The sequence below is a fragment of the Mucilaginibacter tolerans genome, from assembly GCF_030519375.1.
GTDB lineage: Bacteria > Bacteroidota > Bacteroidia > Sphingobacteriales > Sphingobacteriaceae > Mucilaginibacter.
In genome coordinates this window covers 346,029-403,699 of the sequence record NZ_JAUMKB010000003.1, presented here as the reverse complement: position 1 = coordinate 403,699, position 57,671 = coordinate 346,029, and the positions used below count along the sequence as shown (strand labels likewise).

The window sequence follows — 57,671 nt, the reverse complement described above, 5'->3', positions numbered from 1 at the left end:
GCCTTCCCGACAAAACGGATCGTCATCACCAACGAAGTGACATTGCAGCATGTGCAGCAAAACATGGCACTGTATGATAAAACCGGTGAGCAACATTATGATATCATTTCGGCTTTTATTAAGTCCATGCGTGGCAGCGACCCCAATGGCGCTGTTTACTGGCTGGCGAGGATGATCGTTGGAGGGGAAGACCCTTTATTTATCGCACGCCGTATGCTCATCCTGGCTTCGGAGGATATCGGCAATGCTAATCCAAATGCCTTGTTGTTGGCGCAATCGTGCTTTGAGGCGGTGAATGTGATCGGTTGGCCTGAGTCGCAACTGATCCTGTCGCAAACGGCCATATACCTGGCAACTTCGGCTAAAAGTAATTCGGCTACGACGGCTATTGGGGCAGCCATAGCACTTGTAAAAGAAACCGGCGACCTTCCTGTGCCTTTGCATTTACGCAATGCGCCAACCAAACTAATGAAGAACATCGGCTATGGTAAGGAGTATAAATACGCCCACAGTTTTGAAGGCAATTTCGTCGAACAGGATTTTCTTCCTGAAGCCATCCGCGGAACAAAAATTTACGACCCGGGCAATAATTCCCGCGAAGCGGAAACCAAAGAAAAACTAAGGAAGATTTGGGGCGAACGGTATAAATACTAGTAGAGACGCGATGCATCGCGCCTGTGCAGATTTGTGATATATTTGAAAAATGTACACTATCCGACAAGCCACTATATCTGATCTGAAAACCATAATAGAAATTGCCGAAAAAACCTGGTGGGCCACTTATTCGCCTATATTGGAAAAAGAGCAAATCGAATTTATGCTGAATAAGATTTATTCAGTCGAAAATATCTCAGCACAGTTGGAACATGGTACTCAAACTTATTTATTGCTGATTGAAGATGGTAAACCGGTTGCTTTTGCGGGCTATTCACCGCGCGAAGAAGATCCGGAGATATATAAACTACATAAATTATATTGCCTGCCCGAAACCCAAGGCAAAGGCTACGGAAAAATATTGATCAACGAAGTAGCGCAGAAAACCATTGAAGCTGGTAAGCATACCCTCGACCTGAATGTAAACCGCTACAACAAAGCAAAGCACTTTTATGAAAAGATGGGGTTCAGCGTGGCTTATGAAGAGGATATCCCCATCGGCTCATACTGGATGAATGATTATGTGATGCGGAAGGAATTGATCTAATCAGCGCTCGTTTTGTTCAATGAGTTGACAAATCTTTTTCCAGTATAGATCATATAAACCCCATAGCAAGAAGTAGCAATTGCAGTCCCCACGCCTACAAAGGCATCAATTGTAGCGGTTGAATAAGATTTGTTCAATATAAACCAGATGCCAATAATGGCGACAATGGTTGTCCAGGTAGCAAGGTAATAATCGATCGTTCTTCTGAACACCCTCGCCAGCGGGTAAAAATGCAATCCGACAACCAGCGCCATAACCGGTATCGTCAGGTCGGCATGGCCCAGGTTGATCACGATATTAATACCTACAAAAATCAGCAAGCCTTCTGCTCCGAAAATTATTCCGAACCATTTGCCGGTCCGCTTTTCTTCGGCTTTGTCGGCTTCACTTTCAGATTTTGGGAAACGTTTTGCCTCAAGAAAAAATTTTATGCCATTAAAAATAAGTGTTAGCGCAATAAGCGAAAACAGTATTAATATGATCAATCCATTACTACCCATGCTGCCATAGGCTATGCCTGTCCACATCATGGTAAAAAAAGCCATCATCGTTAAACCGGTGCCTACGCTTTGTATGGCAATGCGGGGGATGGTGTGTTGTTTTGTATTCATAAAGTTAAAGTCGCAGTAGCAGCTTTGCAGTCATGTTACTGCTTCTGCCACTAATCTTACCTTTTCAGTTTAGGCACTCTCGTAGGTGTATCAGTTCCTGCAACTATTGTACGTGAGCTTAAGGCAATAGCTCTTATAGTTGAGGTGATATTGCCCACATCCAATGTGCTGAATTCATCACCTACGGTATGGTATAGTTTATCGATATCGATCTGGTCGGTTGAGATCGTGTGCGCCGGAACACCCACTTCGGCAAGCGAGGCATTATCGCTCCGGTAAAACAGATCTTGGTCAGGGTAAGGGTCGGGATAAAACTTAAAGGCTGTACCTTCTAAGTTTTTTTGCAATATCTTGCCGAAGTCAGAACGTTCAAAACCTGTTATAAAGGCTGCATTCTGTCCGAATTTGGATGCTTTACCGATCATTTCAATATTGAACATCGCCACTACTTTATCCGGGTCGACGGTTTTGGCAAAATACTGCGAACCGAATTCGCCGATCTCCTCTGCAGTAAAGGCAACGAATACCAGTGTGCGCGCATTATTATTCAATTTTTTGTAATACCTGGCCAGGCTGATTACGGCAGTTGTGCCGGAGGCATCGTCATCTGCACCATTGGCTATGCTATCGCCTTTGACTGGTGTAACTATACCCAGGTGATCATAGTGACCTGAAAACACCACATATTCATTTGGCTTGGTTTTACCAGGAATAATACCTGCAATGTTAAACAAAGGCAGTTCCATGCTGCTTACTTCGTAGTTAACGGTAAGAGATTTTACATCATCAAACGTGCCAAGAACAAATGCCAGGGCAGGTTTCTTGGTTTGATTGTCCTTAAAAGAAACGCTTCCCCCGGCGGCGCGGCCCCGAACGCGTTTAAACAGATCACTGAACTTGGGATCAATCAACACCAGCGTGTTTTTACCGCTTTGCAAGACCGACATATATACCTTTCTCAAATCTTTATCGGGCGTTACCTTCACAATTTCAGCATCTTCCAGTTTATTCCAACTGAACGATTCACTCCCCTGTATCGCAATATTTTCAAGCGGAACAGGCGTGCCGTTTATGCTAATTTCAGCCTTGGTCGGGGTTTTCTTTACCATCGTAAAATTCTGACGATAGCCGGCATTACCCTCCATCGGCTGCAAACCGATCTTTTTGTACTCGCTTTCAATAAATTGAGCAGCTTTTTCTATGCCGGGGGTAAAGGTGGCCCTGCCTTGCATATCGTCCGCAGAAAGTGTTTTGATGATGCGCTCCACATCATCCTGTTTGATCATTTTATTGACATCCTGTGCAAAGCTGCCCAATGTGATCGCTGTTAAAGCGACTAAGGTTAAAAGTTTTTTCATCGAATTAATTGTTTCTTAACAGTGATGAAAGCTATCATGAGCCGTCATATTTTATTGTAAGTAATGGCTCAAGACGGTTTTCGTGTTTATTTGACTTTGGTTGATAGCCAGTTGTTACGGAAATCGGTCTGTTCTTTGGTTAACTCCTTGCCGGCCTTCTCATAAGTTACCACTTCAAAGTATGGGCTTTCTTCCAGTGTAATGGTAGTTTCATGCTCGCCTGTGCGGTTTTTGTAGTTTATCGTTACCTTATCACCAGGTTTTTTTGCAGAAACAATATCAGTAAATGATGGTGCATCTTTTACTTCTTTTCCGTCAGCTTTCAGAATAATGTCGCCTACATCAAGACCGGCTTTATATACCGGCGCACCGATAATACTTACCTGAACCGGCAGCCCTGATTCATCCGTAGTGCGTGCTTCACCCGAACGGCCACGGTTGCGGTTATAGCTCAACGGTCCTGCCCAGCCTTTGCCTGGTGCTGCTTTGCGCAACAGCAATCCTGCTTTGGCTAATAATGTGGCATAATCATTCTTTTCAATTCCATTGATGTATTTGTTGAAGAAATCAGCTGCGAATTTGGGGTTTTTGGTCACTTTGGCCAGATCGCTTTGCAGATCCGGGACCGTGTAAGGCTTCATTACTTTTCCTCGGTCAAGCCAAACGGTGCGCATATAATCGTCAAGTGTCAGGTTAAATTCTGATCTCAAACGCAGGTCGAGCGCTAAAGCTATTGCGCCACCGTAGGTATAGTAGCTGGTAAACATATTAGCCTGGTTATTTGGGTCGATGGATACGCCGGCATCGGCAAATACCGAATAACGGCTCATATGCGTTGCAGGGTACTTAGCTGCACCTGGCGTATTTAAAATCTGGTTTACTAAGCCTGCAATTGTATAACCATAGTCATCCACATTATGGAAACCGGCACGTACCAGGAGCATTTCACCATAGTATTGTGTAAAGCCTTCGGCAAACCAAAGCTCACTGCTCATGTCGGCATGCTCAAAATTGAATGGCTCCAGTGATTTCGGACGGATGCGCTTTACATTCCAGCTATGGAAATACTCGTGCGAGTAAGTACTGATTAATCGCAGTTCATTGCCACTAACTTTTGCAGCGGGATGCACAATACAGGTAGAATTGCGGTGTTCCATGCCATCGCCTGAGTTTGTTGGGTAAACATCATCAAGGAAGGTATATTCACCATAATCATAAACTGGCAGTTCACCAAAAACTGCTTTTTCCTCCAGAACCATACGACCGATCTGCTTGGCAAAAGAATCGATCACTGATTGGTCATCATCTGAGTGAATAGCCAGGTTGATCTTTTCTGTTTTGCCATTGTTATCTACTTCCCAACTGCTCACTTTGTAAGCCGATAGCTCAGTAGGGCTATCCATCATATACTGCATGTTAGGTGCGCTGTATACGCCGGCGCCTTCATTCTTTAATTGGGTGGCTACTCTCCAGCCATATTTGTCGAGATCGTTAAACTGGAATCTGATAGCGCGCCTGTCCTGGCCTACCACCCACATAAAAGCAGCAGGCATGTTCAGGTGGGCGTGGCTTGGGTCGACGCTGGCATAGGTGCCGTCCGTCCAATTAGCAAAAAGTGTATAGCTTATTTTAACGGCGTCGCCATGTGTGGGTATCTCGTACAGATCGCCTTCTAATTGTCTTATTTCAAGGTCGCCGCCACCAGCATCGGAAGCTTTAATGTTGTAAATATTTTTTCCAAACTCGTGCGTGGCATATCTTCCGGCCGACGAGCGGCTCATACGTACCCGTATAGCCCCTGATGGAGCATCGGGAATAGTCAATACAATTTCAGCCTCGTGGTGGACCGCATTGGGAAACGAAACAGAATAAAAAATGGGTTTTTGCTTGGTATCGTCCTGGGCAAAGGTTGTGGTAGCCCATAGAAAGGCTGTTGCCAGTAAATAAAACTTCTTCATGTGTTCGAGTTAACAGCGCTGAAATTACTATTAAATCGTCACAATTAGTTGATTAAGTTGGATTGAGTTGATTAAGTGAGCAGTTGATCGATTTAACCCAATCAACTTAATCTAACTCAACAATTTAACTAACATCAATCATATGTATGGCGTTCAAAATCATATTCCGATTGCGCGGTGATGATGCGTTTTTTCCGGTCAACATCCACGTCAAGATTATGATCGAACAGGCGGTCGGTAGCAGCTATTTCGCGCTCCTTATCCTTTTCGGCATAATAAATATCCGATTCAGTTACCTTGGCCTGAGCTACATCGTAAGGTCCCTTCGGCGACATTAATTTTACAAACACCGGCAAACACTCGAACAGGATAAACAAGTATCCGATGAACGAAATAGCGAGATAAGTATCCAGGTCGCGGGTACCATTATCATTATAAGTTAATTGTCCCAAAGCCCAGTTACGGTCAGAGAAACCGGCAACATTAGCTAAACTATCCAGTTCGTGCGGATTAAACATGCGCGTGCCGTTCAATCCTTCAAAATCTTTCCGCTGGCTCAGGTAATTATCCATTTGCCCCAAATTATCGGTAACAGTCTTTAGCCTTGCTTCTTTCTCTTGCAGAACAGTCTGCTTCTGTTTAGCGTAAGTGCCATATCCCTGTATTCCAGATGTTTGATTGGTTTTATCGCCAAAAACTTCCTGGTTTAACTGATAACGGGAGCGGTTGATATCGCGCTCCAGTGAATCTTTTTCTTTTTTCAGATCGCCGTTCTTGGTTAGTTCCATAGCATATTTTTCGTTATATGCTTTTTGCAGCGTATCGATCTTCCGGTTCTGACCTTTAAGATAGGCCGTCTTTAATTTTTGTCTAATCTCTTTGTCAAAAATTTTCAATTCAAGTGGACGGGATATTACCACGCCGATCATAATGGCCAGTAAAATACGTGGCGATGCCTGCGCAATCTGCTGGCGGGTGGTACCTTCTTTGTTGATACTGGAGACAATGTAACGGTCCATATTGAAGATGGCCAAGCCCCACAACATGCCGAATAAAATAGCAAATCCCACTGCAAAAGGGCTGCCGTTAAAAACAAAATACATGGCATAACCTCCTGATAAAGAGGCAAATAATGCTGTGAAAAATATAGTGGCGCCAATACCTACGTATTTATTATGTTCGATGGGATATTTCTTCAGCGTACCAACATGGGCTCCGGAACAGAACCAAAAAAACCGGGTTATCTTCTTCATCCGTCGATGTAAATTTTATGCAAACATATATAAAACGCTGTTACTTAGTGATTGTTACAAAATATGTGACTAATTAATTATACAGAAAAAGGCTACATTTGATTTAAATTATTTTTAACACCATGAAAGAAATAACTGTTGAAGAACTGAAGGAGATGATGGACAAGGGCGAAGATTTTCAATTAATTGACGTTCGCGAGGATTTTGAGTATGAAATGTCGAACCTGGGCGGCTTGTTGATTCCGCTTGGGGGAATATTAATAGAAGCTGAACGGATTGCCAAAGACAAACCTGTAATAATGCAGTGCCGCAGCGGCAAACGCAGCGCTGCAGCCATTACCCAACTGGAGCAAAATTTTGGATTCACCAATTTATACAACCTGCAGGGCGGCATTTTAGCCTGGCAGCAGGAAATTGACCCAACTATAGAAGTTTATTGATATGGGCAAAAAATTAGCGCTTAACGTTATTTATAATCTTGCCCTTGTTTTCTGCATCATCATGATATGGACCGGTATCGAAAAAGGCCGGTATGAGTATATCCTGAGCGCATTGTTTATTGGCGCTGTGTTCGTTATTTTAAAAATACGCCTCCTGAAGGAGGTGCGCAACATGCAAAACAAACCTTAAATTAAAAACCTATGTTTATTGCAATCTTAGGGATCATTGTGCTCATCGTGGGCATCGTGCTCAAACGCTCGCCGGAACCAGGCAGCCGTTTTGGTGGTATCGTAAACACTGTTGGGATTGTAATTATTGCTTTAGGACTGGCGCTATCTATGTTTAAGCAGATAGAGGCTGGTAGTGTTGGCGTACAAACACTCTTTGGCAAAGTACAGGATAATGTCCTTGAAAGCGGCCTGCATATCATTAACCCACTGGTTGAGGTGCATACCTTTGATATTCAGACCCAAAATTATACCATGAGCGCGAGAAGCGGTGAAGGTCAGGTACAGGGTGATGACGCCATACGCGTACTGTCTTCAGATGGGTTGGAGGTTACCATTGACCTTTCTGTACTATATAAGGTAAGTCCTGATAAGGCTCCTTTTATTCTGCAAAATATCGGAGAAAAGTATGAAGACAAGATCGTGCGGCCGGTTACGCGCACAGCTATACGTGATAATGCAGTTAGTTACCAGGCCGTTGATCTTTATTCAGTAAAGCGCCAGGAATTCCAGAATAAGATCAATCAAACGATCACTCAGAATTTTGCCAAAAATGGGCTGGAAGTTCAGCAAGTGCTTATCCGTAACATTTCTTTACCGGCATCGGTAAAGGCGAGTATCGAGTCAAAAATCAACGCTGAACAGGATGCACAAAAGATGCAGTTTGTGCTACAAAAGGAGCGTCAGGAAGCTGACCGTAAACGAGTGGAAGCCCAGGGTATAGCGGATTATCAAAAAATACTGTCTACTGGCTTGTCCGACAAGCAGTTGATATATGAGAGCATCAAAGCTCAGAAAGAGATTGCTTTGTCGCCTAATGCCAAGGTGATCATTATTGGTGGAACAGGGAAGGGGAATCCTATACTGCTAAGTGATAAATAGAATATTTTCGTTAATTTTTAATTGGTCTGATTGGCTTTTTTAGCTTCAGGATGCTTCCGGTAAGCTAAAGTAGAAAATAGTACCGGCACCAATTGTGGTTTCGAACCATACTTTACCGCCTGCATTTTCAATGGAGTTTTTCACGAATGCCAGGCCAAGTCCGGTGCCGGAGCTTTTGGTGGTGAAGTTTGGTTCGAATATTTTTTCGCGAAGATTATCAGGTATGCCGTTACCATTATCCTTTACACTAAGCAAAATATTTTTACTGGTTATCAGATAGTTTATTTCAATCAGGCCCTGCCTGTCGGGCGGCATGGCCTCTATCGCATTCTTTAACAGGTTATTAAAACATCTGAGCAACTGATCCCGGTCTGCATTGATAAAAAACTGACTGTCCGGAGGATTAAATACTATCCTGATATTATCCATTTGTTTAAAAATGGTGACTGCCTGTGTCAATGCTTCAAAAATGTCCATGCGTACGATCCGCGTATCAGGCATTTTAGCAAACGCCGAGAACTCAGATGCGATAGATGATAAACTTTCTATCTGCTCAACAAATGATTTGCTGAAACGCTCGAATTTCTGATCGAATTTGGGGTCTTTATCCCTCCACGATTTTTCCAAAAGTTGCAAGCCCAGTTTTAACGGCGTAAGCGGGTTTTTAATTTCATGCGCCACCTGCTTAGCCATTTCGCGCCATGCGCTTTCCCTCTCAGACTGGGCGAGCTTTTGCGCGCTTTGTTCCAATGCGGCAATCATATTATTATATTCAGTAATTAGCGCCCCAATTTCATCATTGCGCTGCCATTTTATGGGTTCGTTCTTTTGCCCATAAATAGTTTTACTCAGGCTCATTTGAATAATATTTAATGGATTGGTGATCTGTCTGGCTATAAATACTGCTAACAAGCCTATTGCAATAAAAATTAACGCATAAACATTGATCATCGCATTCAGCAATGAGCCCGCACGTTGTTTATAGTCGGCTTCATTCGAGAAATAAGGCAGCTGCAAATAGCCCAATGTGCGCTTGGAATCTTTAACAGGAACATAAGCCGCTTTATAATTCAATTCACCAATGATCTCGTTATGTAGATATTCTGATTTCTGGAGTTTGTTAAGGTAAATGAACGCTTTGGCGTTTATCCGGGGGGCAAGTAAGCCATAATCATATAATTTAGGCTGCGTTGAAACGAGTTCATTGCCGCCTGTATTGAACAAAGTCAGGTCGACCGAATAGGTTCTGGCAAATTCATTGAACTTGAGCTGAAAACCTTCGACCGAATTAGTATTGAAAGCTTCATAAATAAGACTACTACTTTCAAATGCTTTTGCAATATGCGATACTTTCTCACTTATGGTTTCTTCCTGTTGTGCATTATACTGGTCAACAATAGATAAGTAGGTTATTATGCCAACCATAATAAGCGTTATCACCACCGCAAAAACGATGGATAATTGTATGCGGGTTTTATATAATATCTTGTCAAAGTTTAGCTGGAGCACCCAATGCAGGTAGTTATCCTTGATGTACATAATACGGATACGGGCCCACAACCATCTTACCGAGATACAGGTAACAGCAAAAAACAGGAAGACAATAAAGAAGAAAGTGATAGATGTTATCGTATTGATAAGAATATCATTTTCCTTACTGATAACGATTAGGTTTCGTTTTGATGGCTCATAAATAAGGTGGCTATATCCTTTTAATATCCCAAATCTTTCCGATTCAGAACTACTGGTATTGGTAAACACATATTCCTTTAAATTACCTTTCAGATCATGATTAATAAGACTATAAACATAATGCCCATTTTGACTGAGCAACTTGTTGTCCTGATAAAATGCATAGGAATAACCTTTAAAAAGATCGTTTGATTTATAAGTTCCTTCAATAAGCAATGCAGGAAATGAATTTTCACCATGTAGAAATTTGGACTCCAGCTCAACGACAATTGTACCCACATTTACCTCGCCCTTAAATATGGGTATCAAGGCAAGGTATTTCAATACACCTAATGTGCCTATATCGCGATAAAAGTGATCCGATTCCTTAAAGAAGGAATCAAACTTGATCATATCTTTAAAGATGTCTAATTCATAAGCTTTATCACCCAACGCCTCTCCCTTACTATTGTATTCGTGTAGTTTGAACTCGTATTTTCCAAGATAACCGTCAAAATATTTCCGTTGTATATGATCGGCCAATGCTGTAAGTGTATTGTGGGTGGTATCTGAAAAATATCGCAGTATTACAGGATCAGTAACTATCCGCTTATCAATATCCCTGAACATATTATTAGCCACAAGATCATTAGGAGCCTCTAATTGTTTAACCAGGTCTTTACGGGTTTCTTTCTCTTTTATTGCTTGAAAATGATTGAGTTTAATAGCAGATAATACAGCACAGAGCAAAATGATGATAACGAGTGAATATGAAGTTATTTTACCCTGGTTGTACTTGTAAGCATATCCGCGTAAAATCACCCACACTGCCCAAAATATGTAAAAACTACTAAATTCATGATCCTGGTAACCGACTATTATAGTGGCGATGATCATACTTAATAACAATATAGCCACCTGGTGAGAGGCAGGTACAACCAACCTACTGCAAATTGTCAGCGTAACTTCGGTTAGCAGATAAAATATTAAAAAGCTGAAACATAGCATTATTACGCCAAGTACGCTAAATCCGGATAGGTTGAGTACATTGTTAACATCAAAATTGATATCCGAGTACCTTACAAGACCATAAAACAAACGTAAAAGCGCGGTCGAACTAACATCCAGTATCAATACAAATGCAATAACTATAATGTAGCCAATAAATTTGTTGTAAGCATTGATGAGAATTTTATCCTTGTGGCGAAAAACAAATGTGGCAAACCACGTGCAATACAGGATATTGATGCAGAAATCGCCCAGTGAGGGGAATAAGGGTCCATTACTGTAGTATTGGGATTGGAAAATTTCCGGTTGATGTGAAAACCCCGGCCAACCATAATGCAGGTTAATAATCCGTAACAGGACAATAAAGGAAGCTAAAATCAGAAATGATAAGTAAACATAGCCTTTAAGTGCAATATAATTGCAGACGCTGTGGACAAGCAGGAATAGAACAAAGGCGCATAATATCCATAACACTACTTCAAAGTAAAAGAACTTATGGCCAACCTCATTATCTTTTACCTTGACTGAAAATAGCAGGGTACCATCCAGTGCATGCACCTCAAAAACATTTTTTTCGGTAAAATCGGCTAATTCAATGTTATTGTCTTTTAATAAGTTTTTAGCAAAAATGTTATGCAGATACTGATTTTGAACATGGTAATTGATTTTCACAGGTATAAAAAACATCGCTGAAAATCTACCTTCACTCTTTCTGATAACATTATAATAGCCATTCGGTTCCTGGACGAATGAATATCCATCGCGGATAGTACCAGGACGCAGAGGTATAACTTTAACCCCGCTCCAAAACACAAGGCGATTATCTTTATAGGTGAGCACCCATATATTTTCATCAGTGGTAAACTGTTTTATGGTCTTTAAGGCTTCCTGCTCGTCACTTCCTAATGTTTTTAGCTTGTTGAAGTTTTCCTTGTCGTCGAGAAATTTTTTTACTGTGGCTTCTTTGTTTTGGAGATTATCCTCAAGCGTTTGGCCTGTTTGATAAAGATTATTTCTTGGGGTGTAGGTTTTTTGGACAATAACTGCCGTGAGCAACAAGCTGGCAAACAGCAAGGCCAGCAACAATCGAATTTTTGCAGATGTTGTCAAGATGAAAATGATAACAAGGTAACGTAAAGATACAATACAAAAAAGAAAGCCATCCTGTTTGGGATGGCTTTTAACATTTAATTTTTTAGTTTATTCCTGTGGTAACGCGGCACTGCTGGTTGGTATAGCTCTGTCGACTTTTTTAACAAGGCCCTGCAGAACATTACCCGGCCCCACTTCGGTAAATGATGTTGCTCCGTCTTCCAGCATATGCATTACGGTTTGTGTCCAGCGGACAGGCCCGGTTAACTGAGCAATGAGGTTGTGCTTGATCTTTGCAGGATCGGTATATGGTTTAGCATCAATGTTCTGATAGATAGGACAAACAGGCTCTTTGATCACGGTATGCACAATGGCGTGTTCCAGTTCAACACGTGCCGCCTCCATTAATGGAGAGTGGAACGCCCCGCCAACATTCAATTTAAGTGCACGTTTAGCGCCTGCCGCAGTCATCTTCTCGCAAGCAGCTTCAACACCGGCGATGGTCCCCGAAATAACCAACTGGCCCGGACAGTTGTAGTTAGCCGGTACCACTACGTCTGTCAATTCATGACAAATATCTTCAACGGTAAAATCATCCAATCCTAAAATAGCCGCCATAGTTGATGGTTGTATCTCGCAGGCCTTTTGCATGGCATTGGCACGCGCTGCTACTAAACGCAATCCGTCTTCAAAGGATAATGCACCGGCTGATACCAATGCTGAAAACTCACCTAACGAGTGTCCTGCAGCCATATCAGGTTTGAAATCATCACCCAATACTTTGGCCAGGATTACAGAATGCAAAAAGATGGCGGGTTGTGTCACTTTGGTTTGTTTAAGGTCCTCATCGGTACCACTAAACATTATATCGGTAATTCGGAAGCCTAAAATGTCATTAGCTTTTTCGAATAATTGGCGGGCTTCTTCTGATCTTTCATAAAGGTCTTTACCCATACCTACAAACTGGGCACCCTGGCCCGGGAAAATATATGCTTTCATGTGGTTTATTGGTTGATTGTGTTGATTGAGTTAAGTAGTTGATTGAGTTGATAAATAACTTATTCAACTTAATCCAACCTGATCAACCCCTTCAACCTAATTTAGCTGCTATCAAATTTAAAAACTCTGCGCGGGTTTTTTCTTTCAAAAATTCGCCTGTAAATGCAGAAGTTGTAGTAACCGAATTTTGTTTTTGTACGCCGCGCATGCTCATGCATAAATGTCGGCATTCAATTACAATACCTACGCCCAGGGGGTGCAGAGTATCCTGAATACAGTCTCTTATCTCGTTAGTCAAACGCTCCTGAACCTGTAAACGGCGTGCGAACACATCTACTATGCGCGGTATTTTGCTCAGACCAACCACGTGCCCGTTTGGTATATAAGCTACATGGGCCTTGCCAAAAAAAGGCAGCATATGGTGTTCACACATTGAATATACTTCAATGTCTTTTACCACCACCATCTGACTGTATTCCTCTTTGAACATGGCCGATTTAAGGATCGATTTGGCATCCAGATCATAGCCCTGGGTAAGGTAAAGCATGGCTTTCGCCACCCTTTCCGGGGTTTTTAGTAATCCTTCGCGTGCTGGATCTTCGCCGATCTGCTTTAAAACGCTGTGATAATGTGTGCTCAGGCTGTCGATCAATTCAGGATTGTACCTGTCGATCTTTACATAACCCTCTATATTATCGTCATCGTCCTGGATAAGATTCTTTTTGCTCATTTGTCAGGTTTAATCGCCAAAGTACTCGGCGGAATTATTTTCGGTTTCGTATAGTTTTACCGAATGCAGGAATACGCCCTTGTGCTGTTCTATCGGCGCTTTTAACTGGTTGAATATCTCGATGCAAAGCAGCTCGGTTGATGCCATTTTACCGGCCATGAACGGAACATCCAGGTTGATATTCTTATGGTCCAGTTTTTCGATCACATAGTCGTTGATGATCGTTTTCAGTAATTTCAGATCGATCAGGTAGCCGGTCTCGTGCGTAACATCCCCTTTAACCGTTACAAACAAATTATAGTTGTGACCATGCCAATGGGGATTGGCGCATTTGCCAAACACTTCTGCATTTTTCTCCTCGCTCCATTCCTCACGGTACATTCTGTGTGCAGCATTAAAATGCTCCTTCCGTGTCATGTATATCATCATAGTAATAATTGGTGCAAATATACAAAACAAAAACAAGGGCTTTGTTCTATCTTAGTTGTCAAAATAAAGCCATTTATTTATGCGGATACTGGTTGTTGCTGCTACTGAATTTGAGGTGGGACGTTTGAAGCCGGAAGTCGGAAGAGAGAAGTCTGAAGTAGATTTCCTCATTACCGGGGTGGGGATGGTTGCTACTGCATTCGCTTTAGGAAGGCATCTGGCAAATCATCAATATGACTTAGCGATCAATCTGGGCATCGCAGGTAGTATAGACAGGAACATTGCTCTTGGTGAAGTGGTAGAGGTAGTTGAGGATCAACTATCAGAACTAGGTGCAGAAGACGATGAAGCTTTTTTGCCAATCGAAACCTTAGGCTTTGGAGAGAGTGTTTTTAAAACCGATACCCGCCTATCATCTTATACCGATCAGCAAATAAGGCAAGTATCGGCCATTACGGTAAACATGGTTCACGGTCATGAAACCAGCATTCAAAGACTAACTAGCCGTATCCATCCTCAATTGGAGAGCATGGAAGGCGCTGCCTTTTTTTACGCCTGCAAACAGGCAGGTTTTCCTTGTTTGCAAATCAGGGCAGTGTCAAATTATGTAGAAAAACGCAACCGCGATGCCTGGCAGATAGGGCTTGCTATTAAAAATCTGAATAGTTTTGCGGTAGAGTTGTTGAAAGCGTTGTAGAGGGTCTAAGAGTTGTAGTAGTTTATACTCTTATAACATTTACAACCACTACAACCTTTATAACAATTACAACTGACAAATGAAACTATCTCTCGGCTTTTCTCCTTGCCCCAACGATACCTTTATTTTTGATCCCCTTATTCATCATAAGATTGATACGGAAGGTTTGGAATTTGAAGTGTTTTATGATGATGTAGAAACCCTGAATCAAAAAGCATTTCGCGGTGAGCTGGACATTACCAAGCTGAGCTATCATGCCTTTGCCTATGTGGTCGACAAATATGTATTACTGGATGCAGGAAGCGCTCTAGGTTTTGGAGTAGGACCGCTTCTGATTTGCAAAGGCGATCCGGAGTTATTGCAATCAAAACTCACCATTGACAATTCACCACTCATTATAGGTATTCCCGGGAAATATACTACCGCCAATTTTTTGCTAGGTCTAGCCTTCCCTAACGCCACCAACAAACAAGAATTGGTCTTTTCTGAAATAGAAGACGCGGTATTGAGCGGAAAGATCGACGTTGGTTTGATCATTCATGAAAACCGGTTCACTTATCAAAATAAGGGCCTGAAAAAGATCATCGACCTCGGCGATTACTGGGAAAAGCAAACTGGTTGTGCTATTCCTCTGGGAGGTATTGTGGCTAACCGTAAATTACCGCTGGATGTTCAGCATAAAATCAACCGGGTGCTAAAGAAATCGGTGGAGTTTGCTTTTGCCAATCCGAAAGCTGGTTTGGAGTTCATCCGGTCGCACGCTCAGGAAATGAGTGAGGAGGTAATGTACAAGCACATCGAACTGTATGTCAACAAATACTCTGTCGATTTAGGCGAAGAAGGCCGTAAAGCCATTCAGATTTTGTTTGATACCGCCCGTGAGAAAAATATTATACCTGGAATAAAAGAGGCAATATTTTTAAGATAAACTAATTATTGTGAGACGCAATGCGTTGCGTTTCTTTTTGCACCAATGTAGAGACGCGATGCATTGCGTCTCTACGGTAGAATAATTATTATCCGTTCGTCTTTTCATGCGGCGACAGGTCAAACGGCAAAACCACCTTTATACTGATATTTCGCCCCATATTAAATATGCCCGGTTGAACACCTGCAGGTACGGCTGGGTTATCAAAATATTTCAGGCGGCTCATATTTGATTGATAGTTTTTATTGCTCAGGTTGGTTCCTTCCACAAATATTTTTAGAATAGGGTTGCCTGCTGAATTGACAATGTTTCCCCCAAAACCGGCGCTTATCAGGTTATAGCCTGCTGTATAGGTTTCTGTGCCGTAAGCGGCAAAAAACTTGTCCTGGGCATCATAATGGTCGAAACCTACGAACCCATATACATTTTTAAAGGCCCCAAATCCTTTAGCAAAAGTACCGCGCAGTTCAGAATGGGTATGCAGTGGTGGAATAAAGGGCAGATATTTCAAGCTGTCGGCTACTTTGCTCCCAGCGCCAAGGTTAGTACCATAAGTCAGACTCAATGCATTCTCAAAGTGCAGCCAGTGCCATGGGTGCAGGTCCAGGTTTGCCTCGCCGCCATTAATGCGGGCATGGCTTTGCACATAAGTGAAGGTATTATATCCTTGTGTTAAAACCGGTGTACCATCCGGATTCAATTCCTGTTGCTGGAAAATATAATTCTGAATGTTATTATTAAACAATTCAACGCTCGCCGAAAGATTCGGCAATGTCAGGAAAGCGCCTATGTCTTCCTGTACGTTAAACTCCGGCTTGAAATTATTGTTCCCTACGTGATATATCTGAGAACCCGGATCTGGGCCATTGGCCGATAATTCAGCAATACTTGGCGCCCTGAAACCACGTGCAATATTAGCTTTGAGCAGGAATTCGTTTGAGAAATTATAAGTTGCTCCAAAACTTCCGGTAGCACCTGAGAATGTTTTATTCAGCGCGGCAAATTGCTGGGTTACATTAGGTGTAGTGGTCGGATTTGGTCCCGTATAAAGCGATGGATAGTAAGCAACGGTGGTATCAATATATGCTGCCTGTCCATGGAATGATCGGCTATCATAGCGTGCTCCGGCCTGCAGGTCCAACTTACCAAAACTCTTTTTGATAATAAAGAACGGCCCAACATCAAACTGGTGATATGCAGGTATAGGAAAATCAGTTGCATCGCCAATGGTATTATTTTGATACTGGCCATTCACCCCTACAGTCGTTTCAAAGTCGTTACCGATGATATAGTTATACTTCACATCATAAGTATACGTGCTTAGATGCAAGTTCAACCCGGCAATATCGGGCTCGGTAGGGTGGGTATATTCCCGGCGGTGGCTGTACTGGTAACCGAGGTTCACGATCAGGTTACCACTACCCAAAGTAAAGTTGCTGTTATTATAAATATGGTACAACTGCACATGCTGATGCAGCGGAGTGATTCCATAAGAGTTCAGGATGGATTCAGGTACGATAGGGCGATAGGTATCTGCATCGGTTATCTGACGGGTAAACTGGCGGGTAACTGAATCGCGGCTGCCATCAGGTATTTCCTGCTCATCATCAAATAAGGATGCGTGGAAATAAGAATATCCCCAAGACTTATTCAGCCCAATCATTAAGCGGGCATCTTTCTCGCGGAAGCCTGTTCCATATACCCTGCCATCGTGTTCGTTTTGGTAATCTTTGGCTTCCTTGGCAGAAACGATGGTTCCCCAAACCAGACCGTTATTATTCCCTTGTAAACGGAATGAGCCGCTAAGCAGGCCGTTGTTAGTGCCGTAATTACCGGTAAATGACCCCAATATTTTCCCCTGCGGAACAGGTGAAGGAGATAGCAGGTTCACTACGCCGCCGATGGCATCCGAGCCATAGCTTAGGCTCGCCGGGCCTTTGATTACTTCCACTCGGTCAATAGAGTTTTGATCCACCTCAATTCCATGTTCATCACCCCATTGCTGGCCTTCCTGCCGGATACCGTCCTGCAAAGTAATCACGCGGTTATAGCCTAATCCATGTATAAATGGCTTAGAAACATTTGGCCCGGTAGTAACAGCGCTGATCCCGGGCAGGTTGGCGATCTCATCGATCACGTTGGTTGAAGCAGAGTGCTGATCAATATAGGTTTTACTCACCGCCGCCATAGGCACGGGGGCGCGTTTTATTTCAGTGGCCTTGCTTACGCCGGTGATCACCACTTCGCTGGCTTCTATAGCCGATGCATGTAAGACCACATCGAGCTTAGAGGTTTTTGTCAGATCGACCCTTTGATTAACGGTAGCGTATCCAACGAAACTAACCTGGACCAGGTAAACGCCTTTTGGCAACTGTCCGATGGTGTATTTACCATTGACATCCGATACGGTTCCTACACGCAGATCGGGAATAGAAACGCTGGCGCCGGGGATCGGTTTGCCGTCCGCTTTATCAGTTATTGTACCGGTGAGCGTTCCTAAAACATCATCGGTCGGGGCTTTACCTTTATCTAATTTGGCATTTGCAAATGCCGTGGAATATATAAATAGTGCTAAAATGCTATAAAGCAGTTTGAATTTCATAATAGTGTTGTTAAATCAATAATATTGCCAGAAAGGCAGGTTGTTAAACTGGGAATATTATGAAACCGGTGGCGAACGGCCTGCCGAAAGGATGAGGGATATGCTTACAAAATCATATTTATCTTGCTGGTAAACATGATCTGAAGAAACATTCGGAATAAAATAATGATGATCTGCCAGCGCCATGTTGGTATGATGCATGGCATCGCAGATCTGGCACTTTTCGGAGACGGTAGTTTGATTTTGGGAGGTCTGATGAATTTTATATTTCACCAGGTGCTGGTGGGCGTATACCATCACCTGTCCTGCTGCAAAGCAGAATAGGACAATCCAGGTATAGATGATATGTAATTTAGCCCGTCTCAAAACCTAATTGCGTTTAATTCTATATATAAGACGCATTTCGCACAAAAATAGTTAAATGTCAGTGCAAAATATCATGCTATCGTAACAATGTCGTGGTAAAGATGTTCTAGGGAGTTCTTTAAATACCGGTGCCGATGTATATTTGGCACATGAAGCCCGCTGAAGTTAATTTGAAATGGACGGAGCTGCAGCAAAAGATAGCGGCAGATTTTGATACCGATACACCCGATATAAAGGTGATCTTGTTCTTGATAGGTGTGCAGGAACTGGGCCAGGGGCCAAGAAAATTCAGTAAGCGCCAAAAAGAGGAGCTGATGCATATTGCTACCTGCAAGCTGTTTAGCCAAATGGGTTTTTATGAGCTGGAAGGCCTCGACCAGGATGGCTGGCCGCACTGGAAACTGGTAAAAACAATACCTAACTATACTTTGCTGGAGCAGGAAATGCTGATGAAATCATTGGTAATTGAGTATTTTGAATCGATGTGATTGGAGTTGAAAAGTTTGAAAGTTGAAGTGTCGTAAGGTTTTGTTGGTGCTTACACATTCGACTTTCAGGATAACTTTGCAACTTTACAGCATTCAACAATAATTAACATGAAAAAACTCTTTACCATTTTATTTCTTATGGTAACGGCTACCGCTTTTGCAGGCGGACCCCAAAACCAATACGTACGCATCAAGACCAGTTATGGCGAATGTATTATACGCCTGTATAATGAAACACCTCAGCATCGTGACAATTTTATTAAGCTGACCAAACAGGGCTTTTATAATGGCACGCTGTTTCACCGGGTGATACAAAACTTTATGATCCAGGGTGGCGATCCGGATTCAAAAGATCCTAAAAAAGCTACGGCGGGTGCCGAGTTGGGAAATGGCGATGTAGGTTATACCGTGCCGGCTGAATTTAAGGATAGTATTTTCCATAAGCGCGGTGTATTGGCTGCTGCGCGGGACGATAATCCAAAAAAAGCATCCAGCGGCTGCCAGTTTTATATCGTCGAGGGGAAACGTTATACCTCAGGCAAATTGGACACCCTTGAAAAGGCGCCGCGTATGAATGGCCACAAATTCCCGCAATGGCAGCGTGAATGGTATCAAAGCGTTGGCGGAACACCTCAGCTTGATCAAAACTATACCGTTTACGGCGAAGTGGTAGCGGGTTTGGATATGGTGGACCGTATAGCTGCAGTAAAAACAGGCGAACGCGACCGCCCCGTTGTAGATGTGCCTATGACAGTGGAGTTGCTAAGTAAGAAAGAATGTAAACAGTTGGATGAGTTACTGGGATTCGAACAAAAATAATTCCGGGATCCGAAATCAGAAAATGAAAATAATCACTTATAACGTTAACGGCATCCGCTCTGCCATAAATAAAAACTGGCTGGCTTGGTTGCAAGCTACCAATGCCGATGTGGTTTGCCTGCAGGAAATAAAAGCCACCCCCGATGTGCTGACCGACCTGGGTTTGGTAGACGCAATGGGCTATCAGCATTACTGGTTCCCGGCAGAGAAGAAAGGCTATAGCGGGACAGCTATTTTTACCAAAATACTGCCCAAACATGTGGAGTACGGCTGCGGTATTGCGGATTTTGACCGCGAAGGGCGTAACATTCGCGTTGATTTTGACGACGTATCTGTAATGAGTGTGTATTTCCCTTCAGGCTCAAGCGGTGATGAACGCCAGATATTTAAATACCGTTTTATGGATGAGTTTGGTAAATATCTTACCCTATTAAAGGTCGAATACCCGAAACTGGTGATCTGCGGCGATTATAATATCTGCCATAGGCCGATAGACATTCATAACCCAAAATCAAACGCTAATTCATCCGGCTTTTTGCCCGAGGAGCGTGAGTGGATGGAGAATTTTATAGAATCAGGCTACATTGACACCTTCAGGCATTTGAATAAGGAGCCCCATAATTATACCTGGTGGAGCTTCCGAGCTAATTCGCGCGCCAAGAACCTGGGCTGGCGTATAGATTATACTATGGCAACAAAGGAGCTAGAAAAAAACATAAAGCGTGCAGCCATATTGCCGGAAGCAAAGCATTCTGATCATTGCCCGGTATTGCTGGAATTGGAGTTTTAATTACCGTTTTTTGGTTAAAGCTTTAACTATGGGTAATATTCAATTAATATCATTTTAGGATATTCATAAATAAATATCCATGAAAAATACACCAGCCTTATCCGCTCTTTTCTTTTTGGCTTTTGCTTTAAATGCCTGCAAAAAGGAAAATCATAAGCCCGCGAATACTACCCCAATTACTTCGGTAAGCCAAACGACCCAATCTCTTGTTGGGAAATGGTATGTTGTTAAAGATAGTATCCAGGCTTTTGATCTGTATACGCCCATATCGTTTCAAAATAAACTGTCATTCAGCAATGCCGATTATGTGACGTTTGGTAAGGATAGCACAGGTGTTATTTCATCGCAGGTTGCATTTAAAGCATTATATACTGATTATATCAAATTGTATATTAACCCAAATCAGACGGAATTGCCCAATCTGAATTTTAAATATTATGCTTCGCTAAAGAATAATACACTGCAAATTCCAAATATAGATGCTTTAAACGGGATCGGATATAGCATTGTAAAGCTTAGCCCAACTGAGCTTGTTTTGTTTACCCAGGATGAGATCCCGACGCCACAGCACGATTATAGATTTAAGCAATATATCTACTTTACTAAATAATTTAACTTAACTGGTTAGGCATGACACCTGTTAAAAATGTCATGCCATCAGAATTTTTTCGCTTATTTCTCTTCTTTAATCAACCCTTTTATCTGTTCAGCTAACTCGGGAGTTACGGAAAGACCATGAACAGTTTTGGCATGTTCGGCTGCCTGGGTTAAAATTTCTTCGTCGGTTTCTGCATGGATCACAGCTGCGCAATCAAAGCCGGCATCTGCACAATGTAATGTCTTCATAATATTGTCTGTTTTAAGTTTGATAACTATTTACAGGCAAAATTATAAGCCATTAAAAACCAGAACGGTATCAAAAGATACACAAGCAAAAATATTTTTCAGGATATTAACTCGATGCGCCCGCGGAACAGTTTGATCTTATTTTGGCGCTCATAGTCTTTTAGTATTCTTGAAATTACCACGCGTGTCGTGCCAAGTTCGTCGGCTAATTGCTGATGGGAAAGGGTAATCGATTTTCCTTCTCCTTTTTTAGCAGTTTCCTTTAAATATTCCATTACACGGGTATCGATATTTTCAAACGCTACACCCTGGAATGAACTGATCAGTTGGTCATATCTGGTCCTGAACATCTGCATCATATACCTGTTCCACGAAGGATATTTTAATTGCCATTGCTCGATCATACTGGCAGGAAAGATCAGCACATCGGTGGGCTCAGTCACTACACCGTGCGAAGTGCTTTTATTATTAAAATAAGCGGCTGCCAGCGACATAGTGCAAGTTTCGTCGGCCCTAACATAGTAAAGCAATATCTCCCTGTCTTCGCTTTGCTGAAAAACGCGGATAGAGCCCTTAAGCACAATAGGCAAAAACTTGACATATTGCCCATCACGAACAATGACATCACCTTTATTAAAAGATGCTACTTGCCCGTGTTTTAGTAATTCTTCCTTAAATCCGGGTTCGGTAAAAAAGTTGAGTTTATTTAAAAGATCCGTATTGGATATCATAGCCTGCTAATTCTAACTGATCTAATTTACAATTTATTGCAAACAGAAAAAGCTTCCGGTAGGGAAGCTTTTTCAATATTTTGATTGGTACTAATTAACTTTTCACGCGCTCAGAGTAAGCACCCGTAGCGGTGTCTATTTTTACTTTATCGCCTATGTTAATAAACAACGGAACTTTAATTTCAGCCCCGGTCTCAACGGTAGCATTCTTTAAGGCGTTGGTTGAAGTATTTCCTGCCACAGCAGGTTCGGTATAAGTGATTTCTAATTCAACAGAAGACGGAGTTTTTGCCATAATGGGCTCATCACTTTCGAACGCCACAATCACGTTAACACCTTCTTTTAAGAATTTAACTGCATCGCCAAACAGAAATTTTGGAACATTGTGTTGTTCATAAGTACTGTTATCCATGATCACCAGGTCGTTACCATCTTCATACAGGTATTGGTAATCGCTGGTTTCTACACGTGCAATATCCACCTCTTCGTCAGTACGGAAACGGTATTCAACCAGTTTACCGGTTTTTACGTTACGCATACGCGCCTGGTAAAAGGCACGAAGGTTGCCCGGGGTACGGTGTATAAACTCTTCCACCTGCACTAACTCGCCGTTAAAGCGAAGGATATTGCCATTCTTTATATCTGATGCTTTAGCCATAAAATTTTTATTGAGGCGCAAACTTAGCCACTTATGCGCAAAGAAACAAGAACACGATTAAATGATTGATTGATTTTCAGTCCGTTTAGTCCGAAAGCCCGCATAAGTCAGGAAGTCCGTAAGATTTTCTTTTCGACTTTCTAACCCCGGACTTTCTGACTTCCCGACTCAATCGTACCTTTGCCGGATGTTTGATGTGATACTAAAAAAGGGAAAGGAAAAGGCAGTGCTTCAACGGCATCCCTGGTTGTTCTCAGGGGCGATTGAGCGTGTGAAAGGCAAACCCGCCAATGGCGATATTGTAAAATTGCTGAACGATAAGGGCGAATTCATGGCCTACGGCTTCTATAATAGCCAGTCGCGGGTGGCTATGCGCTTGCTGGAGTGGGACGAAAACACTGATATTAATCAAGACTGGTTCCGTAAGAAAGTGGCAGTGGCAGTAGCAAGTCGCAGTAATATACTGGAAGATGGTAAGACCAACACCTGTCGCCTGATTTTTAGTGAAGCCGATTATCTGCCAGGACTGATTGTCGATAAATACGCGGATTACCTGGCAGTACAGGTGCTTACCTCTGGTATCGAGCGGAATATGCCCGTCATTATTGACGAACTGCAAAAGTTGTTAAAGCCCAAGGGTGTTTTTGATAAGAGTGACGCATCGTCACGCGCTCATGAAGGTTTGGAAACCACGAATCAGGTTTTGGCAGGTGAACATCCACCCGGAATAGTGGAAGTATTGGAGAATAATGTAGTTTATGGAATCAATATAGCTGAAGGGCAAAAATCCGGTTTTTATTGCGATCAGCGTGATAATCGCCTGATTACAGCATTGCATGCCAAAGGCAAGAAAGTGTTGGATTGTTTCAGTTATACAGGTGGATTCACCTTAAATGCCTTAAAGAATGGAGCCTCATCGGTAACAAGTGTTGACAGTTCGGCTTTAGCGATTGAGACATTAAAGAAAAACATCACACTAAATAAACTCGACGCTTCAAAGCATAGTGCTGTACAATCTGACGTCAATAAACAATTACGTACTTTACGCGAGCAGGGCGAAAAATTTGATATCGTCGTACTCGATCCGCCAAAATATGCACCATCACGGTCTGCATTAGATAAAGCAACGCGCGCTTATAAGGACCTGAACCGATTAGGTATGTTGTTGCTTGAAAAAGGGGGCCTACTGGCTACTTTCTCTTGTTCCGGAGCGATGGATATCGATACTTTCAAACAAGTACTTGCCTGGGCCGCTCTGGATGCAGGTAAAGAAGTGCAGTTTATTTATCAGTACTGTCAGCCGGAAGATCACCCGGTAAGAGCATCATTCCCGGAAGGGGAGTATTTGAAGGGGCTGCTTTGCCGGGTATATTGAGTGATAAAATCAAGAGCCAGGAGTCAGGAATCAAGACAGTTTTCCCTGGCTCTTGATTCCTGACTCTAAATATCACTACTCCAGCTTTACGCTCTGGTAAGTAGTATTGATGCTGATCTTGTTGTTTGAATTACCGTTGCCGGCATAGCCTTTATAATTTTTTGTTGGATGATATCCCCGGGAATCATCAGATGGTGATTTGCTGGTTATCTTCAGCCGGTTATCATCAAAGTTAAAACTGCCGTATTTTACTGTTACATCAAAGTCAAAGCTCTCATCGCCCCTTAGTCCAATATTTACACTGGAGTATTTAGAGTCAATATCCAGGTTTTTTAACGCTTTGCTTATCTCTCCTATTTTTACGCCCCCGCCATATCGGGCATTTATTGTACCAGAGATATTTAGTTTTTCTATGTCAATAGGAGCGTAATTAACATTGGCATCTAACCGGCCTACTGTACCCAGTTTTAAAGAACCATAGGATAAGTTTAAATCGCAGCCTTTCACTTCTTCAATATTCACTTCGTAATAATGGAAATTGAATTCGTTAGAAGGATTGGTTAAAGCTTTTGCCACTAATGATCCGTATGCGTTATCAATAGTAACCTTACCGCTCAGACTGGGTAATGCAACGGAGCCATATTTGTTTCGCAGATCCAGCGACATGGTTGATGGCATGTAAACAGTATAATTTACTTCGGCCCTGTGACGGTCGTTCATATTACTAAACAGGTTCCACATTGAGCTGTTACCTGAGCCAAAATTGGTTCGGAACGAAACCACGTTTCCATCCTTGCTGTCTGAAATGGTGATCGCATCAACCAGTTTTTGCGCAGTTTCATCATCGCTTGCGGTTCCTTTTATTTGCACGTCAACTTTTACCTCGTTTTTACTCCAGGTATTGACGGTTACCCTGCCATATTTATTATCAAGAGACAGCTTGTCGTTGCCGTCGACTGCATATGACTTGCTATAATTTTTGACCCTTTCTTGCGGGCTGCTGATGGAAATATTGGTAGATCCCTCATTGTCGTCACCCGAAACACTCAGTGTTACACTGTGAACTGCGTCGTTTACGGTCGAGGTAATATCACTTACCAGGTGATCGATATGCAGGTTATTATCCAAATCTCTGAAACTATAATCCAGCTTTCTGCCTAGTTTTTCCATGGTCAGCTCCAGGTGTTTGGTATCAACGTTCACCTTCATATTGAGCGTCTTCATGCTTTTGTTAAATAACTCACTATCGAAGCCGGAGCTGCTGGTACTGTCAGCTGTATCCTGTGCCAAAACCGGCTGAACGGTTGCAAGTAAGGCTGCTACAAATAGGGCCGGTTTATATATTTTTGGTATCATTACTTTGCTCCTTCTTGGTTTGGTTGATCTGCTCTATCACTTCGAGTTGCTGGTTAAGTATCTCGCTTTGGATTTGCAGATTACGGATCATGGCACGCAATACACGTTCCTGGTTAGGACTGGTCGCCAGATCTTTATTCAGCTTATTATAGGTTGAATCCATTTTGGCTATTTCGGCGCTGAACTCTTTGTACAGGTCAGGGTCTGATTTAGCAATGGATCTTAATTCCTTACGTTGGTTTTGCACCAGCGAGGCATAATGTATTTGCTGCTTGGCATATGTTGGGTTGATAGATGCAAAATTTACAGCTTCACTTCTTTCGTGGCGCAGGTACAAACCAAAGCCGATTCCCATTACAATGATGACGGACGCAGCCACTTTAAGCACAAAGCTGAGCGAGAATGTTTTTGCCTCACGTGGCTTTATCGCGGCACCTTCCGGCGGCAAGTGCTTCTCGATCTTAGACCACAGATCACCTGATGGTTCAAGGTCATCAAACTCGTCCTTGTTTATTTTAATAAAATCCTCTAATCGCTTGCTCATGATGTTATTCCTCTTTTAATTAAAATCTCATTCAATTTTCTTTTCGCCCTCAAAAACTGTGTTCTTGAGGTATTTTCAGAAATATCCAGTATCTGGCCTATTTCTTCATGGTCGTAGCCTTCAAGCAAGTATAATGATAACACTAACCTGTAACCGTCGGGCAGTTCCTTCATCGCATCCTTCACCTGGGCCACTTTATATTGCACTTCCTCATCATCTTCTGCTTCCTCCTCGGCAATGCCATCTGTGTGTTCTTCATCCAGTTCAACCAATTCCAACCTGCGCTTGCGCAACAAGTTTATAGACCGGTGAACCACGATTTGTTTTAACCACAAACCAAAAGTTGTTTCCTGACGAAAGTCTTTTACCCGGTTAAAAGCATCCAAAAAGGCTTCCTGTAATACATCTTCGGCCTCATCAACGCTGCCTACTATCCTAAATGCAATGTTCAGCATCGCTTTAGAATACAAACGGTAGAGCTCGAAGCAGGCTTTTTTACTGCCACGCTTACACTCAACCACCAGGTCGTAATGCTTATCAATGTATACAGATTCCAAATTTTCAGCTTTCACAATATATGACGCACCGGTTTTTTGAACGTTGCATGCAACCTTAAATTAAGATAAAGAAATTATCAATTGATTTCGAATGTCGGATTTGGGATTTCGATAGTCTGAATGCTAAAAATCCGAAATTGAAAATTCGAAATTCGACATAAGATAATCATCTATCGCCTTCACTGCACGCTCATATCGGTCCTGCCCTGTACCAGATATAGTGACATAATTGCCGTTCAGATCCTGTAACTCTTTGTGCCATACACTCATAAAATGTTCGCGCATATTCGGAAAATCACGCAGCGGGTCATCCTCCCAGGGCAGGTCGATATTTAATAACAGGTAAAAATCATAAGGATGTTTAGGCAATTCGTCTAAAACTTCCTGGGGCGACCGGCCGAAAATCTGATCGCTCCATATTTTTACCGTGATGAAGGTGGTATCGCAGATGAGTATTTTATTGGCTTTAGGTAGATATTCCCGTTCGAGCGCCAGTTGCCCGTAAAACATGTTTATCTCATCCTGCCAGGCGGGCGGCTCGGTTAGCTTCTCACAATATTCACGCGCATACTCAGGCACCCAAACCGTATGGTAATGCTCAGCCAAAAACGCAGACATGGTTGATTTGCCGGTGGATTCAGGGCCTACGATGGCGATTTTTATAATTTCGGATTTCGAATTTTCAATTTCGGATTTGGGCATTTTGAAATTTTGATTGCTATAGACATAAATTCGAAATTACAAATCCGAAACTCGATATCCAGTTGATTGTTTTTTATATTCTTTTTTCCAGTCGAAATATCCCATTGCAGCGATTGCGACATAGATGGCATACATTACGGCGGTCAGATCGAGATGTTTGAAAATGTATATACCCACATAAATAATGTCCACGAATATCCATATTAGCCAATTTTCAAGAACCTTCCGTGCTAAAAATACCTGGGCAACCAGGCTGCAGGCTGTGCAGAAGCTATCAAGGTATGGATAGGATGCAGGGGTATATTTCAAAACCGATCCGAGGAAAACAGTAAAAATGACGATAGAGATAATAGAAAGAATGGTTTCTTTCCGGGTGATACCCTCAACAGGAGTCTTTTCTTCATCGGCAGGTTTGCGGCTCCAGTAATACCATCCGTAGATGTTCATTGCCATAAAATAAAACTGCAGCCCCATATCGGCGTACAGGCGACTTTTAAAAAAGATGAAAATGTAAATACCTACACTGATGATGGCAAGTGGCCAGTTCCAGATATTATTTTTCGCAGCAAGATAAACGCAAAGCAGACCGGTAATCACACCAATAACCTCGAGCCATGTTTGATGTTGCCACCAATCTTGCAAAGCATGGATAATCTGCATGAGGCCAAATATAATATAAGTATAGACGCGATGCATCGTGCCCATAAAAGTTTACCATATTCTTACCCGCTTATCCGGGGCGAGCCACATCTTATCGCCTGATCGAGGTTGTTATATACCGGATCGTATATTTTATTTGTTGTTTTCTGACTCTGATAAGCACCTAATGCAAATGCTAAAAGTGCTACAATATAAATTACAGGTTTTGGACGATTTGCTTCATAAAAGGGCCATTTCAGGCAAACCTAAAGAAAATTAGGGCCCGCTTTTTTATGTAACGAATAAAATTAATATGCTGAAGTCACCAAAGAAATAGGAAAAAGGCGACAGATGAGAGCGGATTTTGATTGTTAGAGTAACTAACGAATGTCGTTTTTATTGTATATTGTTTAAAAAAAAATACAAAAGTGTATTAAATAGTGGAATAAAAATGGCTTTTATGATTCCTAAAAAACATACACTTCAATAAATTCCATGAAAAAAACCGGACAAGGACACGTCAAAATAATAGCAAACCTTTCGTAAGGTGTCTAATCTGATATCAACTTTCCCGGATTCGAGCCTGGCGATATTGATATTGGTTTCGCTGTAAAATTTTTCCTGCGTAACTTGGTTTTGCCTCCTGAGCGTCTTTATTTGCAGCGCAATCTTCTTTTTAAACGCTTCCTCGGAGTTGTTAAGATATTCAAAGTCAGTGAGTAACATAGTAGGCTAGGGGATTTCGGAATCGGTATTTTATGCAATCTAACTAAATTTAATTAGTAAACTAAATAATCAGTTTTTATAATGTTGTCACAATCACTTTACAAATACTGACGTATTCGTCATTGAGTCTATCGATTTGTGGCGCTACTTTTGTTCATAGAATAATGACTCTGCAAGAAATCTGTGAAAAAATAGAATTTCATCTACCTATGGAAAACATATTTTAGAATTCTCAGACGCCCAAGCTGGGATATTTTGTTCTTTGTTTTGGGTTTAATCAATAGTTTAAATTAATTAGGGGAAAGAGAACTTTGAAAAAGGTTCTCTTTTTTTATGCATCTCTTTTTACTATGCGTGCATAATATTATTTTTGACCCATAACCTATTACTCCATGCATTTTGAATTATCCGAAGAACAATTGATGATACGCCAGGCGGCGCGGGATTTTGCACAAACCGAACTCAAGCCAGGTGTAATAGAACGCGACGAGCATCAGAAATTTCCAGCAGAGCAAGTAAAACAAATGGGCGAACTGGGATTTATGGGAATGATGGTTTCGCCCGAATATGGCGGCAGTGGCATGGATGCCATATCCTATGTACTGGTGATGGAAGAGCTATCCAAAATTGATGCTTCTGCTTCGGTAGTTGTTTCAGTAAATAACTCGCTGGTGTGTTATGGTCTGGAAAAATATGGAACCGAAGAGCAAAAGCAGAAATATCTGGTCCCATTGGCAAAAGGCGAAAAGATAGGCGCTTTTTGTTTATCTGAACCAGAGGCAGGTTCAGATGCTACTTCGCAACGGACGACCGCTATTGACATGGGAGATCATTACCTGTTAAATGGTACAAAAAACTGGATAACAAATGGAGGAACAGCATCTACCTATTTAGTAATCGCTCAGACCGATGCTTCAAAAAAACATCATGGCATTAATGTTTTGATTGTCGAAAAAGGAATGCCGGGATTTACTGTTGGCCCGAAAGAAAATAAACTAGGCATACGCGGGTCAGATACACATTCGCTGATGTTTACTGATGTAAAGGTTCCTAAAGAAAACCGTATCGGCGAGGACGGCTTCGGGTTCAAGTTCGCTATGAAAACCCTTGAAGGCGGACGTATTGGTATTGCCTCGCAGGCCTTGGGTATAGCCTCAGGTGCTTACGAGCTGGCATTGCAGTATTCAAAGGAACGTAAAGCATTCGGAAAAGCCATTTCCGACCTGCAGGCAATACAATTTAAACTAGCTGATATGGCAACTGAGATTGAAGCTGCACGTTTACTTTGTTTAAAGGCCGCCTGGTTAAAAGACAAAGGGTTGTCTTATGCTGAGGCGAGCTCAATGGCGAAATTATATGCGTCAGATGTAGCTATGCGCACCACTGTTGAAGCTGTACAAATACATGGCGGCTATGGCTTTGTGAAAGAGTATCATGTAGAACGCCTGATGCGCGATGCGAAGATCACGCAGATATATGAGGGCACTTCTGAAATTCAAAAGATTGTCATTTCGCGTGAAGTGTTGAAATAATCGGATAGTTTTCGCTTACTTTGAAAAAGTATATCAATTTAATAGACTATTCAGGTAATGCGTTATAAAAATCTGTTGTTTATCTTCCTTATCGTATTTGTAGCTAATACAAGTTTTGGACAAAGTAAATTAAAAGCGGGTATTTGGCGTGGAATGCTGACAAGTTCTTCAGGTAATAACCTCCCTTTTAATTTTGATGTGACCAATGTTAATGGTAAGCAGCGAATCGCTATTCATAACGGTGCAGAACGATTTAAAGTGACCGACATCAGACAAAAAGGCGATTCAGTTTTTATTCATATGCCGCTGTTCAATTCGGAATTCAAATTGAAGCGTGAAGGAACTTCATTAAAAGGTAAATGGATAAAGCATTATGGTGATAAAGATGCTGCTATGGATTTTACAGCTTCTGCCGGGCAAGATTTCCGTTTTTTTAAAACCCCAGAGAAACCAGCTTATAATATCACGGGCAGATGGTCGGCCATATTTGTTAGCGATGGTAGTAAAGACACCACTGTAGGGGAATTTAAACAGGTAGGTTCAAAACTGACCGGTACATTCTTAACTACTACTGGCGATGACCGCTTTTTGGAAGGCACTGTTGCAGGTAATAAATTATACTTGTCAACTTTTGATGGGGGGCATGCCTTTTTGTTTACTGCTGATATTATAGATAATAAAACCATAACAAATGGAAAGTATTATGCAGGTGCCTCAAGTTTAGACCAATGGACAGCCCTAAAAAACGCCAATGCCAAGCTTCCTGATGCTTATTCACTTACCTATTTAAAGCCCGGATATAAAAAGATAGATTTTAGCTTCCCTGATCTTTCAGGGAAAAAGGTTTCACTCGAGAATCCACGTTTTAAGGGAAAAGTAGTGATCGTGCAAATGCTGGGTTCGTGGTGCCCTAATTGTATGGACGAAACCTCCTACCTGGTTAATTATTATAAGAAATATCATCCGAAGGGGGTTGAAATAATAGGTCTGGCTTATGAGCGGACTACAGATTTCAAAAAGTCCGTCCCCACATTAACTCAGTTAAAAAACAGATTTAATATTACCTATCCATTGCTTATTACCGGCTATACACCCGGAAAAGGAGATCCGCAAAAAAGCCTGCCTATGCTCGCTGATTATAAAGGCTTTCCTACCACTATCATCATTGATAAAAAAGGGGATGTGCGTAAAATACATACAGGCTTTAGCGGCCCGGGTACAGGTAAATATTATACAGAATTCACTCAGGAATTTGAAAAGCTGACGGACGATTTGCTGGCAGAGAAATAATTCTTCCCGGTAGAGACGCGATGCATCGCGTCTCTACGACGGATTCACGCCTTTTCTTCCCAAATCATACACAAATGCAATATGGTTTCCACTGCCTTTTGCATATCTTGAACCGAAACCCACTCGTGTTTGCTGTGAAAAGCATGCTCTCCGGCAAAAATATTCGGACAAGGTAGTCCCATAAAAGAAAGTCTCGAACCATCTGTACCACCTCGGATGCTGCATAACCGGGCATCTAACCCGGCGCGGCGCATAGCTTCCAATCCATACTCAACAATTTGCGGATGCTCATCCAATACCTTTTTCATATTACGGTATTGCTCATGTGTTTTCAATTCATAGCCGCATCCCGGGAATTTTTTTAGCACATCATTGGCTATGGCACGTATGACGTTGGCATGTCCCTTTAATTTTTGATCATCAAAGTCGCGGATGATAAAATCAATTTCAGCAGTTTCTACATGCCCGCTTATACTAACCGGGTGCACAAAACCTTCCTTGTTATCAGTCCCTTCAGGCGACAGATCATATGGTAAAGCAGCAATAATTTGTCCGGCAATTTTTATAGCGCTTTGCATTTTCCCTTTAGCAAAGCCGGGGTGAGAACTTATACCATGAATAATGAGTTTGGCACCATCGGCAGAAAATGTCTCATTCTCCATATTTCCAGCACTTTCGCCATCCATGGTATAACCGGCATAGGCCCCAAGTTTTTTCAGGTCGACTTTATCTACACCACGGCCTATTTCCTCATCGGGTGTAAATAATATGCGTATATCTCCGTGTTTTATTTCCGGATGATTTAGCAGTTGGTAACAGGCATCCATAATTTCGGCTACACCTGCTTTGTTGTCAGCGCCAAGTAGGGTGGCTCCGCTGGCAGTGATCACATCATTGCCAATTTGGTGTTTTAGTTCCGGATGATCACTTGACCTGATGACTTGTGAAGGATCGTCTGGCAAAATCAAGTCCTGTCCCTGGTAATTTTTGTGTATGATTGGCTTTACATCAGTTCCGCTGCAATCAGGAGCGGTGTCCATATGCGAGCAAAAACAAATCACAGGAATATCCGGTTTTGCGCTATTGCCGGGGACGGTAGCATATACGTAACCCTGCTCATCCATGTGAGCATCATGTAACCCCATATCCAATAATTCCGTTACAAGTAAAAGCCCTAAGTTTTTTTGTTTCGCAGTTGACGGAAAGGTATTCGAGTTGGGGTCTGACTGGGTATCGATGGTTACATAACGTGTAAAGCGCTCAGTAACGGTAAATTTTAAGTTCATAGAATGGTGTTTATATGGATAGAAATTTTATTTTTGGGAGTCGAATTGAGCCACGGTTCAAAAATTGTAAAATATTGACTAATATTTAAACTTTGAAAAAACTCATTTTACTTTTCACATTCGTGTCTTCTGCTATTATGGTTAAAGCCCAGATCGGCTATAACTATAAAGAATTCGGAATAGGTTTAGATTTTAGTTATTTGCGGGGCTACACCAATTTGGCCCGGCAAGATTATCATATTGGACAAAGTGTGAGTTTTGTTTATAATTACAGTCCATATATTCCAATAACTGCTGAATTACAGTTTGGTACTTTGTCCGGCGGTGGCCTCACCCCGAACCTGGATAAGTACGGCCGGATGTATACCAACCATTTTGAGGGGCTAATCCTGCACGGCGATATACAATTGGGTGAACTGATAGATTATAGCGAGAGTTATTTCAACAGCGCAATAAAAGGCTTCTATTTTGGAAGCGGTGGCGGTATTATTTTCAACAATAATACAGTACAACGTACCAACGTATATGATGGAACTAATGGTTTGCCGAACAATGGCCCCTCGACTTACGTTTTCCCGGGTAGTAATAGCAGTATAAATTTGACCATTCCCCTGCGTTTTGGTTACGAGTTCAAGATATTTAACGAATATGAGGAGCCTTTTATGTCTGTCAATATCGGTTATACACATAGCCTGGTTTTTGGCGAAGGGCTTGATGGCTATGACGACCCATCCAGTAAATTCAAAAATAACGCCACCAATCAATACAGCCAGATCGTTGTAGGGGTTAAATTTAACTTTGGTAACGTTACTTCTTACACTAAAGTCATAAGGCAACTATAATAGCTTGTGAATATCGAAGAGATACGTGAATATTGTCTCGCAAAGCCCGGGGTAACAGAAGATATGCCCTTTGGAGAAGATACCCTTGTATTCAGAGTCGGCGGAAAACTATTTCTCCTTACCAGCCTTTCACAAGGCGACCGCTTTAATGTAAAATGCGATCCGGAACGTGCGATAGAACTCCGTGAACAGCATACGGATATTCAGCCCGGTTACCACATGAATAAAAAACACTGGAATACCGTATACACCAATGGGACACTTAGCCGCCGGCAAATTTGTGATATGATTGATCATTCGTACGACCTGGTATTAAAAAGCCTTCCTAAAAATATCCGCGAACGGATTAATTGATCTAACGTCCATCCCTTAGTCGGGATTTTTTGTAATATCCCTGCTATCGGGTTTGTTAATAAGCTACCAAACTTATATTTGCCTAAACATTTCTCAATGAAACGACTCATACCGGCGATGCTGGCCTCTTTTATTTTCTTTCAGGCCAATGCCCAATTAACTCCTTTCGAAAAAAGCAGCGACAAAAACTATACGGCAACGTACGCCGAGATCATCAGTTATTATCAAAAACTGGCAAAGCTCTACCCACGCCAGATGAAGATGATCAATTACGGAAGCACCGATGTGGGTAAGCCATTAAGCCTGATCGTTTTATCGAAAAGCGGGGTGTTTGATCCGGCATTGATCAAAAAGCAAAACAAGCGGGTGTTGCTTATCAATAATGGCATACATCCCGGCGAACCGGAAGGCATCGATGCCAGTATGATGGTTGCGCGTGATATGTTAAAGAACAACAAACTACCCAATGATGTAGTGCTTTGCTTTATTGCGGTATATAACATCGATGGTTGCTTGAATCGCGGAGTGTCACGTATCAACCAAAATGGCCCGCGTGCTTATGGTTTTAGGGGGAATTATAAAAACCTCGACCTGAATCGCGATTTCATTAAAGCGGATAGCCAGAATGCATGGGCATTTGAGAAAATATTGAATACCTGGCAGCCTGAAGTCTTTCTGGATAACCATACCAGTGACGGTGCGGATTACCAGTATGTGATGACGCTCATCGAAACGCAAAAAGATAAGCAGAATCCTATACTCGCAGAATACACATCAAAAACGCTTTCGCCTGAATTATACAAACGGATGGCTAAAAGCGGTTATGAGATGACACCTTACGTAGAAGAAATGAAAGGAACGCCTGATTCAGGTATTGTAAGCTTTTTGGAAACGCCGCGCTTTGCAACCGGATATACCGCCCAGCATAATATCATCAGCTATATTACAGAAACACATATGCTGAAGCCCTTTGATAAACGTGTATATGCTACTTACGATTTTATGCAGCACCTGATCGGTATCTGTCAGCGTGATGCCAAAATAATAGGTGAAGTAAAGCATAAGGCCGATGAGCAGGTAAAAAACCAGAAGACTTTCGCACTTGACTGGGGCCTGGACGAGAGTAAATATGACACACTCAGCTTTAAAGGCTTTACTGCGGGCCACAAACCCAGCGAAGTAAGTGGACTGACGCGCTTATATTACGATCGCAGTAAGCCGTATACCAAAACCATCAAATACTTTGATAATTACAAGCCAACGGTTTCTGCTGATAAGCCCGTAGCCTATGTAATCCCCCAGGCATGGCAAAAAGTAATCGAATTGTTTAAGCTGAATAATATTGCAGTGCATCGCCTAAAGCACGATACCACATTGGATCTGCAGATGTACTACATAGCCGATTATAAAACACCTTCAAGGCCCTATGAAGGGCATTACCTGCATAATAATGTGAAGCTGAACCCGGTTGATATGAAAGTAAGGTTTTATGAAGGCGATTACATAGTGTATACCAATCAGGCATTAAACCGGTACATTGTTGAGACCCTGGAACCACAGGGCGTAGACTCATTTTTTACATGGAACTTCTTCGACCCCATTCTTGGCGAAAAGGAATATTTCTCTGATTATGTTTTTGAAGACGATGCTGCCGCTCTGTTAAAGAAGAACCCTGATCTGCAAAAAAAGCTGGACAATGAGAAGTCGAAAAATCCGCAAATGGCTAATAGTGCAGCTGCGCAATTAAATTTTGTATACCGCAATTCACCCTATTTTGAAAAGACCTATCTTAGGTACCCGATAGGCAGGCTATTAACTGACATCAAACTTGATATTCAATAATTAATGGAACAATACTTCACCGTGGCCCCTGTGGCCTGCATCATATTTGCAGTAACAATAGCGATAAGCCTTTTTGCTTTTTATAATGACAACCTGTATACCAGGCTGATTCTGCAGCCTTACAATGTTTACCGTGGTAAATATATTTATACGCTGATCACCAGTGGCTTTATCCATGCCGATTGGATGCACCTGCTCTTTAATATGATGACCTTCTACTTCTTTGCATTTCAGCTGGAGGCAACCATTGGTCACTGGCAATTCGGCCTTCTTTACGGAGTGAGTTTGATATTAAGCGACTTACCTTCGGTGGTGAAGCACAAGAATGACTTCTGGTACCGGAGCCTCGGTGCTTCAGGCGCTATCAGCGCGGTGGTATTTAGCGCAATATTGTTTAACCCGCTCGGCAAAATGATGTTGCTGTTTTTGCCGATTCCAATTCCGGCAGTTTTATTCGGTGTTTTGTATCTGATCTATTGCTCTTATGCCTCTAAACGGGGGATTGGCAATATCAATCATGATGCGCATTTTTTTGGAGCACTGAGCGGCGTTATAATCACTATTATATTGATACCACAGGTAGTACCTTATTTTTTGCACTCGGTCACCGAGGGAGTTCAATCGCTGATGCATTGATAAAATTGCCTTCGCCATCCAGTAAAAAACTCATGGGGTTTTCTGGGTCTTTAATGATTTCGAACAAAACATAACCCCATTTTTTCCAGAAGTTCTCCAGTACCTGTCCGTAAGTTTTATTTTGCCAGAAATCAAAAATTGGCCTGCTGCTTATTCCGCGCAGCGGCATGGCTTCTATAAAGGTTTCGTCGCCTGCGGGCAACACATTATATTCTGGCAAACGGTTAAAAAGGTAAGCTGAATAAAATATCCGCGCATTAAACTCTTCAAACTGGATGGGGTGAAGAGGCTGTCCTTCAATCTTTTCCAGTATCTCTTTATGATAAGCACGGTTGGCGCCATTATCCTGTAAGCAGATGATAAGTCCAAAATTCTTTATCCGCAAAGAGAATGTTAAGGTGTTGATCTCATCGCGATAACCAAAAAGATCTTCTTCGTTGTTCACCTTAAACAAAAATAGACTGAACGGTTTAAAATCTTCGAATACGATAGGCTGAGAAATGCTTTGCAGCATTAGATGCAGATTGCTGAATTTGTGAATAAGCGCCTGGGAGATATTGAATTCCTGCCCCTGCGCATGTTGTTGTCTTATACCAGCTTGCAGCTCGTTAAACAAAATGCCATACAACAGCTTGCCTGCCCATTGGAAAAGTTTGACCTCGTCCACTTCTTTCAGGGCATCAAAACCGGCATCAAACGCTGCCGCAATCTCTGTTTCCAGTGGCTCCAGGTATTGTTCATTTACCGGGGCTGCACAAGGAACCTTCATGTCTTTGTAGGTGGCGTAGCTCTCATCCAGCAGTTTAAATGGCTGATCTTCTAAATTGTAACGGCTCATCAGCCAGGCAGGAAACACCTGTATCTTCTCTTCTTCGGATGATAAAGCTTGTCCCGAAAGGAAGCAGACGCGGTTGCTGAAGTTAAATTGCTGGAAAGGGTGATAAATGTGTGCCGGCATGGCCGCAAAGATAATCAGGAAATCTTCAATGAATATTTTAGCTTTGAATTTAACATGGAGCTGACTTACCAACCTTTTGAACTCGAGCTAAAGCACCCCTTCACCATTGCTAAATTTTCCCGTACTTCTACTCCTTTAATGCTTGTGCAGATAAAGTATGAAGGATTAATTGGTTATGGCGAAGCCTCTATGGTCCCCTACTTGGGCGAGAACCACCAAAGCGCTGCTGAGTTTTTAAGCAAGGTTGATGTTTCGCAGTTCAAATACCCCTTTGATTTTGATGCTATCATTTATTATCTGGATAGCATTGCCCCAGGAAATCCGGCAGTAAAGGCAGCTGTGGATATTGCGCTGCATGATCTGGGCGGAAAGATTAAACAGCAACCTTGTTGGCGAATATTGGGCAGCGACCCCGATAAAATGCCAGTTACGAGTTTTACCGTGGGCATCGATACACCAGAAATGATCATTAAAAAGGTAAAAGAGGCGGAAGGATGCAAAGTGATCAAAGTAAAATTGGGCAGGGATAGCGATAAAGAACTCATCGAAACTATAAGATCGGTTACTGATGTGCCGCTTTACGTAGACGCCAACCAGGGTTGGGCCGACCTGCAACAAAGCCTCGATATGATTCACTGGCTGCATGAACACGGCGTAGTGCTGATAGAACAACCTATGCTAAAAACTGATCTGGAGAGTAACGCCTGGCTTACTGAACGCAGTCCTATTCCTATCATTGGTGATGAGGCTGTACAACGCCTGCCGGACGTAGAAAAAGCAATGGGCGTTTATCACGGCATCAATGTAAAACTGATGAAATCAGGCGGAATGCATGAGGCACATCAAATGATACAAAAAGCAAAAGATCTGGGTTTAAAAGTTTTGATAGGATGCATGAGTGAAACCAGTTGCGCCACATTAGCTGCAGCTGCTCTTGCTCCTCAATGCGACTGGGCCGACCTAGACGGGCCGCTGCTGACCAAAAATAATCCGTTTGTGATGCCGGAATTTAGGGATGGAAAATGGGTGCTGAATAATGAGCCGGGATTAGGTGTTAAATAGGGGTAGTCTTATTGCGCATTATAATACAAAGCGGCGGCACCCAGTATGCCACTATTTTGCAATGCCGATACCTCTACTTTTATCCGTTCAGCCGATTTGCTATAGGCAAAAGTTTTGATTTGCTCCGACATTGTTTTCTGAAAGAAATTATAGGCATGGCGCACTGATCCGCCTAAAATGATTAATTGGGGATCGTAGGCATACATTACCATTTTGATGGCATGACCGATGTGTGTGCCTAGCTCCCGGTAAAGCTCTAATGCACGTGCATCGCCTTTTTGAACGTCTTCAAAAACTTGCACACCATCCAGTTGATACACATTCTGAAAGAATGATCCGCTTGCGTAAAACTCCAGTACATTGTCCAGGTAGTTGAATAAGCCAAACTCACCAGCGCCGCAATTGTAGCCGGCATATAATTTACCATTAATGATGACACCTGCGCCAAGACCGGTCCCCAATGTCAGACCTATAACTGAATCGAAGCCTTTTCCTTTTCCGAAATGATATTCGCCTACAGCAAAGCAATTGGCATCGTTATTTACAAAAACCGGAATGTGATATCTTTCTTCCATCAATCTTTTCAAAGGTACCTGCACCCATGAAGGGATGTATTGCACGTCGTATACAGTTCCGTTGATAACATCTACTACACTCGGTACACCTATGCCTATGGCAACAATGCTATCATCTATCAAGGCATCCACCACCTGATAAATATCGTCCAGAACTTCCTCCACTGTACCATCGCTATGTATGCGCGCCGAAACAATATTTAGTAAAGTATCCCCAATAACTACGGCACCGCGGATATTTGTTGCCCCAAGATCAATGCCTATAACTCTTGTCTCCATTTATATTTTAATCTTTTTTGTCGAACACCGTTTGATTTGTAATAAGTGGTTTTGCCCAAAAACCGATACATAAAATATACCCCAACGTGAGGTATAAAAAGGACATACCTAAACGCAGTTCGGTCAGGCTGCTTATACCACCAATAATAAGTGGAATTATGGCTCCCCCAATAATGCCGGTAACCATTATACCCGCAAATGAGCCATGATGCTCGTTAACAGAATTAAGTGCGAGTGAAAAAATTATGGGGTACATAACAGAAGCAAAGAAGCCCACGGCCGGAAAGGCCATCAATGATATTTTAGAGGAACCAAAAAGGCCCGCTGATAAACAAATTAACGCAGCAATAGTGAATCCGATAAGTACTTTACGGCTGTCCATTATTTTTAACAACAACAGGCCTAAAATGCCGCCGACAAGCATCAGTCCCCAAAAATATGATAGTGCTTGTGCTCCGGTAGTTTTTGGATCGTAGGCATGATAGGTCTTTAAAAACTCCGAAATATTGTTGTTAAGACCTTGCTCGGTACCAACGTAACAGATCATAGCAATAAAGAAAGCAACAACTACCGGGCTTTTAAAAAGTGCAAAATGTGTTGCCCAGGTTCCTGCCTTTTCATCTTCCTTTAATTCAACTTTAGGAAATTTAGTTAAGCGTATGATGATAATCATCAATAAGCTTATTGCCGCGAATTGCCAATACAATGACACCCAGGGGAGATTTTCGGGCACTATCGAATGAAACAAAGTCAAAAATTTATTTTGTGCATCATTGAAATGAACAACAAAATAAGAGTAGACTAACGGGCTTAAAAATGATGCGCCTCCAAATATCAACTGCGCCAATACTGAATTAAAAGCATAATGTTCTTCGCCACCGGCAGTGCGCAATAACGGGTTAATTACAACTTGCAGCATGGCCATTCCACTGCCCACCAGGAATAACGAGACTGCCGTGGTTAATGGTGTTGGATCTAATGCCAATAACAAAGACCCCAGGAAGGAGACGATAAAACCAAAGACCATAATCTTTTTCTCCTTATATTTTTCAAGGATCATGCTGGTTGGAATAGATACCAGACCGTAAGCTATGAAAAATGCGAAGGGATAAAAAGAGGCAAAAAAGCCACTGATGTGAAAACCGTTAATAAAATCGTCGTTGAGTGCGCCAATAACATTGGTCAGGAATGATATAACAAAAAACGTGAGCATTATCAACGCCACGATGTAATAACTGCGTTTCATGAAATCTAATTTAGGCTAAGAGACAGCATGTCTAATATCAATCAAAATTTTAGGATTACCTAACTTCTTCAAAAAATTTAAAAAGCTTTTGGCTAATATTTGCGTGATGCAAATGAGGAGACCGGATGGAATAACGAATAATCTTTAGTATACTTGAGATAGCAACCTGAAATTCACATGGACTCCTTGTATGAACATCTTCACGCCGATGGTTTGATCAGTGATGAATCATTTGAAAAAATAAAGCAAAAGCAGAATCTGTTTTCTGTTCACTGGGAAATAAAAACGCTACTTTACCTTGGCGTTTTACTGCTGACAAGCGGATTGGGACTGCTCATTTATGAGAATATTGATACCATAGGCCATAAAGTTGTTTTGGCATTAATAGCATTGATCTGCACCGGGTGTTTTGCTTACTGTTTTAAAATGGCCTTACCATTTACCACCGAAAAAGTAAAATCGCCAAATACATCTTCTGATTATGTACTATTACTGGGAAGCGTAAGCTTCTTGACTTTTATTGGTTACCTGCAATATGAATACAAAGCATTCGGTACAAATTATAACATGGCCACATTGATACCCATGCTGGTATTGTTTTTTACAGCCTATTATTTCGACCATTTGGGCATACTCAATATGGCCATAGCCAACCTTGCAGTGTGGATGGGCGTTTCGGTTACACCCAAAGCATTGTTATTAAACAGTGGTTTTGACAGTAAAACCATTATCTATACCTACCTGGTTTTAGGCGCTATATTGTTGACCGGCGCTTATCTTACCCAGCGTCTAAACTTTAAAAGGCATTTTAAGTTTAGCTATCAGCATTATGGGGTGCATGTAACATTCATATCCTTACTCGCAGGGTATTTCTTTTACTATAATTCTGCGTTCGCTCTATTATGGATGCTGGCATTATTCGCTATTGCCTTTTTGATCTATCTCGACGCGTTTAAGAGTCACTCATTTTATTTTTTGCTCTTAGTGGTGCTATATGGTTATGTCGCCATTAGCAGCCTGGTAGTGCGTATGCTATTGTTAGCACAGGATGAAGGCGCACTTTATTTACTAATGCTCTATTTTATTGGATCGGCTATTGGCCTTATATTCTTATTAATTAACCTTAATAAAAGATTGAAAGCATCATGATTGCTTATAATAAGATATGGTTAACCAGCCTGCGCTTGCAGAACGATGTAAAGGAAAATCAGAACAGGGGTTATATTACTGCTGAGGAGTTTAAAAATATTAAAGATAAATATCCAGTTGGCTTTTATACTCCCGGACTATTTGCCCGTATCGGATTATTTATTCTGACGATAATTGTAGTGACCTTTGCCGATGGGATATTAAGCTTACTATTTGCTTCAGCTTCTAATCTTTTTGACACAGCTGGTTGGGTATTTTTCCTTTCGATACTAAGTTATACTGCCCTGGAAGTAATTGTAAGTTCAAAACACCATTATCGTTCAGGGGTGGACGATGCATTGCTATTTATTTCTGCGTTGCTATCAGGCGTGGCTTCTGCCATGCTTTTTTCCCACTATAATGTTGTTTACTACATGCCTGTTTCGGCGACCATTTTTATTTTGAGCTTGTACTTCACTATCCGTTTTGCTGATATGCTGATGGCTGCTTTGTGTGGTGCTGCGTTATTTGCGTTTATATATTTTGGGTGGACAAAGCTGGTACCATTTGGGATTGCCACCATACCGTTTGTGATAATGCTGGTGTCGGCTGGTTTATATTGGGGCTCTTATAATCTTAATAGACAAAAGCAGTTTGCTGGCTATTACAATTGTATACTCATTGCTCAAATAATCTTTTTGCTCGGGCTATATACAGCAGGCAATTATTATGTGGTGCAAACGCTTGGCGATAATATAAGCGATCAGGCTGGAAAGCCCATACCACTCGGCACATTTTTCTGGTTATGGACAATGCTTATTCCATTAGTTTACCTGGGATGGGGTATTTTTAAAAAAAATACGGTTTTGTTGCGAATGGGCCTGGTATTGATCGCAGCAGCTATTGCAACCTTCCGTTATTACTATCATGTGCTGCCATTGGATATGGTACTCACAATGGGCGGCGCTTTAATTTTAGGAATTGCTTATACGGCAATGAGATACTTGAAAACGCCTAAACATGGTTTTACTTATGCCGAACCTGATACCGGGCATATGATGGATCATTTGAAAGTGGAGTCGCTGATTGTTGCTGAGACATTTGCAAAGGTACCGTCGCCACCGGCCGAGGAAAGGAGCAGGTTTGGCGGAGGTGACTTTGGCGGAGGCGGATCAAGCAGTAGTTATTAAATTACCTGGTCCGCGTTGTCACTGGTTAACCTTATTTCAGTTTATCTATTATTTCATAACGATCTACTGAGCGGTCATACTTTGGCCACTCGTTAAATGCATCGTAGTAAACATATTTTTTGTCCTGATCAATACCAGGGATAACCTTGCCAATTACCTTTTTTATATTGTTGTTTTCTTTTTGCAAACCCTTTACATCTTTTAATTTAATTGTCGACATATAACTCACTACCGGGTACACGCCATCCGGAGTTCTTTGCGTCGATACTGCGAATATTCTTGGATGAGTAGGCACCTGGGCGAGCGTAAAGGGGTACACATATTTTTTATTCATCACATTAACCACCTGCAGCTCAAGATCATGAATCTTACTTTCGTCCGGGTATTTCCACCCATAGCAAGGTACTACGCATGTCTGTGCTAATTGCAAACAGTTTAGTGCATCCACCAGGTAATTTTTTGCATATAAATCCTTAGCGTAATCCAATAGCTCCGGTGCTGTTTTGCCGTTAAAAGTATATGGATTTACTTCCAGCTGGATTATCTTCCATCCGTAATCAAATTTGCAGTAGATTGCAGAAATAAGGTACCTGTTCGGTATATTTTTCGGAACAAAAAATGCGATATACATCTCACGGGTATCGGCAGTGTATTTAAAAGAATAGTTGTTTATACCCTCGTCGCCCGACTTTAATTCTTTATCCCCCTTTTCCCTATTTACGATATAATACTCATCTAATAAAGTATAGTTGCCATCCTTTAAGTGATTGCTGCATAATTCAATTAACCTCAATCTGCCTGAATTTTGTATAAGGTCTTTTGACATCAAACCATCCATCTTTAGGCGGTCATTTGTTTTAAGCCCATCCATTACCTGTTCATTTAATTTGTGAAAGTCTTCCCTTACGCCCGATTCTATTTTATCGTTTTTCCAGATACCGGGTTCATGTGGTTTGCAACTAGTCAGTGCGGCAGCAATAAATAATAGGCTAAAGAATTTAACTAATAGGGAGCGAGGATTCATATAATAAGTGATAAATTAAGGTTGATTCAATAATGCGATTATAACATTTTGGTTGTGTTATTGCAAACGTGACCGACCGATACTTAAGTTTCCCTGTTAATCCGTCATATTTCCTTTGCCATTTTTCTGAGATTGAATAGGCACTTTGCCATATTTTGGAATGTTCTGTTGACGAGTAAAGCCCTGTCAACTAATTAATTAAGTGAAAAATGCAATTTTTTTAGCTGCATTTTTTATTAAAAAAGGAAGGTTTTTTTAAAATGTGGATAAAAAATGCCGCCTATGCTATAAGTGTTTAATTTACAATTATTTGCGATGTTAATTTCTGTGGCTTTTATTATCATTTTATAGAAATATAAGACTCTTCAAAGGAAAAAAAAGACACTGCTATACAATAATATCAAAAATACCGCGTCTAAGGGGTCTAATTAATTTAACTATTATGAAATTACAAAACAGACAGCTCCGTAAGGGGATTGCCATGGCTATGGCCGCGCTTAGCGCAACGCTATTAATCACATCTTGTACCAAGGATGCACAAGTTACCCCACAAACTTCCGAAACAACTTCTGCTACAAGTACTGCTCCAACAAACTTTGCCAGTAAATCGCTGGCTGTGGCTTATGCCACTTCTTCGGCGGTAAGCTACAGCGGTAAGAGTAATTTTACCATCAGTGGCTTATCTATTACGGGTGGCACGTACTGTATTTACCTCAACAACTGTAGCAATGTAACTATAACAAATTGTCGCTTGGCCAATGCTGCCAAGTACGAGGTTTATATTACTGGAAATTGCAGGAATATTTACATGAACAATTGTTTCGTTACAGGCGGTGTATCAGGTGTTCATGTTGAGAATTCATCTGGTGTCAGAATTAATACCAACCAGTTCCTGAACATCAATGGACCTTTCCCTGGCGGCAACTTTGTTCAATTTGTGAATGTGAATGGTGGAGGTAATCAAATTAACTACAATCGCTGTGAGGATGTTGCTGGCATTGGTAAACCGGAAGATGGTTTGAGTGTATACAAGTCAAATGGATTACAAGGCGATTCAATCCAGGTGATCGGTAACTGGATAAAAGGTGGCCAGTATTATAATACGAGCGGTGGTGCTGCGGCTATCGTTTTAGGCGATGTAGGCGGATCATACCAGGTGGCCAGGAATAATTATGTTGTCAATGGTGGCTTTGTAGGCATGCAGGTACAAGGTGGCAGCCACATCAAAATGGATCACAACACTATTTATGGGGCAGTTACTCCATACTCAAACTGCGGCTTGTGTTATGGCAATTATTCCGGCACAACCAGTACTGACATAAATATCAGCTATAATAAAGTGAAATATTTTAAAACGAACGGACAGGAAATGGACATGTGGGTTGATCCGAAAGCGGGTTACACTCCGATAGGGTGGAGTACTAATATTGGTAAAGCCAATATCTCTGCTGCCATCCTCCCAACCTCAATTATAACATTAAACTAAATTTAAATTCTCTTCAGAGAAGCGGGATCAGCCTGCTTCTCTGATTTCTTAACAACTTAAGAACCTAAAAATTACTATTGGTACTTGGGGAATAAAGCGAAATTCTATTTTGCCGTCTTCTTAAATGTGATAGAATTATAATTTGCAGTTAAATTTTTTTACAAAATATCTGACAAAATATATTTCTCTTGAGGTTTACGCTCCAACAAATGAAACTAAATTAAGTTTTGAAAAATAAAATATACTTAAAAGAATAATTCGGCAAAACTTTTTAACATTATGTGGAAAGTTAATTTGTGATGTGATTGACAATAAAAAACATGCGTATAAAAAACATAAATTGCTTATAAACAGACGTTTATAAAATAGAAATTAACGGGCGGTTGGTATTTTTTTGAGCTATTATACCGTTTGTGTGAAATTTTTTTTCATTTAGTGTACAATAATTTATTTGATTTGGCGTCTAAGCTTCAAATTAATTTAACTATTATGAAAAGACACTACAAAGCGGGCCTGGTTGTAATAATAGGATTATTTACAACATCATTAATCTCGTCATGCAGCAAAGATGCACAGGTTGAACCAACCACTGCAGCTGCGTCAACAGAAGTTCCAACTAATTCGATGAGTGGTTCTTTTACCAGTCATTCGTTGGCAACCACTTACACCTCTCACGCTCCTGTTTCTTATTACAGTAAAAGTAACATTACTATTAGCGGTCTCAGTATTAATGGCGGCACCAATGGTATTGCGCTTTACAACTGTAATAATGTTCATATCACTAATTGTAAAATCTATAATACCTCCAGTTTTGGTATTATGCTCAACAACTGTACCAACATTACAGTTGACTATTGTTATGTAACTAATGCCAAATCAGGTGTCCATGTTTATAAAGGATCGACCATAAAAGTGAACAATAACCAGTTCTATAATATGAACGGTCCATTCCCGGATGGCTGTTTTGTTCAATTTGCCGGTGTGAACGGAGGCGGTAGTCAGATCAATTATAATAAATGCCAGGATGATGCATGGCATGGCCACCCGCAGGATGGTATAAGTCTGTATCAGTCCAACGGTAAACTGGGTGATTCTATCCAGGTGATTGGAAACCAAATCAAAGGCGGTCAGGTTCAGTTTGATTCTGGTGGTGCTGCGGGTATTGTGTTGGGCGATGTAGGGGGCTCCTACCAGGTGGCCCGGTACAATAAAGTAGTTAACTCCGGCTATGTAGGCATGCAGGTTGTTGGTGGCAATAACATTAAAATGGACCACAATACCATCTACAGTTCAAGCACTCCTGTTTCCAACACCGGAATTAATGTGGGAAATTATTCGGGGCAGTCCAGCTGGAACATTAATGTTTCAAATAACTGGGTCAAATGGATTCAGAGCTCGGGAAAAGAATGGGATCTGTGGATTGACCATGTCGCCACTCCGGCTGGGTGGAGTACCAATGTTCAAAAGGCAAATATCGGCTCGACCGTTATTGCATCACCTTTGATTACGATGAACTAATTTAAATATTAGTAAAATATTGTATAATTTCTTGCAAAATAAGAGGCCAATAACACTTTATTGGCCTCTTATTTTTAATACCCACTCCTTTGATTTAATTGCCTTTCAATATGAAGCCCTTGGTTGTTATTCTATTGGCTGTCCGGAACACTATTAAAACTTTAAATAATAGATTTAATGATCTGTTAGTTAGTAGTTTGTTAATACATTATTCTATGTCATTTTTTGCTAAATCATACACGAAGCCGGTTAAAAACTCTTAATTAAGCGGCAAAAAATTCTTCTTTAAAGCAGTGTTCACAAATTTTCTTCACAAAATGTGGAAATTTTGTTTTCAGCCCCAAAAAGTTGTTTAAACACGCAATGCTTTATTTGTAACTAATTGATAAACAGGTTCGTATAAAAGTGTCTAATTAAAATAATTATTTAATTTTTTGGATAGAAACGAGTTTAAGTAAGAAATTTTTTTCGTTGAAATCCAATAATTTATGCAAATTCACGACAACAGCTCTAATTAATTTAACTATTATGAAAAACCTCAATTCGAGCCGTGCAGCCGGTGTTATAAAATTGCTTATGATGCTGGCTCCATTGGCATTCATCACATCATGTCAGCGAGACGCACAAGTCTTACCCTCATCGTCAACCAACGCTATCGGTAGCACTTTTACAAGTAAATCATTAGCAACGGCTTACACCGTTTCAGCTCCCATATCCTATTACAACAAGAGTAACATTACGATAAGCGGCTTATCAATTACAGGAGGTTCTAATTGTATTGCGCTATATAACTGTACGAACGTTATCATTACAAATTGTTCAGTGGGGAATTCATCAGGCTTTGGCATCATGTTAAACAACTGTAAGAATATTTACGTGCAGAATTGCTTTATAACTAATGTGAAATCTGGGGTACACGTTTACCAGGGTTCCGGAATAGCGGTAAACAGCAATCAATTTTTGAATATGAACGGGCCATTTCCAGACGGTTGTTTTGTACAATTTGCTTCGGTAACTGGTGGAGGAAACCGGATCATGTATAACAGGTGCGAAAATGTTGTCGGTATAGCGCAGCATCCGCAAGACGGGATCAGTCTATATAAATCAAGTGGAATACAGGGAGACTCCATTATGATATACGGCAATTGGCTCAGAGGAGGACAGGTGCAATTTGATTCTGGTGGTGCTGCTGGGATTGTTTTAGGCGATTTGGGCGGATCATATCAGGTGGCAAGGCAAAATTATGTACTCAATTCTGGTTATGTAGGTATGCAGGTAGTGGGAGGATCAAATATAAAAATGGATCACAATTTTATTTATAGCTCAAGTACACCAGTCTCTAATACAGGAATTAACTGTGGAAACTATTCCGGTGCTTCAAGTTATAACATAAATATATCCTATAATCAGGTGAAATGGTACCAAAAAACTGGTGCCGAATGGGATTTGTGGTTGGATAATGTCGCAACGCCAACCGGTTGGAGCACCAATATTCAGAAAGCTAATATTTCTGCTAGTATTCTTCCGGCAACTATTATCACAATGCAATAAGGGCTTAACAATCAATTAGAAAGAAAAGTCGATAGATACCTATCGGCTTTTTTGTTTAGAAACACTCCGGTTTATTTTGGTCATTAACGGTTCATTTTGGTATCGGCCTTCAGTCGTATCAAACAAACTTTAATATTTTATTTTTTATAAACAATTGATTGATAGTGTGATGTTATAGTTGCCACCATAAAAGAGCTGCAATGGTATCGTTTTAGTAAAACAGAATTTGTTGGATTACGTTAAAGGGCTTTAAGAATGAACGATATTACTTTGAAGATATACCAGTTTATCGAGGATAAACTCGGAGTGGAAAGATCGGCGATAAAAAATTCTGCTTCATTTTATAATGATTTGAATGTGGATTCCCTGGATTTTTGTGAATTGATTGTAGATGTTGAAAAGGAATTTGGCATACAAATACCCGATGATACATTCGACAAACTCAAAACTGTTGGCTCCCTGATAAATTATGTAGCCAAAGCTACTCACACTGAGCTTCATAAAGTTACTCAAATGGGAACTATCGATCAAGAACGCTTAAGTGCCTGATAGCCCAATTGGGATAATCGAATTTCTTTCCGTTCAATTGTTGCAGGTGTCATCACTATATGATGAACTTAGATTAATAAGACGTTGTGCAAATGCGGGGCGAAAGTATTACCCAATATGGTCTCAATTTTGATATTTCAATAAATTTATCGACCCCAATGCTAATCGGCGTCTGTTTCAAGTACTGGCTATTAATCGTTGATTTATAATAACCTATACTAGCCTTTTACCGTACAAGTAAGTCTTTAGTAAGTACGCGTTTTCGCATTATATGAATATTAAATTATCCTCCTTCCTTTTTTTGATAGTTTTATGTAAAGCATCTTTTGCCCAAACAGGGCTTTCATCGGATGAGCTGTTTCAACAGGCACGAAAAGCTGCTTTTGATGAGAAAAATTATCCCAAAGCAATAGGTTTGAGTAAGCAGGCTTTAACAAGAAGTCCGGACTATTCAGATATCCGTGTTTTTTTGGGCCGGGTGTATACCTGGTCAGATAAAACGGATAGTGCGCGGACAGAATTTAAAAAAGTATTGAGCAAACATCCTGACAACGAAGATGCCGCTTTTGCTTACGGCAGCCTTGAATACTGGAATAACAATTCAAACGGTGCATTGGGTATTGTTAGCAGCGGACTGAAATATCACCCTGGTTCTAAAGACCTGTTATTGCTGAAAGCAAAGGTATTGAACGACCTGAAACGCTACCCCGAGGCCGGCAACACACTGGATACTTTGATAAAAGGTGATCCGGGGAATTCAGATGCCCGTGCGTTGGCCGACAGGATAAAGGATAACACTTCAAAAAATAAGGTAGGTGTCACTTATGATTATATCTCTTTTGATAAACAAAGCAACGCTCCATGGCACCTGGCAAGCCTTGAATATGCAAGGCAAACCGATATAGGTTCGATCATAGGTTATCTGAATTATGCCAATCGCTTCAGCAAAAACGGCTTGCAATATGAGGTCGATGCCTACCCGCACATATCAAAAATCTTTTATGCTTACATGAGCGTCGGCTATTCAAACAATGTAGGTGTATTCCCGAAAACCAGGGCCGGTTTTTCGCTTTATGCCAATTTACCGGCTAGCTTTGAGGCAGAAGCTGGCTTCAGGTATTTGCATTTTACAGGCGATACCTGGATTTATACCGCATCTATAGGTAAATACTATAAAAGCTTTTGGTTCAATTTCCGTACTTATTTAACGCCTTCAAACAGTTCTATTTCGCAGTCCTATTCTGTTAAAGCAAGATACTATACCGGCGGGGCTGATGACTATATTTCATTAGGTATCGGCACTGGTATTTCGCCGGACGATCCGCGTAATATCATTCTGCTAAACAATGGTCAGAATTATAAACTACGCTCAAATAATATCTCGGCTGCGTACTACCGTTCGTTCAAAAGACGCAATATTATATTTTTTACTGCGAGTGTCGACCACCAGGAATATCGGTTCCAGACCTGGGGTAATCAGTTTGATTTGGGCATAGGCTATCAAAGAAGATTTTAATTTAGATGAACAAGAGAAAGTTTCTGCAACTGATTATACCTGCGCTTATTATTTTCCCGGTAGTGATGTGGCTCGCCTGGTTTTTTACTCCCAAGAAAAAACTGGTTGTGGCTATAGTGGATAAAACGGTACTGACCACCGATGCCCAGGAACATACTTCGCTTTGGTGGATATTGAATCATAACCGCTTTACCAAAACTGCAACACAATCCTACAAGAATAGCCAGGACTATTTTGGGTTTTTTCCTAAAGATGATGAAAAATTTAAACTAAAAGGACTTGAAAGATTTTCATCAGAGCAATTAAAGCAATTGAGTAATGATGCCGACCTGGCTTATTATACCGACACTTATGGGATGTACCGGAGCGAATGGTACAGCCAGAAACAAAGTACAGAACGGTCTAACCTTATATATGGAGGGATGAGTGCGCAGGATATTGAGTTTTTGCAGGATATGAAGGATAAGCACAAACTCATCATCACCGAGTTTAACACCATAGGTTCGCCAACCAATGCAGATAACCGCAATAAATTCGAGAAGATGTTCGGCATGCATTGGACAGGGTGGACTGCACGGTATTTTGATAGTTTTGATACTACTAAAAATAAAGAATTACCACGCTGGCTTATCGGAAACTATAAAAAGCAGCACGAGCGGAAGTGGCCATTCCATAAATCAGGCCTGGCATTTGTAAGCAACGATGATCAGATTGTTATTCTGGAAGACAGTACACATTTAACGGATCCCGTACCACATATCATAACATTTGGTTACGGTAAAAAAGTATTCGGGCTGCCCGAAAAGATGAAGTATCCGTTCTGGTTTGATATCATTACCCCTTCGCTGTCAATCAATCACGCGGTGTCACGATTCGATATCAGTCTGAATGCTGCTGGTACTGCTGAATTGAAGAAATACAATATCCCAACTACGTTCCCGGCTATTATTATGCATAAGGACAAAGATTACCAATTCTATTACTTCTCAGGTGATTTTTGTGATAACCCGATCGGTATGGGAACCTCCTACTTTAAAGGCATAAGTATGTTCAGGTGGATGTTTTACAACTCTGATGATCCGGCTGAGCGTAAAAGTTTTTTCTGGACATTTTACCGCCCGATGATCACTACTATTCTTAAGGAGCAAGTCGCTGCCAAGAAATAAGCTAGGCGAATAATACTAATATTCTCTGCAAACTTGGTCATACTCTTAATGTCCTCCGTAGTAGAATTGAACCACAAAGAAAACAGAACCTTTATTTGAAGGGGAAAAGGTGAGGCGTTTTATAAAATATAGTTGATATATCAACTATATTTTATACTTTTGCTTCATGAATCAGAACAATACTCGTCTGTCACCCCCTGAAATGATCGCACATATCGGTGCATTGTATCATAAAATACACAGACAATGCGATAAAATTTTCAGGGAAAATGGGTTCCCGCTGGAGATGGACCAGATACCTGTGCTTATGAGGCTATATTATTCAGGAAGTGCATCACAGCAGGAGATAGGCTTGGGGTTAGGGCGGGATAAGGCCTCTGTTAATAGAACTATCGCGCTCCTTGCTAAAAAAGATTTTGCAAGGGTGTTAAAGGATGCGACCGACAAGCGGAAAACCTCAATTGAACTGACGGAAACCGGTAAAAAGCTGGCTGCGCAGGCCCATGCAATGCTCGAAACCTTTAACAAATCATTGGTCTCCCAACTTACAAAAGAAGAAAGAACTCAATTTAACAGTCTTGCATTTAGACTAATAGAAGCGATTACATCTCTGTAATCCAGACATTTTCAACTTTAAGGATTAAAAAATGAAAAGAATTATGTTCTTAACGGGCATGCTATTGCCCCTGCTTGGCTATTGCCAAAACTCAGACACCACCAGACATTCCCGGTTTCTCACTACTTCGCCAAAGCTGGGCGGTATTAATGTGAACTATTTGGTTACGCCCATCAACACCAACGGTAATACTTTAACCATGCAGCAGCCTATTGTAGACATAGGTATTCCGGTCTACAAAGATTTCTCCACTGTTCATACGGTCCTGATAAAAACAGGCATACGCTACCAGGGACTTTTTCTTTCGAATGCAGACGAAATAAGCAACGCCTGGTTTCATTCCCTGACCGTTCCATTGCTAATGAATTATTCGCTGTCGCGATCCACCAGTATCTCATTCATTGGCCTGGCGACTGTTGCCTCTGATTTAAAACAGAACCTTGAGGCGGGCGACATTCTCTACACAGCGGGTGTACGTTTAGGTTTTCATCCAAGCAATCGTCTCAGATATGGCGTTACGCTTACCTATATCAGCAATTATTCGGGTAAATTCCTTTTGCCTATACCTGACGTCGACTGGACAATCAACAACAAATGGAATTTTACGGCTATTATACCCGCCAGGGCTACTTTAAGGCATAAATTGACAGAAGCACAATCGCTGGGTATTACAGCAGGCCTTGACGGAAGCATGTATCATTTCTCTGATGCCGGGCAAGCTCAATACCTGCATTTACGGCAAAACAGCGCCGGGTTGATTTATGAGGTTAAGCTGGACAAACGATGGAAGTTGAGCATGATAGCCGGGCGTACGTTTATGCAAAAACTGGAAACATTTAACACGGATCAGAAAGTGCCTTTTGATGGGTTTAATAAATTGAATGACCGGGTAGCCAATGTGTCTTACCGTCAAAATTCGTTTATATTCCAGGGTGGCGTCAACTACGAATTCTGATAAATTATCAAAATATACATAACAAAAAAGGTGATCATATTTCAGAGTCACCTTTTTACTTTATTAAGGTTCAGTTATTAATGCTTTACGGGATTGTAATGCTGATGAATGGAATCCGGTATGATCCAGTTTCCAGTTACGATTTGTTCATTCTTTTTCTTAAACTGGTCAAAGGCATTTTTAAGCTGTCCGGCTTTACCTTCATCCTGTATGGGGTCTTCACCAAGCTCGGCATTCAGTTTAAACAGGTTGTCGCCATTCAGGTGGTATTCACCCATAATAAAGTCTATCATGTCCGTTTTAGTCTGCAGCAGCGGATAGTTATGAATATTCTCAAAATTGCGATTAGTATCCAAACCCTGTCCCATCCAGCTTACCAGTGATGGTCCTTTGATCTTATAATTATGCTGCAAATAAGCCATTAAACTCGGACTGATATCAAAATGCGTAGAAACAGACGCCATCTGCGCAGTACGTTTAAGCATTGGCGAATAAACGATCAGGGGCACATGGTAGCGGTCGATCTTATCGCTCATCGGTATCTCAGGCATACGATGGTCGCCGGTGATCAGGAATATAGTGTTGTTATAATCGCTGCGCTTGCTGTAGGTATTAAAGAAACCGCGCAACGCATCATCCAGGTATAAGATACTGGCATATTGCAGCTTGTAGTTACGGCATTCGTTCTTTTTGGCATCATCATAGCCCAGTTCGGTCAGGCGTTTTTCAAATCTGGCCAGGTATTTATCTTCCTCATTTATTGCAAATGGGCTGTGGGTTGATACGGTTAAAACAACGCTCAGCTGTGGTGCTGTTGCTTTTTCATCGCGGGTAACTAAATAATGTCTGAACAACTCTTTATCATTATACCCCCATGAAAAACCGTTAGGCGCAGGTAATTTGGTATATCCCGCCGGGAACGATTTTCCATCGTTCAATTCATCAATAGCGTTTTTATTCAGGAAAGTTGCCATGTTGTCAAAATTGGCATCGCCTCCATAATAAAATGAAGTATGGTAACCGTTATATTTCAAAAGGCTTAACAGGGACACGTGCGAAGGCATATTATCACCCAATGCCAGGAAACCATTTTTAGCAAATGGCAATGATCCCAATACAGAAGGTAAAACTGCAAACGTACGGCCTCCTTCACTCAGGAAGTTTTTCCAGTAAAGGCTTTTTCCGGATAGTGAATCGATAAATGGTGTAAAATTGCCCAGGTAAGCGCCTTCATTGGTAAATGCGCGGCCTAAACCTTCAACCAGTATGATAACAATGTTCGGAGGGGTCGTATTACTTTTGATAAACGGACTCAGTACATCCGGTGAAGCATCATTGTGTAAAAATGGGTAATGTGCCGGATCAGTATATTTGAATGCTGCTATTTTGCTTGTAGCAGCGTTATCGTAATCATTAATGTAACTATCAGCATAAATATCAAGCTCGCCTTTTGAAGGGAAGAAGTGTTTGTATGATTCGGCCCAGAAATGATCAGATTTATTGATGACCAGGTTATTGGCATAGTCTGATTTAAAGCTGCCCGGGTGGATCATAGCCTGGGCATCGGTCACAAATATAAGGAATGATAGCATCGGTAATGCAACGACAATATATCTGTTTATCTTCAACTTAGCCGGTAACATCCACAAAGCGGTGATGGTGCCACTAATCACCACAATAAAACCGATAATTTGGAAAAAGTTTACACCACCAGCAGCGCCTACGGTTTGTTTAATATCAGCCATTGAATAGCTGTACAAATCTGCCCCAAGCGGAACCAAAGCTGTTGTAAAGTAAGAAGTGAGACTAAGCTGCACAATCGCCATAAAAACTATGAATACGCAATAAGTTATGCGTGCAAATTTTGCGGAGATGAGGTGAAGTATCACATACAAAAGGAAAAAATAGATCAAACCTTTACACCAGAATATCAGGTCGTTCAAAAAAGTCCAGCCTAATACAGCAAACAGGTTTTTGGGCAGCTCGTGAGCGATGCCGTTATAAATAACTTCGAAAATGCTGAGGACAAAAATCATCATCAGCCATATGATGGAAAGCTGTGCGAACGATAAAGCCGCAGGCACGATCCTTTTCGACAGTTTTTCCTTTTTAGTTTTTTTAGTTTCCATTACTCAAATACTATGACGCTTTTTTCTCTGTAGCCAAACCCGTTCTGGTCATTTCGCCCCAGGAATTGTGTTTTCTTAATAAATCTATATTACCTCGTATGGCCGACCATACTACAAATGGATGGAACACAAATGGCTCCAGTATGGCAACGCCTACCAGACGTAAGATATCTTTCCGGCCCCTGTATTGATTATAGGTAAGCACCTCCATCATGATAGCAAAAATGGAGTAGAGTATACCCATGCATAATACCCCTACTATGATCATTATAGCCGACCAGTTAACGGCATAAGTGAAGCAATAGATGATCATACCGATGGTGCCAAAAAATTCAATTATTGGTGCCATAAACTCAAAAAACAACCAATAAGGATAGCTGAGCATACCTAAAATGCCATAACGGGGGTTGAAGAGCATCACTTTGTGGAAACGCAGGGTTTCGATTGTGCCGCGGGTCCAGCGGTTACGCTGACGTCCCAGAATTTTGAAGGTAGATGGTGCTTCGGTCCAGCATAAAGGGTCGGGAATGAAAGCGACCTTATAAGGTTCGTCACGTTCCTCCATATAACGGCGCATGCGCACCACCAGTTCCATGTCTTCACCAACGGTGTTGGTATTGTAGCCACCACAGTTGATCACAATTTCACGGTCGAAGGCACCGAAGGCTCCCGAAATAAGAAGAAGGCCATTCAGCTTTGTCCAGGCCATGCGGCTAAGCAGGAATGCGCGGATGTATTCAAGCGTTTGTATTCTCGGCAGAAACTGTTTTGGCAGATTTACCTTTACCAGTCGTCCGCCTTCAATTTCGCAGCTGTTGGCTATACGTACTACACCGCCTGCAGCTATCACACGCTGATTGGTGCTTTCAAGGAAAGGTTTAGCCAGTTTTAAAAGTGAATCTTGCTCCAATACACAATCCACATCAATACAAACAAAATAATCGTTTTTAGCAATGTTTACCCCTACATTTAGCGCGTCGGCTTTACCGCCATTTACTTTGTCTACAACGATCAGCTTACGATAAACCGGGTTATAGCTTTTGTATACGCCCCTTACAGGCTTGGTTTTTATTTGCTGGTTTACAAAAAAATCTACTTTATAAAGATCATATGCACGGATCAGTTTCTCTAATGAATCGTCTTTACTACCATCGTTAATAATAATCACCTCAAGGTTATTATAGTGCAGCGAGAGTAGTGACCGAACATTTTCAATAATATTCGCCCCTTCATTATAAGCCGGCGCCAGTATGCTCATGCTTGGCGTTTCGGTTGACGAGGCAAGCATTCGGTAATCGGTAAAACTGTTTTTATGCAGATACGAGCGTGTTTCGCTGATTGAAAACGCACCTATTAAAACGTAGCATATCAAAAGTATGATGGAATACAATAGAATGCCATAGGTAAAAAAGTGTAGAATAAATGTTTGCCAACTCATGCTGCTACCTCTCCTTTAATGTGCATTACTATCTCGTTAATGGAGTCATTTGATTCCTTCGAGTACTTTTCAAGAGACACCATACCGTCTTTATTGCTTTGCACCAGTGCACGGGCAGCACCGATCTTTATTTCGTCATTTTCATGATTTAGCAGATCGAGCAGGAACAGCACATCTTTTTCTGTGCCGACTGTTTCCATTACTTTTATCATGGCTAATTGGTTCTTTAGTATTTCACCAAGAAACCTTGATATAAAATCATCGGAAGTTTCATCGGTATAGATCTCATTAAGGCAATGAATAGCCTCATATCTCACCAATGGATCGGGATGATCAAGACAGGATACAATGTCATAATACAAATCAAACCGCTGGTAAATACGGGCCAGTTTTAAGGTAAATATGATTACACTGCTGTTATCTGACTTAAACCATTGAGTCATATCAATATTTGCCGGCGGCAAATGCGACAACTGCTGCAAAAGTTTTATTTGCTGCCAGTTTGAAATAGGATAAGTCACGGTGTCCAAAAAATGAAGGCCATCAAAACCATTGAATTGAATCAGTGCTGATTGAGCTTCCATACGCACCAGGTCGTTCTTGTCATCGGCATACAGGCATAGCTGATCTACAAATTCGTGCATGCTCATAATGGTGAGCTCCTGTATTGCCTTTGCCCTGATATACCACCTGCCGCTGGATAAGTTGCCCAGTGCATATTTATCAAGGCCCAGTTGTACATAAAGGTGTTTCAGATTATCGGCCGATATACCGGTGATACTCCTTTTGGCCGACATGATTTCATTGATGAGCAGTTTT

At 41.4% G+C, this 57,671-nt stretch carries 55 protein-coding genes (2 of these 55 cut by a window edge); 29 read left to right on the top strand and 26 right to left on the bottom strand.

Features of this window, described 5'->3' with window-relative positions:
- Window positions 1–654, top strand: the 3' portion of a protein-coding gene (locus Q3A68_RS06540) for a replication-associated recombination protein A (RefSeq protein WP_302900254.1). Its footprint begins 627 nt before the window's first position; 654 of the gene's 1,281 nt are visible here — the last part of the coding sequence; the start codon falls outside the window, past its left edge; the stop codon is at window positions 652–654.
- A gap of 49 nt (window positions 655–703) precedes the next feature.
- Window positions 704–1,201, top strand: a complete 498-nt coding sequence (locus Q3A68_RS06535) for a GNAT family N-acetyltransferase (protein WP_302900253.1) — start codon at window positions 704–706, stop codon at window positions 1,199–1,201.
- On the opposite strand, the gene Q3A68_RS06530 is transcribed toward Q3A68_RS06535, so the two are convergent.
- From Q3A68_RS06530 to Q3A68_RS06515, 4 genes are all read right to left on the bottom strand, one after another.
- Entirely contained in the window at window positions 1,198–1,812 is a 615-nt protein-coding gene (locus Q3A68_RS06530; RefSeq protein ID WP_302900252.1) for a hypothetical protein, read from the bottom strand. The genes Q3A68_RS06535 and Q3A68_RS06530 overlap by 4 nt on opposite strands.
- A 56-nt stretch (window positions 1,813–1,868) precedes the next feature.
- Complete coding sequence (locus tag Q3A68_RS06525; protein ID WP_302900251.1) at window positions 1,869–3,170, bottom strand: M20/M25/M40 family metallo-hydrolase; 1,302 nt, start codon at window positions 3,168–3,170, stop codon at window positions 1,869–1,871.
- Between the two features lie 86 nt (window positions 3,171–3,256).
- Window positions 3,257–5,128 (bottom strand): M61 family metallopeptidase, encoded by a 1,872-nt coding sequence (locus Q3A68_RS06520; RefSeq protein WP_302900250.1) that lies wholly within the window; start codon window positions 5,126–5,128, stop codon window positions 3,257–3,259.
- A gap of 134 nt (window positions 5,129–5,262) precedes the next feature.
- Complete coding sequence (locus Q3A68_RS06515; RefSeq protein WP_302900249.1) at window positions 5,263–6,381, bottom strand: DUF4407 domain-containing protein; 1,119 nt, start codon at window positions 6,379–6,381, stop codon at window positions 5,263–5,265.
- Window positions 6,382–6,503: 122 nt separating this feature from the next.
- Here Q3A68_RS06515 and Q3A68_RS06510 point away from each other — a divergent pair, with 122 nt between their 5' ends.
- From Q3A68_RS06510 to Q3A68_RS06500, 3 genes are read left to right on the top strand one after another with little or no spacing between them, the layout of a single operon-like run.
- Window positions 6,504–6,821: a rhodanese-like domain-containing protein gene (locus Q3A68_RS06510; protein ID WP_302900248.1), complete on the top strand. Its 318-nt coding sequence runs from the start codon at window positions 6,504–6,506 to the stop codon at window positions 6,819–6,821.
- Between the two features lies 1 nt (window position 6,822).
- Complete coding sequence (locus tag Q3A68_RS06505) at window positions 6,823–7,011, top strand: DUF6358 family protein (RefSeq protein ID WP_302900247.1); 189 nt, start codon at window positions 6,823–6,825, stop codon at window positions 7,009–7,011.
- An 11-nt stretch (window positions 7,012–7,022) separates the two neighbouring features.
- Window positions 7,023–7,931 carry a prohibitin family protein gene (locus tag Q3A68_RS06500; protein WP_302900246.1) on the top strand — a complete coding sequence of 303 codons (909 nt, stop codon included), beginning with the start codon at window positions 7,023–7,025 and terminating at the stop codon, window positions 7,929–7,931.
- 45 nt (window positions 7,932–7,976) lie between these two features.
- Here the strand turns inward: Q3A68_RS06500 and Q3A68_RS06495 are convergent, their stop codons facing one another.
- From Q3A68_RS06495 to Q3A68_RS06480, 4 genes are all read right to left on the bottom strand, one after another.
- Window positions 7,977–11,720, bottom strand: a complete 3,744-nt coding sequence (locus tag Q3A68_RS06495) for an ATP-binding protein (RefSeq protein ID WP_302900245.1) — start codon at window positions 11,718–11,720, stop codon at window positions 7,977–7,979.
- 90 nt (window positions 11,721–11,810) lie between these two features.
- Complete coding sequence (gene fabD / locus Q3A68_RS06490; protein ID WP_302900244.1) at window positions 11,811–12,701, bottom strand: ACP S-malonyltransferase; 891 nt, start codon at window positions 12,699–12,701, stop codon at window positions 11,811–11,813.
- A gap of 91 nt (window positions 12,702–12,792) precedes the next feature.
- The gene (gene folE, locus Q3A68_RS06485) at window positions 12,793–13,431 is read right to left on the bottom strand and encodes a GTP cyclohydrolase I FolE (protein ID WP_302900243.1); all 639 of its coding nucleotides are present in this window, start codon (window positions 13,429–13,431) and stop codon (window positions 12,793–12,795) included.
- A 9-nt stretch (window positions 13,432–13,440) separates the two neighbouring features.
- On the bottom strand, window positions 13,441–13,857 hold the full coding sequence (locus Q3A68_RS06480) for a 6-pyruvoyl trahydropterin synthase family protein (RefSeq protein WP_302900275.1): 417 nt from the start codon (window positions 13,855–13,857) through the stop codon (window positions 13,441–13,443).
- A gap of 82 nt (window positions 13,858–13,939) precedes the next feature.
- On the opposite strand from Q3A68_RS06480, the gene mqnB reads away from it, so the two are divergent.
- Both mqnB and Q3A68_RS06470 read left to right on the top strand, forming a co-directional pair.
- On the top strand, window positions 13,940–14,557 hold the full coding sequence (gene mqnB / locus Q3A68_RS06475; protein ID WP_302900242.1) for a futalosine hydrolase: 618 nt from the start codon (window positions 13,940–13,942) through the stop codon (window positions 14,555–14,557).
- Between the two features lie 79 nt (window positions 14,558–14,636).
- Window positions 14,637–15,485: a menaquinone biosynthesis family protein gene (locus Q3A68_RS06470; protein WP_302900241.1), complete on the top strand. Its 849-nt coding sequence runs from the start codon at window positions 14,637–14,639 to the stop codon at window positions 15,483–15,485.
- An 88-nt stretch (window positions 15,486–15,573) separates the two neighbouring features.
- Here the strand turns inward: Q3A68_RS06470 and Q3A68_RS06465 are convergent, their stop codons facing one another.
- Window positions 15,574–18,087, bottom strand: coding sequence for a TonB-dependent receptor (locus tag Q3A68_RS06465; protein ID WP_302900240.1), 2,514 nt, complete (start codon window positions 18,085–18,087; stop codon window positions 15,574–15,576).
- Between the two features lie 57 nt (window positions 18,088–18,144).
- Entirely contained in the window at window positions 18,145–18,453 is a 309-nt protein-coding gene (locus Q3A68_RS06460; protein ID WP_302900239.1) for a hypothetical protein, read from the bottom strand.
- A 149-nt stretch (window positions 18,454–18,602) separates the two neighbouring features.
- On the opposite strand from Q3A68_RS06460, the gene Q3A68_RS06455 reads away from it, so the two are divergent.
- The 4 genes from Q3A68_RS06455 to Q3A68_RS06440 all read left to right on the top strand — a co-directional run bounded on the left by Q3A68_RS06455 (window position 18,603) and on the right by Q3A68_RS06440 (window position 21,160).
- Window positions 18,603–18,941, top strand: a complete 339-nt coding sequence (locus tag Q3A68_RS06455; RefSeq protein WP_302900274.1) for a hypothetical protein — start codon at window positions 18,603–18,605, stop codon at window positions 18,939–18,941.
- Window positions 18,942–19,049: 108 nt separating this feature from the next.
- The gene (locus Q3A68_RS06450) at window positions 19,050–19,760 is read left to right on the top strand and encodes a peptidylprolyl isomerase (protein ID WP_302900238.1); all 711 of its coding nucleotides are present in this window, start codon (window positions 19,050–19,052) and stop codon (window positions 19,758–19,760) included.
- Between the two features lie 22 nt (window positions 19,761–19,782).
- Entirely contained in the window at window positions 19,783–20,550 is a 768-nt protein-coding gene (locus Q3A68_RS06445) for an exodeoxyribonuclease III (RefSeq protein ID WP_302900237.1), read from the top strand.
- 79 nt (window positions 20,551–20,629) lie between these two features.
- On the top strand, window positions 20,630–21,160 hold the full coding sequence (locus tag Q3A68_RS06440) for a hypothetical protein (protein ID WP_302900236.1): 531 nt from the start codon (window positions 20,630–20,632) through the stop codon (window positions 21,158–21,160).
- Between the two features lie 62 nt (window positions 21,161–21,222).
- On the opposite strand, the gene Q3A68_RS06435 is transcribed toward Q3A68_RS06440, so the two are convergent.
- The 3 genes from Q3A68_RS06435 to efp form a co-directional block, all read right to left on the bottom strand.
- The gene (locus Q3A68_RS06435; protein ID WP_302900235.1) at window positions 21,223–21,396 is read right to left on the bottom strand and encodes a DUF1059 domain-containing protein; all 174 of its coding nucleotides are present in this window, start codon (window positions 21,394–21,396) and stop codon (window positions 21,223–21,225) included.
- Between the two features lie 98 nt (window positions 21,397–21,494).
- The gene (locus Q3A68_RS06430; protein WP_302900234.1) at window positions 21,495–22,127 is read right to left on the bottom strand and encodes a Crp/Fnr family transcriptional regulator; all 633 of its coding nucleotides are present in this window, start codon (window positions 22,125–22,127) and stop codon (window positions 21,495–21,497) included.
- A 94-nt stretch (window positions 22,128–22,221) separates the two neighbouring features.
- Window positions 22,222–22,785 carry an elongation factor P gene (gene efp, locus Q3A68_RS06425; RefSeq protein ID WP_302900233.1) on the bottom strand — a complete coding sequence of 188 codons (564 nt, stop codon included), beginning with the start codon at window positions 22,783–22,785 and terminating at the stop codon, window positions 22,222–22,224.
- Window positions 22,786–22,972: 187 nt separating this feature from the next.
- Between efp and Q3A68_RS06420 the strand changes: the two genes are divergently transcribed.
- The gene (locus Q3A68_RS06420) at window positions 22,973–24,160 is read left to right on the top strand and encodes a class I SAM-dependent rRNA methyltransferase (RefSeq protein WP_302900232.1); all 1,188 of its coding nucleotides are present in this window, start codon (window positions 22,973–22,975) and stop codon (window positions 24,158–24,160) included.
- A gap of 75 nt (window positions 24,161–24,235) precedes the next feature.
- Here the strand turns inward: Q3A68_RS06420 and Q3A68_RS06415 are convergent, their stop codons facing one another.
- The 5 genes from Q3A68_RS06415 to pnuC form a co-directional block, all read right to left on the bottom strand.
- Window positions 24,236–25,516, bottom strand: coding sequence for a DUF4097 family beta strand repeat-containing protein (locus tag Q3A68_RS06415; protein WP_302900231.1), 1,281 nt, complete (start codon window positions 25,514–25,516; stop codon window positions 24,236–24,238).
- Window positions 25,497–26,060 carry a hypothetical protein gene (locus tag Q3A68_RS06410; protein ID WP_302900230.1) on the bottom strand — a complete coding sequence of 188 codons (564 nt, stop codon included), beginning with the start codon at window positions 26,058–26,060 and terminating at the stop codon, window positions 25,497–25,499. The genes Q3A68_RS06415 and Q3A68_RS06410 overlap by 20 nt, the downstream gene beginning before the upstream one ends.
- Window positions 26,057–26,632, bottom strand: coding sequence for an RNA polymerase sigma factor (locus Q3A68_RS06405; RefSeq protein ID WP_302900229.1), 576 nt, complete (start codon window positions 26,630–26,632; stop codon window positions 26,057–26,059). The genes Q3A68_RS06410 and Q3A68_RS06405 overlap by 4 nt, the downstream gene beginning before the upstream one ends.
- Window positions 26,633–26,740: 108 nt before the next feature.
- Window positions 26,741–27,319 carry an AAA family ATPase gene (locus Q3A68_RS06400; RefSeq protein WP_302900228.1) on the bottom strand — a complete coding sequence of 193 codons (579 nt, stop codon included), beginning with the start codon at window positions 27,317–27,319 and terminating at the stop codon, window positions 26,741–26,743.
- Between the two features lie 36 nt (window positions 27,320–27,355).
- Entirely contained in the window at window positions 27,356–27,979 is a 624-nt protein-coding gene (gene pnuC / locus Q3A68_RS06395; RefSeq protein ID WP_302900227.1) for a nicotinamide riboside transporter PnuC, read from the bottom strand.
- A 1,097-nt stretch (window positions 27,980–29,076) separates the two neighbouring features.
- Here pnuC and Q3A68_RS06390 point away from each other — a divergent pair.
- Together Q3A68_RS06390 and Q3A68_RS06385 are read left to right on the top strand one after the other, a co-directional pair.
- A complete protein-coding gene (locus Q3A68_RS06390; protein WP_302900226.1) occupies window positions 29,077–30,216 on the top strand; it encodes an acyl-CoA dehydrogenase in 1,140 nt (379 codons plus the stop codon).
- A 57-nt stretch (window positions 30,217–30,273) separates the two neighbouring features.
- Window positions 30,274–31,506, top strand: a complete 1,233-nt coding sequence (locus tag Q3A68_RS06385; RefSeq protein WP_302900225.1) for a peroxiredoxin family protein — start codon at window positions 30,274–30,276, stop codon at window positions 31,504–31,506.
- Between the two features lie 44 nt (window positions 31,507–31,550).
- Here Q3A68_RS06385 and pepT read toward each other — a convergent pair whose 3' ends face one another.
- Complete coding sequence (gene pepT, locus Q3A68_RS06380; RefSeq protein ID WP_302900224.1) at window positions 31,551–32,792, bottom strand: peptidase T; 1,242 nt, start codon at window positions 32,790–32,792, stop codon at window positions 31,551–31,553.
- 92 nt (window positions 32,793–32,884) lie between these two features.
- Here pepT and Q3A68_RS06375 point away from each other — a divergent pair, with 92 nt between their 5' ends.
- The 4 genes from Q3A68_RS06375 to Q3A68_RS06360 all read left to right on the top strand — a co-directional run bounded on the left by Q3A68_RS06375 (window position 32,885) and on the right by Q3A68_RS06360 (window position 36,466).
- Window positions 32,885–33,634, top strand: a complete 750-nt coding sequence (locus Q3A68_RS06375) for a hypothetical protein (protein ID WP_302900223.1) — start codon at window positions 32,885–32,887, stop codon at window positions 33,632–33,634.
- Window positions 33,635–33,640: 6 nt separating this feature from the next.
- Window positions 33,641–33,988, top strand: coding sequence for an MmcQ/YjbR family DNA-binding protein (locus tag Q3A68_RS06370; protein WP_302900222.1), 348 nt, complete (start codon window positions 33,641–33,643; stop codon window positions 33,986–33,988).
- A gap of 96 nt (window positions 33,989–34,084) precedes the next feature.
- A complete protein-coding gene (locus Q3A68_RS06365) occupies window positions 34,085–35,830 on the top strand; it encodes a M14 family zinc carboxypeptidase (protein ID WP_302900221.1) in 1,746 nt (581 codons plus the stop codon).
- A 3-nt stretch (window positions 35,831–35,833) separates the two neighbouring features.
- A complete protein-coding gene (locus tag Q3A68_RS06360; RefSeq protein ID WP_302900220.1) occupies window positions 35,834–36,466 on the top strand; it encodes a rhomboid family intramembrane serine protease in 633 nt (210 codons plus the stop codon).
- On the opposite strand, the gene Q3A68_RS06355 is transcribed toward Q3A68_RS06360, so the two are convergent.
- A complete protein-coding gene (locus Q3A68_RS06355) occupies window positions 36,435–37,424 on the bottom strand; it encodes a hypothetical protein (RefSeq protein WP_302900219.1) in 990 nt (329 codons plus the stop codon). The two genes, Q3A68_RS06360 and Q3A68_RS06355, sit on opposite strands and share 32 nt — an antisense overlap.
- Before the next feature lie 54 nt (window positions 37,425–37,478).
- Between Q3A68_RS06355 and Q3A68_RS06350 the strand changes: the two genes are divergently transcribed.
- Window positions 37,479–38,486 carry a dipeptide epimerase gene (locus tag Q3A68_RS06350; protein WP_302900218.1) on the top strand — a complete coding sequence of 336 codons (1,008 nt, stop codon included), beginning with the start codon at window positions 37,479–37,481 and terminating at the stop codon, window positions 38,484–38,486.
- A gap of 8 nt (window positions 38,487–38,494) precedes the next feature.
- Here the strand turns inward: Q3A68_RS06350 and Q3A68_RS06345 are convergent, their stop codons facing one another.
- Entirely contained in the window at window positions 38,495–39,340 is an 846-nt protein-coding gene (locus Q3A68_RS06345; RefSeq protein WP_302900217.1) for an ROK family protein, read from the bottom strand.
- 7 nt (window positions 39,341–39,347) lie between these two features.
- Complete coding sequence (locus Q3A68_RS06340) at window positions 39,348–40,586, bottom strand: MFS transporter (RefSeq protein ID WP_302900216.1); 1,239 nt, start codon at window positions 40,584–40,586, stop codon at window positions 39,348–39,350.
- A 177-nt stretch (window positions 40,587–40,763) separates the two neighbouring features.
- Between Q3A68_RS06340 and Q3A68_RS06335 the strand changes: the two genes are divergently transcribed.
- Both Q3A68_RS06335 and Q3A68_RS06330 read left to right on the top strand, forming a co-directional pair.
- Entirely contained in the window at window positions 40,764–41,735 is a 972-nt protein-coding gene (locus Q3A68_RS06335) for a DUF2157 domain-containing protein (RefSeq protein WP_302900215.1), read from the top strand.
- Window positions 41,732–42,904: a hypothetical protein gene (locus Q3A68_RS06330; RefSeq protein WP_302900214.1), complete on the top strand. Its 1,173-nt coding sequence runs from the start codon at window positions 41,732–41,734 to the stop codon at window positions 42,902–42,904. Before Q3A68_RS06335 ends, Q3A68_RS06330 begins: the two co-directional genes overlap by 4 nt.
- A gap of 31 nt (window positions 42,905–42,935) precedes the next feature.
- Here the strand turns inward: Q3A68_RS06330 and Q3A68_RS06325 are convergent, their stop codons facing one another.
- Window positions 42,936–43,928, bottom strand: coding sequence for a hypothetical protein (locus Q3A68_RS06325; RefSeq protein WP_302900213.1), 993 nt, complete (start codon window positions 43,926–43,928; stop codon window positions 42,936–42,938).
- A 442-nt stretch (window positions 43,929–44,370) separates the two neighbouring features.
- On the opposite strand from Q3A68_RS06325, the gene Q3A68_RS06320 reads away from it, so the two are divergent.
- The 8 genes from Q3A68_RS06320 to Q3A68_RS06285 all read left to right on the top strand — a co-directional run bounded on the left by Q3A68_RS06320 (window position 44,371) and on the right by Q3A68_RS06285 (window position 53,285).
- Window positions 44,371–45,414, top strand: coding sequence for a right-handed parallel beta-helix repeat-containing protein (locus Q3A68_RS06320; RefSeq protein WP_302900212.1), 1,044 nt, complete (start codon window positions 44,371–44,373; stop codon window positions 45,412–45,414).
- A 489-nt stretch (window positions 45,415–45,903) separates the two neighbouring features.
- Complete coding sequence (locus tag Q3A68_RS06315; RefSeq protein ID WP_302900211.1) at window positions 45,904–46,932, top strand: right-handed parallel beta-helix repeat-containing protein; 1,029 nt, start codon at window positions 45,904–45,906, stop codon at window positions 46,930–46,932.
- 528 nt (window positions 46,933–47,460) lie between these two features.
- Window positions 47,461–48,483 carry a right-handed parallel beta-helix repeat-containing protein gene (locus tag Q3A68_RS06310; RefSeq protein WP_302900210.1) on the top strand — a complete coding sequence of 341 codons (1,023 nt, stop codon included), beginning with the start codon at window positions 47,461–47,463 and terminating at the stop codon, window positions 48,481–48,483.
- A 255-nt stretch (window positions 48,484–48,738) separates the two neighbouring features.
- Window positions 48,739–49,032 (top strand): acyl carrier protein, encoded by a 294-nt coding sequence (gene acpP / locus Q3A68_RS06305; RefSeq protein WP_368045656.1) that lies wholly within the window; start codon window positions 48,739–48,741, stop codon window positions 49,030–49,032.
- Between the two features lie 271 nt (window positions 49,033–49,303).
- Window positions 49,304–50,548, top strand: coding sequence for a YaiO family outer membrane beta-barrel protein (locus tag Q3A68_RS06300; protein ID WP_302900209.1), 1,245 nt, complete (start codon window positions 49,304–49,306; stop codon window positions 50,546–50,548).
- A gap of 5 nt (window positions 50,549–50,553) precedes the next feature.
- Window positions 50,554–51,714, top strand: coding sequence for a hypothetical protein (locus Q3A68_RS06295; RefSeq protein WP_302900208.1), 1,161 nt, complete (start codon window positions 50,554–50,556; stop codon window positions 51,712–51,714).
- A gap of 166 nt (window positions 51,715–51,880) precedes the next feature.
- Complete coding sequence (locus Q3A68_RS06290) at window positions 51,881–52,330, top strand: MarR family winged helix-turn-helix transcriptional regulator (protein ID WP_302900207.1); 450 nt, start codon at window positions 51,881–51,883, stop codon at window positions 52,328–52,330.
- 31 nt (window positions 52,331–52,361) lie between these two features.
- Window positions 52,362–53,285: a DUF6268 family outer membrane beta-barrel protein gene (locus Q3A68_RS06285; protein ID WP_302900206.1), complete on the top strand. Its 924-nt coding sequence runs from the start codon at window positions 52,362–52,364 to the stop codon at window positions 53,283–53,285.
- A 77-nt stretch (window positions 53,286–53,362) separates the two neighbouring features.
- Here Q3A68_RS06285 and Q3A68_RS06280 read toward each other — a convergent pair whose 3' ends face one another.
- The 3 genes in view from Q3A68_RS06280 to Q3A68_RS06270 are tightly spaced (at most 10 nt apart) and all read right to left on the bottom strand, a layout consistent with a single transcriptional unit that may run on beyond the window.
- Window positions 53,363–55,414, bottom strand: a complete 2,052-nt coding sequence (locus Q3A68_RS06280; RefSeq protein WP_302900205.1) for an LTA synthase family protein — start codon at window positions 55,412–55,414, stop codon at window positions 53,363–53,365.
- Between the two features lie 10 nt (window positions 55,415–55,424).
- Complete coding sequence (locus Q3A68_RS06275) at window positions 55,425–56,852, bottom strand: glycosyltransferase family 2 protein (RefSeq protein WP_302900204.1); 1,428 nt, start codon at window positions 56,850–56,852, stop codon at window positions 55,425–55,427.
- On the bottom strand, window positions 56,849–57,671 hold the 3' portion of the coding sequence (locus tag Q3A68_RS06270; protein WP_302900203.1) for a HEAT repeat domain-containing protein. Its footprint extends 167 nt past the window's final position; only the last 823 of its 990 coding nucleotides appear in the window; its start codon lies off the right edge, out of view — the gene reads right to left on this strand; its stop codon occupies window positions 56,849–56,851. Before Q3A68_RS06270 ends, Q3A68_RS06275 begins: the two co-directional genes overlap by 4 nt.

Bases quoted from the DNA above. Each gene is read 5' to 3' on its own strand.
- pepT (WP_302900224.1), bottom strand. From the start codon at position 32,792: ATGAACTTAAAATTTACCGTTACTGAGCGCTTTACACGTTATGTAACC.
- Q3A68_RS06470 (WP_302900241.1), top strand. From the start codon at position 14,637: ATGAAACTATCTCTCGGCTTTTCTCCTTGCCCCAACGATACCTTTATT.
- Q3A68_RS06440 (WP_302900236.1), top strand. From the start codon at position 20,630: ATGAAAAATACACCAGCCTTATCCGCTCTTTTCTTTTTGGCTTTTGCT.
- Q3A68_RS06345 (WP_302900217.1), bottom strand. From the start codon at position 39,340: ATGGAGACAAGAGTTATAGGCATTGATCTTGGGGCAACAAATATCCGC.
- Q3A68_RS06505 (WP_302900247.1), top strand. From the start codon at position 6,823: ATGGGCAAAAAATTAGCGCTTAACGTTATTTATAATCTTGCCCTTGTT.
- efp (WP_302900233.1), bottom strand. From the start codon at position 22,785: ATGGCTAAAGCATCAGATATAAAGAATGGCAATATCCTTCGCTTTAAC.
- Q3A68_RS06430 (WP_302900234.1), bottom strand. From the start codon at position 22,127: ATGATATCCAATACGGATCTTTTAAATAAACTCAACTTTTTTACCGAA.
- Q3A68_RS06525 (WP_302900251.1), bottom strand. From the start codon at position 3,170: ATGAAAAAACTTTTAACCTTAGTCGCTTTAACAGCGATCACATTGGGC.
- Q3A68_RS06315 (WP_302900211.1), top strand. From the start codon at position 45,904: ATGAAAAGACACTACAAAGCGGGCCTGGTTGTAATAATAGGATTATTT.
- Q3A68_RS06520 (WP_302900250.1), bottom strand. From the start codon at position 5,128: ATGAAGAAGTTTTATTTACTGGCAACAGCCTTTCTATGGGCTACCACA.
- Q3A68_RS06320 (WP_302900212.1), top strand. From the start codon at position 44,371: ATGAAATTACAAAACAGACAGCTCCGTAAGGGGATTGCCATGGCTATG.
- Q3A68_RS06365 (WP_302900221.1), top strand. From the start codon at position 34,085: ATGAAACGACTCATACCGGCGATGCTGGCCTCTTTTATTTTCTTTCAG.
- Q3A68_RS06310 (WP_302900210.1), top strand. From the start codon at position 47,461: ATGAAAAACCTCAATTCGAGCCGTGCAGCCGGTGTTATAAAATTGCTT.
- Q3A68_RS06420 (WP_302900232.1), top strand. From the start codon at position 22,973: ATGTTTGATGTGATACTAAAAAAGGGAAAGGAAAAGGCAGTGCTTCAA.
- Q3A68_RS06300 (WP_302900209.1), top strand. From the start codon at position 49,304: ATGAATATTAAATTATCCTCCTTCCTTTTTTTGATAGTTTTATGTAAA.
- folE (WP_302900243.1), bottom strand. From the start codon at position 13,431: ATGAGCAAAAAGAATCTTATCCAGGACGATGACGATAATATAGAGGGT.
- Q3A68_RS06340 (WP_302900216.1), bottom strand. From the start codon at position 40,586: ATGAAACGCAGTTATTACATCGTGGCGTTGATAATGCTCACGTTTTTT.
- Q3A68_RS06335 (WP_302900215.1), top strand. From the start codon at position 40,764: ATGGACTCCTTGTATGAACATCTTCACGCCGATGGTTTGATCAGTGAT.
- Q3A68_RS06290 (WP_302900207.1), top strand. From the start codon at position 51,881: ATGAATCAGAACAATACTCGTCTGTCACCCCCTGAAATGATCGCACAT.
- Q3A68_RS06390 (WP_302900226.1), top strand. From the start codon at position 29,077: ATGCATTTTGAATTATCCGAAGAACAATTGATGATACGCCAGGCGGCG.
- Q3A68_RS06360 (WP_302900220.1), top strand. From the start codon at position 35,834: ATGGAACAATACTTCACCGTGGCCCCTGTGGCCTGCATCATATTTGCA.
- Q3A68_RS06510 (WP_302900248.1), top strand. From the start codon at position 6,504: ATGAAAGAAATAACTGTTGAAGAACTGAAGGAGATGATGGACAAGGGC.
- Q3A68_RS06295 (WP_302900208.1), top strand. From the start codon at position 50,554: ATGAACAAGAGAAAGTTTCTGCAACTGATTATACCTGCGCTTATTATT.
- Q3A68_RS06515 (WP_302900249.1), bottom strand. From the start codon at position 6,381: ATGAAGAAGATAACCCGGTTTTTTTGGTTCTGTTCCGGAGCCCATGTT.
- Q3A68_RS06355 (WP_302900219.1), bottom strand. From the start codon at position 37,424: ATGCCGGCACACATTTATCACCCTTTCCAGCAATTTAACTTCAGCAAC.
- Q3A68_RS06280 (WP_302900205.1), bottom strand. From the start codon at position 55,414: ATGGAAACTAAAAAAACTAAAAAGGAAAAACTGTCGAAAAGGATCGTG.
- Q3A68_RS06480 (WP_302900275.1), bottom strand. From the start codon at position 13,857: ATGATATACATGACACGGAAGGAGCATTTTAATGCTGCACACAGAATG.
- Q3A68_RS06455 (WP_302900274.1), top strand. From the start codon at position 18,603: ATGAAGCCCGCTGAAGTTAATTTGAAATGGACGGAGCTGCAGCAAAAG.
- Q3A68_RS06530 (WP_302900252.1), bottom strand. From the start codon at position 1,812: ATGAATACAAAACAACACACCATCCCCCGCATTGCCATACAAAGCGTA.
- Q3A68_RS06535 (WP_302900253.1), top strand. From the start codon at position 704: ATGTACACTATCCGACAAGCCACTATATCTGATCTGAAAACCATAATA.
- Q3A68_RS06400 (WP_302900228.1), bottom strand. From the start codon at position 27,319: ATGCCCAAATCCGAAATTGAAAATTCGAAATCCGAAATTATAAAAATC.
- mqnB (WP_302900242.1), top strand. From the start codon at position 13,940: ATGCGGATACTGGTTGTTGCTGCTACTGAATTTGAGGTGGGACGTTTG.
- Q3A68_RS06275 (WP_302900204.1), bottom strand. From the start codon at position 56,852: ATGAGTTGGCAAACATTTATTCTACACTTTTTTACCTATGGCATTCTA.
- pnuC (WP_302900227.1), bottom strand. From the start codon at position 27,979: ATGCAGATTATCCATGCTTTGCAAGATTGGTGGCAACATCAAACATGG.
- fabD (WP_302900244.1), bottom strand. From the start codon at position 12,701: ATGAAAGCATATATTTTCCCGGGCCAGGGTGCCCAGTTTGTAGGTATG.
- Q3A68_RS06445 (WP_302900237.1), top strand. From the start codon at position 19,783: ATGAAAATAATCACTTATAACGTTAACGGCATCCGCTCTGCCATAAAT.
- Q3A68_RS06385 (WP_302900225.1), top strand. From the start codon at position 30,274: ATGCGTTATAAAAATCTGTTGTTTATCTTCCTTATCGTATTTGTAGCT.
- Q3A68_RS06325 (WP_302900213.1), bottom strand. From the start codon at position 43,928: ATGAATCCTCGCTCCCTATTAGTTAAATTCTTTAGCCTATTATTTATT.
- acpP (WP_368045656.1), top strand. From the start codon at position 48,739: ATGAACGATATTACTTTGAAGATATACCAGTTTATCGAGGATAAACTC.
- Q3A68_RS06330 (WP_302900214.1), top strand. From the start codon at position 41,732: ATGATTGCTTATAATAAGATATGGTTAACCAGCCTGCGCTTGCAGAAC.
- Q3A68_RS06435 (WP_302900235.1), bottom strand. From the start codon at position 21,396: ATGAAGACATTACATTGTGCAGATGCCGGCTTTGATTGCGCAGCTGTG.
- Q3A68_RS06350 (WP_302900218.1), top strand. From the start codon at position 37,479: ATGGAGCTGACTTACCAACCTTTTGAACTCGAGCTAAAGCACCCCTTC.
- Q3A68_RS06285 (WP_302900206.1), top strand. From the start codon at position 52,362: ATGAAAAGAATTATGTTCTTAACGGGCATGCTATTGCCCCTGCTTGGC.
- Q3A68_RS06500 (WP_302900246.1), top strand. From the start codon at position 7,023: ATGTTTATTGCAATCTTAGGGATCATTGTGCTCATCGTGGGCATCGTG.
- Q3A68_RS06415 (WP_302900231.1), bottom strand. From the start codon at position 25,516: ATGATACCAAAAATATATAAACCGGCCCTATTTGTAGCAGCCTTACTT.
- Q3A68_RS06465 (WP_302900240.1), bottom strand. From the start codon at position 18,087: ATGAAATTCAAACTGCTTTATAGCATTTTAGCACTATTTATATATTCC.
- Q3A68_RS06450 (WP_302900238.1), top strand. From the start codon at position 19,050: ATGAAAAAACTCTTTACCATTTTATTTCTTATGGTAACGGCTACCGCT.
- Q3A68_RS06410 (WP_302900230.1), bottom strand. From the start codon at position 26,060: ATGAGCAAGCGATTAGAGGATTTTATTAAAATAAACAAGGACGAGTTT.